Origin of the sequence: Microcystis viridis FACHB-1342 (assembly GCF_014698335.1) — a bacterium.
GTDB lineage: Bacteria > Cyanobacteriota > Cyanobacteriia > Cyanobacteriales > Microcystaceae > Microcystis > Microcystis ichthyoblabe_A.
The window spans coordinates 1-57,671 of sequence record NZ_JACJSV010000020.1; the positions used below are offsets into that span (position 1 = coordinate 1).

Sequence of the window (57,671 nt, forward strand, 5' to 3'; positions counted from 1 at the left end):
TTGTAATGGGAGACTCTTTGTTTTCCTAGACAAAAATAATTACTTTTTCAAAAAAACACTTTTCTATTTTTTTGTTGGGTATTTTATTCTCTGGAAGTCCCTTACCTTGCAGCAGTTGGTAGCTCAACCAGAGGGCATCGAGGCAGTCTATTGTCACTTGTCCCTGCTGGGTGAGCGCTTGGCTAACCCTCTGCCAGAGAGGAATTGAAGCCGCAAGGACAATTCCTCCCACAATCGAGAAGGGCAGTTCTAGGGGAGCAGCAGCGATCGCCACAGCCAGGGTTAAGGCCGGCATCCCTAAAGTTGGCCAAGTCCCCTGATTTCTAGCCCCGACTTTCTCGTTTAGGTCTGGCTCTCTTTCCCGGCCGGCCGCTAGGATGGCCGCTTGCAAGTAATCTAGGATGGCCGTTGCTGACAGCATTTCCGCCCGGTAGGAGACAATCAGGGAGCAGGCTGCGGCATTGATGCGGCTCTCGCTGATAGCAGTGGTTCTCAGCAGCGATCGCTGCAAGCGTCTGGCAAATTCGTCATCCCAATTGTGGCGGGGAATGCGAATTCGCAGCCGTCCCGGAATTTGATGGGCGACTTGCCAATCTACCCACTCAGGGGGTGCTGGGGAATTTGCTGCCGCTTGAACTGGCGCGGGAGTCAGAGTTGTTGTCGTCATGGTGAGGTGATTCAAGAGGGGCTACCGACTGGCAGCGGGACGAACAAGACATTCAACAGCAGGCTGACAGCAGTGACGCAGATGATACCAGTTTTCGACTTCCATCTAAAAATCGAAAGAAAAGTATTAACCGATTACACCATAAAAAAGTTATGAAAGAAGTGCATTCAGCTAATCTAAGGATAGGCGGTTAAAATGCGTCTTGGCTTAATAGCAATAGACATCTTGTAAAAATCAAAAATTGTTGTTGGGGTTAGGAGTCAGTAGCCAGTAGTCAGTAGTCAGGAGAATTAAGAATGAATAATAATCAGTTAAATGGTCTATTTACAGACTTGATGCCATTTAATTCTTATTTTTGACGTTTTTGAACCCTGAAAAATTAATTATGCAAGAGGTTTTTAAACACAAACTACCTATCAGATTGTGGAGAATTGGTATTACAAAAGTAACCAAAGGGAAAGCCAAATTTGATTAGGGAGTTGCTAGAAATTGACTGGGAGATAATTCGGCATTAACTAAAGACTTTAACGGGATTAATTTGACAGCACAAGCTTTTAATTCTGGTTGCAGGGAAATCGGACAAGCGGCCGGATGGGTGAGACTATTGGCCTCAGAATTTTCTGCCCATAGGGCCCCCCAGTGCATCGGCACAAAGACACAATTAGGAGCAATTGCTTTGGTAATTAAAGCGGGAAAACGGGCAGAACCGCGACGAGAACGCACCTCCAACCATTCCCCAGCTTCTATGCCCAATTTTGCCGCATCTTGGGGATGAATTTCCAGAAAAGGTGCGGGGTGCATTTTGACAATTTTCTCGATGCGGCCGGTGCGGGTTTGGGTGTGCCAGTGACCGTACAAACGCCCCACGGTCAACACTAGGGGATAATCATCGTCGGGGGGTTCCGCTAGACCTTTACTGTGGTAGGCGGCGAAAACAGCACGACCATCGGCAGTATTAAATTTACCATCGGTATAAAGGCGTTTTGCGGCGGTTTTTTGGCTTTTATCGTGATCTTTAACTAAATTACCCGGTAATTCCCCAGAATTACCGGTTTTAGGGGCGGAAATTTCATCGATGGAATCGGGCCACGGTCGGGGAGTCTCGGCCAGGCGCTCATAATTAATCCCTGTCATATCACAAGGACGTTTATATGTCAAGCGGGCAAACTCGGAATATACCTCGGCCGAATCCTGAAAATTAAATTGTGCCTGAAACCCCAAACGGCGACCAACTTCGGCAAAAATTTGCCAGTCGGCCCTAGCTTGACCAACGGGAGGACGAAAAGCCTTATTTAACGTCACCATGCGCTCAGAATTGGTCATTGTTCCCGTTTTTTCGCCCCATTGGGCTGCTGGCAGTAATAAATGGGCATAGGCGCTGGTTTCCGTGGGATAGTAGGCATCCTGATGGATAGTAAAAGGTGATTTTAACAGGGCCGCCTTGGTGCGTTTTAGATCAGGCATACTAACAGCCGGATTAGTGGCGGCAATCCAGAGAAGTTTGACCTCTCCCGTCTCCAAACCAGTAATCATACTCCAAGCGTCGCGACCGGGGACCGGAGAAATCCGACCGGCAGGTAAACCCCAAGCTTGTTCCACTTCGGCCCGGTGTTGGGGATTTTTGACGGAACGATAACCGGGGAGAAGATGGCAGAGGCCGCCAGCTTCCCGTCCTCCCATGGCGTTGGGTTGTCCCGTTAGGGAAAAAGGACCGGCCCCGGGCTTACCGATATTAGCCGTCATTAGGTGTAAATTGATTAAAGTGCGGGCTTTGGCCGTGCCTTCGCTGGATTGATTGATACCCATCGACCAGAGAGAAAGCACTCTTTTTGATTCGGCCCAGTAGCGGGCAGCCTTTTCTAAATCCTCGATGGGGATACCGCATTTAGGGGCGACGATTTCCGGGGGATAATGGCCGATAATTTCGGCGTATTTGGGGAAATCCCGGGTACATTTATCGATAAAATAGGTATCGATCGCACCCCAATTCAGTAACAGGTGAGCAATACCGTTAAATAGGTCAATATCAGTCCCCGGGTTAATGGCGAGGTGGAGATTAGCGGCCTCGGCGGTTTTTGTCCTGCGGGGATCAACGACGATTAATTTCGCTTCTTGGTTACGTTTGAGATACTTGTGCAGACGGTTAAAGATGATGGGGTGACATTCGGCCGTATTTGTCCCCACCAGAAAGGCACAATCGGTCAATTCTAGGTCATCGTAACAGCAGGGGGGACCGTCGGACCCGAAACTGTCCCGATAAGCGGCCACGGCCGAAGACATACAAAGACGGGAATTAGCATCAAAGTTATTGACTCCCAGACAGCCCTTGACCAGTTTTTGGGCGATGTAGTAATCTTCGGTGTGAAATTGTCCCGAACCGTATAGACAGATACTTTCCTTTTCCCCCTGAGCGATTAGAGTTTGGATACGGTTAACGATGCGATCGAGGGCTTCTTCCCAGGTACAAGGACGGAATTGCTCTTGGAGAGAATCGCGAATCATCGGGGTTTTGAGGCGATTTTTATCGATTGATTCCGCTACGGTGGCCCCTTTAACACAGACCATACCTTGACTGGAGGGGTGGGACTTGTCCCCGAAGACTTTCCATGCTTGTCCGGCCGACGCGGGGGGGGTGACTGTCAAACCACAACCTACTCCACAGTAAGGACATTGGGTTTTTGTAGATTCAGTCATAAGCAGTTGGTCTGATTGGTGGCGCTGTCTTTAGGCATACTAAGATAGTCGTCAGGTTTTCTCGGCAAAATTGTAGTTATTAATACAATTTATTAGAAGCCTTGGCCAAATTGCCATTTTTATGATGCAAATCGCGCATTACAACTGGCTAGATAAAAAGCATACACTTGTTCTCGTATTGAAAAAGAATCGGCATAGGATAATAGTAGTCTCTAGGGTGCGGAAAAAGTTTTCAGCCAGTCATGACCTACGAACCTCTACATCATAAGTATCGTCCCCAAACCTTTGCCGATTTGGTGGGACAATCAGCGATCGCCACGACCCTGAGTAATGCCTTAATCAGTGAGCGAATCGCTCCTGCATACCTATTTACTGGACCCAGAGGCACGGGGAAAACCTCCTCGGCGCGAATTTTAGCCAAATCCCTTAACTGTCTGTCTAGTGACCATCCGACACCGATTCCCTGCGGTAAGTGTTCCGTCTGTCAAGCGATCGCCAATGGTTCGGCCCTAGACGTGATCGAAATTGATGCCGCTAGTAATACCGGTGTGGATAACATTCGGGAAATTATCGAGCGATCGCAATTTGCCCCCGTCCAATGTCGTTATAAAGTCTATGTCATCGATGAATGCCATATGCTCAGTACGGCGGCCTTTAATGCTTTGCTGAAAACTCTGGAAGAACCGCCAGATCGAGTGATTTTCGTGCTTGCTACCACCGATCCTCAGCGTGTCTTGCCTACCATCATCTCCCGTTGTCAACGCTTTGATTATCGCCGTATTGCTCTCGATGCGATGGTGGCACACCTGCAAAAAATCGCCCAAATAGAAGCGATCGATATTAACCTAGAAGCATTAACCCTTGTGGCTCAGATCGCTAACGGTGGTTTACGCGATGCGGAAAGTCTTCTTGATCAATTAAGTTTACTCGCAGGAACGATTACGGCCGAGCGAGTCTGGGATTTAGTCGGTGCAGTCCCCGAAAGAGACCTTTTAACCCTACTTAAAGTCATTCATAGCAATATTCCCGATCAAGTTATCGAACAATGTCGCCATCTGATGAATCGCGGGAAGGAACCTTTAATCGTCTTGCAAAATCTAGCGGGATTCTATTTAAACCTACTTTTAGCCAAAACCGCCCCTAATCGTCCAGAAATGGTGGCTGTCACTGCTCCCACTTGGCAGGATTTGTGTAAGGAAGCGCGTACTTGGTCTTTAGAGGAAATTCTCCGCGGTCAACAACTGCTTAAAGACAGCGAAACACAACTAAAAAACACCACTCAACCCCGTCTCTGGTTAGAAGTCACTCTCTTGGGACTGTTACCGCAAGCACAGGTGATTCCGCTAGTTGCCACGGTAGCGCCTTCCCGTCCCCAAACCAGCGCCGAGAGGCCGCCGGAAGTGATCACAGCGCCGGCGCCGGTTAATGAACCGATAAAACCGCCAGTTATCACCCCGACAACTAGCGTCGCAGTGCCGAAAACTGAGGTTAAAACTGTTACCAGTGATGACAATCATGAACAAATTTGGCAGCAGGTTTTAGAAGTAATGGAACCCCCCACTACTCGCACTCTCCTACGTCAGCATGGCAGTCTTTTTAATATGGAAGAATCGAGTGCTTATTTAAGCATATCTTCGGAACAATTATTAAAAATGGCCCGGCTACGATTGACTAATATTGAGTCAGCTTTCGAGGCAGTTTTTCAGCGCCGGATTAAAGTTCATTTACAGGTAGGTTCCGCCACTGCTGCCATGGCTGCGGAAGTTTCCCCATCCCCAGCGGCCAGGATACTACCACCACCAGAAACCGCAGCAACTCCACCAATAACTCCCGAAAATAAAGTTATGACCGCGGTGGATATTCCTCCAGTCAAAGAAGCAATTATCGAGAAAAAAGAAGCAAAGATCACTGCATCGGGACCCCCAAAAACTCCTAGCACAGAACTGCCCCAAAAAATCTTAAGTTTTGATTCATCTTTAGAGACATTAGATCAAGATGTCGATGTTAGCGAAATTTTGGCAGCCGCTCAAAAGTTAGCGAAATCTTTTGATGGTGAACTGGTCAATATGGGTTATTCACTGCCAGAAAATTCGGCCGCAGAAACTAAAGTTAATAAGTCTCTGGAAAATATGACTATCGTGCGCGGGAGACCTGATGTTAACGAAATTTTAGATAGTTTGGAGGAGGACGAAGACCTTCCTTTTTAAGGCTATCCCAACGGCTTGTGCTAAACTGATAGGATATGCCACGTCTCAGGATTGGCTATTCTTGCTCAAATTCTAGCTACTAGACCTATGACACCCGAAACTAAGGCCAGAATCGATCAATTAATCCAGAATAACAAAGTTCTTGTGTTCATGAAGGGCAATAAATTAATGCCTCAGTGTGGTTTCTCGAATAACGTCATACAAATTCTCAATATTCTGGGGGTTTCCTACGAAACTGTCGATATTCTCCAAGATCAGGAGTTAAGACAAGGAGTTAAGGAGTATTCCAATTGGCCGACTATTCCCCAAGTCTATATCAACGGTGAGTTTATTGGCGGTTCCGACATTATGATCGAACTCTATCAAAATGGGGAACTACAACAAATAGTCGAGGTAGCCTTAGCTTCCTAAAAATTTTCTAGGTTAGGTTAGCTATCCTAACCTAGTTTAAATCTACCAAACAGTAATCAGTGATCAGTAATCAGTGAAAAGACGGCAATTTTCTACTTAAGACTGTTGGGTACATCTCAGTTTTGTAGAAATATCTATATGACATTTTTGTCCGACGCAGTTCGATAAACTCACTGACCACGATCTTGGTGTCAACTTAAGCAAGAGGCTTAATTATAAAGAGTACCTGATAATCCAAAAGGAAGATAGTAAAAAACGGTAAAATAACGAGAAGAAATCAGAGGTGAGTCGGTGAAAACGCGCTCTAAGCAACGACCTAGAAAAAAGGGGAATCCCGAATTACGCTGTCAATTTCAGTCGCCAGCCTTGCACATTCGGATATTCTCGACTCTGTGTGATAATCAGTGCTTATCATTCGTAGGAGTCTTGCTAGGCAAGGCTTTGAAGACTATATTTCCGAAAAATTACCCCTATTCTTCTTCTTTCCACACAGAAACAAGAAGAGCCGTTTTTTTACGGTTACTTCCAAGTACCTTCGTACACGACCAAATGAGGGCGGCAGTCAGTAGACCTCTTGCAAAAGTCTTAAGTCGATCCTTGTACAGCAACATTTTTGAAGATTATCAGCTAAGTACCTAAGCAAAATTAATTACACATTTCGATAAAGCTTTTGCCTATTGCCTATTGCCTCTTGCCTATCTTCACTAGGAAATTTATTTTGCACGACTACTTACTAATAAATAATTAACTGAAAGTCCCTCCCATTATTGTTTCTATCGTTTGTTTTCGGATTTATGCAAGAGGTCTAGTTTATGGAGTTGATGGAGTTGATGGAGTTGATGGAGTTGGAGGGAAATAAACCCAAATTTCAATCCTCCCATTAGGAGCATTCCAGTCCACTAATTCTAGTAGATCCGATTCTAGTAGGTCTTTAGGTAAATTTATGTTTTTATTATTATTCACATAACTTTGAGTGAGTTCCCCTAGATTTTTAGCTCGTTCTCTATCCCCAGCATGAAAATATTTGATCCTACTGATTGGCTGATCATTCTTTAAAGAATATGTATTTTGAACATCTTCTTTTTTAATCGGGTTTAAACTAATTGTGTAATTTTTGCCCTGTAGATATTGCTTAAATTTATTCACTTCTTTCTCGTTCTCGTTATAGTAAATATCAACAACAAAATCAAAATTTTTAGTTATTTGTTCAACAATTTTCTCTCTAGGATCCTTGCTATTTTTGTAGCCTTCTTGAAGTTTTCTAAGCTCTTTAATAATCCCATTAGCTTGATTCGGATCCCTTTCGCCAATAATCATAAGAGCCGTAAAAGTATCTTGAAACTCTGGTGTTTGTCCTATAAATTCTTGATCTGTATTCGAGGGTTTAGACATTAACTCTTTAAATCTTGATCTATAAATTTGCGTTGCTATCTCAGCAATCATCTGCTTAGAGCTTTCATCATTGTCAGCTATCGTCCGATTCAAAGCAATTAAAGCGATATCTTTTTTTAATTGAGGGCTTTGTAAATCTCCAATCAATTTTTGAATTAATTCTGCCGTTTGAATGTTGGTTTTAAATCCTTCTAATTGATTCTCAATATTTTCGGTTTTCTGTTGCAGCTGAGAAGTCTGATATCCTATAAACCCATTGAGAATGGCAATAATCATTAAAACAAATGTCGATAAAGATGAGACACCTATACTTATTTTATCCAAGCTATCTTTAGGCTCATTATTCTTGTCAGACATAGTTAACTCCTTCCTTGTGTACTCACTTAAATATTCACACCACACCCCGCATCACCTGCACCAATTCCCCCACTACCTAATCCTGCTTACTCCTTGCCTCAACCAGTTGGTCATTCAACCCTGACTGCCTGACACATCTCAGTGAAGTCTAGGTCAATCGGGGGTGGCAAGTCAAAGAGCAAATGCGAGAAAACTAAATCCGTTCCTAGAAATATTCTCGGGCTAGGTTAGAGACAAAACAAGGCTGAGGAGCTTTGGGAAACAGAGGAATAGGGGCAAAAAGTTCTCGTCCTTTAGATAGAATACCCCAGACCTAACACAACTCGATTCTAACCCACTTTCCCAGAAACATTGAATCTCCTAACAAAACTTTACATTTAAGGACATAACAACCCCAAAACGCCATTTTTCAATAGGTTATCACCATAAGTGGGAGAGAGTCGCTCCCCTTTAAAACTGTCCCTTGAATTGTTCTCTATCTTTTGCTATGAGGAAACTTTGTTGGGGGATACCGATGTGAATTCCCTTCTCCTCAAAAGCAATCTTGAGACGACGACGATACTCTCTTTCTATGTCCCATTGTCGTAATCTTTTGACGACAATTCTGAGCATAATTTCCATTCCCGTGTGAGAAACCCGACTGACACCAGCAACCTGCACAGGATTGATGATATCTTCTTGCCATTGTGGATCTACAGCCATATTTTCAGCGATGGCTGCCATTAAAGCGATCGCCACATCTGGCTCGGTCTGATAGGCGACTTCGATGGTAAAATCGACCCGCGCCCAATCTTTACTGAGGTTGTGTGCGGTGATAATTTGGTTATGGGCAATAGTGATTAAACGTCCGTCGGCGGCCCGCAATTGAGTCGCTCGCAAACTCATATTTTCCACCAAACCAATAAACTCCTGAAACTGGACCATATCACCGACGGTGTATTGATCTTCAAAGACAATCAGAAAACCGTTAATCCAATCTTTTAAAAGATCCTGAAAGGCAAAGGTGAGCAATGCTCCCACTAAACCGGCTCCCGTGAGTAAAAAGGCGAAAGAAAGACCCATCCAAGCTAAAAAAATCAAAATTCCTAGAAAAATAGCGATAAATGTGATAATTTCTCGCCAAACTTCTAATAAAGTGGGAGCGCGCAGAATCCTCCTTTCCAAATTTTCGGAAAACACCGCTCCTTCCTCTACCCACTCGCGTAGCCGAAAATTAACGTAGAGATTAACCATATTGCTCACTGATGTCATCAGCAACCAGATGATAAAAATCTGTAAAGGAATACGGATTATTCCGCGTCCTTCTAGCCTAGTTTCGGGAAATACATACAAAATCGCCGCTATTCCGGCAAACCAAAGCAGTATCAGTCCAATAAGAGCCAGTCTTTTCCAGAGAATATTTAGCGTTAGTTGTCGCTGAATATCAGCCTGTTGACGGAAATTAGAGGAATCTCCTAGAGCGGCTAAAATCGGCTCTTGGGAGCGATCTTTTCTGGGGGGGGAATTTATGGGTAAATTTTGATCGGATTGCCTTTTAGCTTGTTTTTTGAGGAGATTAAAGCGATTTCTTAGGTGTCTCTGCCACCAAATTGATACCCAGCTTAAGAAAGTTAGCCCCAAAATAATTATAGTGGCAGTCATTACCTGTTGCCGACGAGGGGCGGGCTGACGTTCTTGCCAAGCTTGGATCAAAGCTGTTTGGATGATTTTAACCCATCTGTCCGCTAAATCGCCAACCGAAGAAGAATCGATCAGGGCATCAACTTCTGTCACTGTCAGAATTACCTGTTGCGGTAACTTCTGGTTATCCTTGGCCACAATCACGGTTAAATTATTGAGAGTCGCCGTACTTACTTGCAGGGTTGTCGGATCGAAACCCCGATTGATAATATTATTTAAGCCCCTCTCAATGCGCCTAGCCCGTCTTTCTACCGGGGAGAGTTCCCGGGCCTCAGAAGTGGTAAAATCTTGGGAGGCAATCTGAAATAAGGCAAATCCATCTAGATGCACGGAAGCATATTCTATATCCCCGGCTACAAAAATCCTTGTCCCCGTGGGAGATACAAATGGAACTAGAAAATTTTGGCCTAGGGATGGCAGGGAATTAAGAACAAATATACTAATTAACAGGCAGCTCGCCAATCCTTGAAGGACTAGATTGAAAAATTTTCCCCGTTGCCGTCGTCCCATTGCCCAAGTTTCCTTTTTGATTAACAATGATCTTGACTCGCTTTCTCAGCTTATGACAGTTATCTTAAGGGTGAGATCAAAAGTTTTCGTTTTGGGGAGTCGGTCGTGCCTCTCCCTTCTCCCTTCTCCCCAGTGATAACTGATAACTGCAATCCCCAACACCTTACTTAACTTCTCATGTCCAATATACCCCCACAGTGGCGCGAGGAAATTACGTCTTTACCCGCTTGGTTACGGCGTTCGCTCGGCAAATCTAGCGAAATTTCCACGGTTCAGCGCATTATCAAACAAAGGAACATTCATACTATCTGCGAGGAGGGTCGCTGTCCCAATCGCGGCGAATGTTATGCCCAAGGTACGGCGACTTTTTTGTTGATGGGTCCCACCTGTACCCGGTCCTGTGCTTTTTGTCAAGTGGATAAGGGTCATGCACCCATGCCTCTCGATGTGGAGGAACCGCAAAAAGTGGCGGAAGCGGTGCAATTGTTAAATTTAAGTTACGTTGTCTTGACTTCTGTAGCCAGAGATGATATGGAAGACGGCGGAGCCAGTTGGTTCGTGCGGACGATGACAGCCATTCGCGAACTCAATCCCCACACTTTAATTGAGGTGTTAACCCCGGATTTTGCTGGAGGTAAGGGAAGTCAACAGGAACGGGTGGCGACGGTGGTAGGGGCAAAACCTGCCTGTTACAATCACAATATCGAGACGGTGCGCCGTTTGCAAGGACCGGTTAGACGCGGGGCTAAATACGATCGCTCTTTGGCGGTTTTGCGTTATGTTAAGGAAATCGATCGCTCAATTCCGACGAAATCCGGCTTAATGGTCGGTCACGGTGAGACAAAAGAGGAAATTATCGAGACTTTGGCAGATTTACGCGCGATCGACTGCGATCGAGTTACTATTGGTCAATATATGCGTCCTTCTCTGGAACATTTGCTCGTACAGAAATATTGGACTCCCTCAGAATTTAGCGAGTTGGGAGAAATTGCCCAAAAAATGGGGTTTTCTCAGGTTAGATCTGGCCCCCTAGTCCGCAGTTCCTATCATGCGGGAGAGTAAATCAGTGATCAGTTATCAGTTATCAGTTATCAGATGTAAGTAGCTGGTTATAATTAAATTAAAAATGGATTTTAGGTTCGATCCCCCCTGCCCCCCTTGATAAGGGGGGTGCCGATCCCCCCTTAGTCCCCCCTTTAATCCCCCCTTAATAAGGGGGGCATCTGACAACTTTTAACGCCTACCTACTTAAGTTTTAAGTTAATTAGTTAGTTATACTAAATCTGGTTATTAAAGACTGATTATTTATTCCCTTTATGTAGCCTATATTCAACGGATTTAGTATTAGTTATCTTTATCTTTATACCTGTTTACTGATTACTGTTTACTGGACGGCTACGCCGTGCCTTTGGCAACACTGAAAAATCTTACCCACTTCCCCGATCAAGATGAATTTAGAGACAATCATCCTAGAGGAAATTAAACAATCAGCAGCGGGTCGAATTAGGTTCGAGCGCTGGATGGATTTAGCTCTCTATCACCCTGATTATGGCTATTACACCTCTGGAAAAGTAGAAATTGGCTCAAAAGGAGATTTTTTTACTTCCTCGTCCCTAGGGGCAGATTTTGGCCAATTGTTGGCAGAGCAATTTGTCGAGATGGCGGAATTTTTGGGCAATTCGCCTGGATTTACTTTAGTGGAAGTGGGAGCAGGTTCGGGAATTTTAGCGAAGGATATCCTTGATTATTTGAGTGATAGCTATGCTGATTTTTATCAAAATCTCAGTTATATAATTATCGAACAATCTCAGAAACTCAGGGAAAGACAAAGGGCAACTTTAGCGGGATATTCCCCGGTATCTTGGCAAAGTTGGCCGAATTTAGCTGATAATTCCCTTGTGGGTTGTGTGTTTAGTAATGAGTTAATCGATGCTTTTCCTGTCCATCGAGTTGTGATCGAGTCGGGAGAATTACGAGAAATTTATCTGGGATTGGGGGAACCTTTTCAGGAGATTATCGCCGATTTATCCACCGACAGAATCAAAGACTATTTTGATTTAGTGGGGATAAATATTCCCTCCCCACTTTATCCGGAGGGTTATCAAACCGAGGTAAATTTATTAGCTTTAGACTGGTTAGAAACGGTTAATCGGAAACTCGATCGAGGTTATATCTTAACCATAGATTACGGTTACACTGCCGAAAAATATTATCATCCCCAAAGAAGTCAAGGAACCCTACAATGTTATCGACAACACCAGCGTCATGATCATCCTTATTTGTGGGTGGGAGAACAAGATATTACCACTCATGTGGATTTTACTGCTTTACAACGTCAAGGGGAGAAATTAGGCTTAAAAAATCTCGGTTTTACTCAGCAAGGATTATTTTTAATGGCTTTGGGATTAGGGGATAGATTAAATCAACTTTCTCAAGGAAAGAGCGATATATTAACTATATTTCAGCGTCGAGATGCCCTACATCAATTAATCAATCCCACCGGTTTAGGAGGATTTGGAGTGTTAATTCAGGGGAAAGGAGTAGAAGAAAGAATACTTAAGGGATTAAGTAGATAACTAAAAAATAGGGCTGAATGCTGTTAACTTTCAGCCCCAAGAAATGATTAAGCTCCTACGGATTCTTTAGCGGCATACATTACCTCTAAAGTTATTTCACCAATACCTCGCTCCCGGGCAAATTTTTCGGTATTTCGTTTGACTTTCCCCCGCACAAAACCGGGTATTTTCTGCAATTCTACCGTAGCTTCCTTATTCCAATTTAGGTCAGAATCTGCCGAAATACCTTTAGTAATTACCTCTTTGGTATCATGACCACCGAATATCTCTAATAGGTGATCTTCCATACCCAAAGTAAAGGAATTATAGACCAAATCGGCGATCTGATTAGTGCCTTCGTAACCTAAGAAAGGTTTATAACCGAGGGGGAAATTTTGGATATGAATAGGTGCGGCAATTACTCCACAGGGAATATCTAAACGTTTGCCCACATGACGTTCCATTTGAGTACCAAATATCGCCGCTGGTTCTAATCGAGCAATAGCATCCCCTATCGCCCCATTATCATCACTAATTAACACTTCGTCGCAATATTCACTCACTTGTTCCCGGAACCAATCCGCATCATACTTGCAATAAGTACCCGCTAAAACCACATGAATTCCCATCTCCCTGGCGAGAATTTTTGTCATAGCGGCTGCGTGGGTATTATCACCAAAAACCACCGCTTTTTTCCCGGTTAAATTCTGACAGTCGATGGAACGAGAAAACCAAGCAGCTTGGGAGATATGCAGAGTTTGTTCATTGATAAAATCTTCGTAATCTACTGCCGCACCTTGAGCATTAATTACCTCTTGAATTTGGCGAATACAGCGTGCTGTTTCCACCACTCCCATGGGGGTAATATCAACGTAAGGCATAGCAAATTCATTTTCGAGATATTTGGCTGTCATTAATCCCACTTCTCGATAGGGAACCAGATTAAACCAAGCGCGGGGCAGATTTTTTAAGTTGTCCACCGAGGCAGCTTCGGGGATAATTTCGTTAACTTCAATGTCCAAATCTGCCATTAACCGCTTTAATTCCGTGCGATCATGTTGGTTATGAAAACCGAGGGTGGTAATACCAATAATATTAACCGAAGGTTTAGGAGTTTTCTGGGAGATAATTTCCCCTTTTCTCTGGGCCTTATCGAGATAATACTTGATAATTTGATAGAGGGTTTTATCGGCCGCTTGTAGTTCATTATAGCGATAGTGGTTGACATCGGCCAGCAGCACATCTCCTTGGGCATCCTGTCGCGCTCTTTCGACAAAGTTTTGTAAATCCTCTTGGAGAATACTGGAGGTACAGGTGGGGGTTAAAACGATTAAATCGGGACTTTCTTCGCGATCTTTGCGAACAATATTATCGACGACTTTTTCTTGGGAACCCCGGGCTAAAACATTACGATCGACAATACTAGCAGTGACGGGGGTAAAATTACGCTCCCTTTCCAACATCGAGCGCATGACGTTAAAATAATCGTCTCCCAGAGGAGCGTGCATGATAGCATGAACATTTTTAAAGGAACTGGCGATCCTTAACGTGCCAATATGAGCGGGACCCGCATACATCCAATAGGCCAATTTCATAGAGGGTTCTCCTACAGTCAGACTTTTTTGATTGTCTCAGACTTTACCGATTTAGGGGTGAACACTTAACGGAAGATTACAAAAAGTCCCCATGCAGATTAAGTATCTTTTCGGGGAAAAATGACACAAATGTTAATATTAACTTTTTTAACAATTTATGTCATTAGGGCAAAAATTTCTTTACCGACCGCTTGGTAACAAAGCCAACCGAAATTGGACCGGGGGTCGGGATAATCTTTGACGATGACTCCCTTTTCGGCCGCTCGTTCAAAAGCGACTAAACGGGGAATTTCTCGCTTAAATAGCGGTAATTTTGCTTCTTCTAGAGCTTTCCGCGCTTCCCGTCCTGTTTTTGTCCGTGAATCCACTTGTGTTAACAGAACTCGATAATTATCGGTCATCGTGGACAGCAATTCTGCCGCTTTAATGGTGACATCGATATCGAGATGATTGGGAGTGGTGGGTAGGATTAATAAATCGCTGCCCTGAGCTAAATCTTTTAACTCGTCTGGCTCCGGCCGGGCTTGGGTATCGACGATAATATGAGTGTATTGTTTTACCAGTCCCGTCGCTCCAGCTTGGGACGCTACCATAAAAGGAAGGGTATCTTCCCGGGACCAATGGAGAGCCGAACGATTTTTATCCGCATCAATCAATAAGGTGGGCGCTTTTTCTTGAAAATAGGCGGCCAAATGAATCGATGTGGTGGTTTTCCCGACCCCTCCCTTCAGTGCTACGACGGAAATAATCATGAACGGCTTGATCGAATAAGTGAGTATTTTCTAGTGTAATCCCAGACGGACTGAAAACCGTTTAAGTTTCCCCCCAGAAAGGCTATCAGTCAGGATTCTAGATTTTTGAGCCTGGCTCTCTCGATATTTTGGTGTAATGTGTTTCTTAATGTTGGATTTTTATGTTAGATTTTGGGCTTATGCTCTCCCGATCGATCACTTTTTCTGCTCACCACAACTACGGGAGCGTCTTCAATGTTGAAGCAATTCTTAGCAATAGCGATCGCTTTCATGATTGGGTTAACTGGGGAATTAGTCCTCTCTTTACCCGCTACTCGTTTATCCGATCGAGAAATCTCCCAACAATTACAGACTATCCCCGGCTGGCAGTTACGAGATCAACGGATTGAAAAAACTTTTAAATTTAACAATTTTATCGAAGCCATCGCTTTTGTTAATCGCTTAGTTACTCCGGCTGAATTACTAGGCCATCATCCTGATATTACTATCAATTATAATCGCGTTACTCTTTCCCTCACTACCCATGACGTGGGAGGTTTGAGTAACTTAGATTTTGATTTAGCTCAACAAATCGATCGTCTGATTCCCTAGTTTTAAATCAGCCTTTAACGCACACATCCATTATCTTGGCGAATATCCCAACTACCGTCAACATGGAATAAAAATAAACAGCGTTTGTCGGGTGTGCCGGAAGCAACTAAAGTAATTCTGCCTAACTGTCCCCAAGAACCTCCTAAACCCCCCCTTGTATCGGCCCAACTAGCGCGATAAATTGTACCTTGATTACCCACAGGTCCACTAACTCGGCGTAGGCTAGAATTATTAGTATCGATGCTAACACCGCGAGTGATGGGAGTCCAATCGGTGACATTCTCACATTCGTTTCCTTGCACTTTTGCCACTTTAATCTGTTCGGTTTCATTTTCTGCCATGCACAAAGATAGGGGATCAGAACCTTCTCCCGTGGCTTGATAACGGGTATGTTTCCAATGTTGTGATATTTCAAAGGTGGCGATATTTAAGCGAATCCAAGCCATTAAACGATGATAAGCAGAAAGGGCAATGGTTAAGAGAATTCCTAATAAAATTAGGGTAACTAACATCTCGACTTGAGTTAAGCCAGAGGTGGATTTTTGCCGATTAAAAAGCTGTAGATTGCCAAAATGTTTTCGAGAAAGGTCGAAGATATTCATGAGCCTCATCTTGCCTTTTTATTTTCAATAAATTATGTAATTAACAAGGAGCAACAATTAATTTGCTCTAGGATAATCCACATAATTTCTTGCTGTTATTACGGACAAAATTGACTGCGATCTCTATTTTTCCTGATATGGTCAAAAATGAGCTAAATAAAAACAATTTTCTGATTTTTTGCTCAATTAAGTTTATTTGCTCTGTTTATATAGCCAAATATCCCGCTAACGAATAAATCCCAATTGTCGTCTGGCCTCAAATAATCCGATCGCCACACTAACGGAAAGATTTAAACTTCTCACCCCCGGTTCTGCCATGGGAATATAAACCGTGTCATCGCACTTATTTAATAAATCTGCTGGAATACCGTCGGTTTCACTGCCAAAAAGTAGCCAATCTCCGCTTTGATAGCTGTATTCCACATAACTGCTGCTGCCGCGCACGGTAAACCCGATCGCCCTTCCGCCGCTCTTTTGTTGATATGCACAGAAATCATCTATTGTCAAGTGGTACATAAGTTTTACATAGGGCCAATAATCTAAGCCGGCCCGCTTCAGATAGCGATCGCTAATTTCAAAACCCAAGGGACCGACTAAATGCAATTCTGTCTTGGTTGCAGCGCAAGTACGGGCAATATTCCCCGTATTTGGCGGAATTTGCGGATTGATTAAAACCACTCGTAAAATCGCTTCAGTCATTAGTTATCAGTTATCGGTTATCAGTTCACTGTTCACGGCAAAAAACCCCCCACCTCTCAATTCATAATTCATAATTTAAATTTATAATTCCCACTTCCCATCTCCCTTGGGTGAGGACTAACTATACTGGATTTTGCCCCACCCTAGTCAAACTTATTTTAATTTAATTGGTATAACTATCCATACTCAACGGGACTAAATCGCCATGGATGGTCAAACCTAACAACATTGTTGCATTAGCGGGGATTAAATTGCCTGTAAGAGCGCAAATCTCATTTTTTCTAGCTGTAGCGTTAAATACTGCCCTTATATCGCCAGCACAAAACTGCGGTCGATAATCTCCTGATTTCTGCTGAACGAAATTCCATAAGACATCGCGAATGAGTGCTTGATAACCTTGATTGCCGGAAATCTCTTTCAGCTTGTCTTTGAGGACTCTTTCCAGACGAATGCTGGTGACTTCCATCTCGGTAGTGGTGGTGCGTGTGATTGTCCGCATAATTTTTTCTCCCGAATACTAAAACCTATTGATGTTACAAGTGTAGTATAAGAAAGATACCTTTAACAAGCACAACCGGCGAAACCATCACCTCTACTGCTCTTTTATTGTCACCTCTAAGGAAAAACCGCGTCTAGTCAGAATCCTATTTTGCTGTTAGAAAAAACATTGCTTATAGTCTATCTATTAAGAAAATTTTAGGTAGAGTGCGTTAGGTAATCTCTCATTTGTAGGAAAAAAATCAAGCTCTCGTTAAGGAACGGATATTTAATGAGTAAAAATTATTAGACAAAGGACAAGAGAGGCATTTATTATCCCGATTTACTCTATTATTGGTCAAGTAAACCATCTTTAATTTCCCTTCTGATCTCATCTAAGTATTGGGAAGATTGCTGATAATTAGTATGATCTTTATCGTTTATTTCTACCCCTTCTGCTAATTGAAAATTTGATGTAGTTTTTAAATCGATAATTTTAGGGATAGGCAGTTTGATAGGAATAGCTTTTGGATAGCTAAAATAGGTAGCAAAATCTAAGTAGCCTAGTTTTTCATCAATTACTATCCATTGTTGATCGATTAACTGCATTTTTGGTTCTTTGACATCAAAAGCATATAGAAAAGCTGCGGCATAAAAACCAGCATGGTAAAAGAAGTTATCTGTACTATGAGAACTACTGAAAGAGGAACTCAGTGTAAAATCTCTTTGTCCAGTGCAAATACGATCAGAAAAAACGTCATCAATTGACTTTTTTAACACTTGCTCAAACTGATAGGTTTCTTGCTGATTAAGTGCGGGGGCGATTTCATAGTTATAAAAACAAGTCAAAGAAAATTTATTATTTTCGCCACAAAACTCCAGTCCAGATTTTTGTAGAGTGAAAGTGATATTTTTATCGTCTTCTAAATGTCTTCTAGAATCTGATATTTGTTGGTAAAAGAATCGATAACTAAATTCACCATCTTTACCCTGATAATTAATTTTTCGGAGACGAATAGCATTGATTAATTTAATCCAGTCAGACTTCAGCATAAACAGCAATCGCATTGATTAAATAATTAACCATTATTATAGCAGTTATCTTAACGGTGAGATAGGAAGTTTTGGTTTTGGGGAGCCTGTCGTCGGTCGTCCATAGCAAATTAGGTTATACTTCATCTTGATAAGAAACGCTGTCCTATACCCAAACCCCTAGAAAAAATTGTTATTGTTCCTCAGATTGACAATAGTTCTAATTGTTTTCCCTGTAGGTCTCTAACCCTGATATTTTCTTGAGAATTTCTGGATAAATCTAAAGCTTTAATCACCTCTTTTGCCACTGCTTTTACCACGGGAATAGCCACAGAATTGCCGAACTGTTTATAAGCTTGGACATCGCTAACAACAATCTGAAAACTATCGGGAAATCCCTGTAATCTTGCCCATTCTCTGGGGGTCATTCTGCGGACGAATAATTTATTTACCTCTCCCTTAATGCGAGTAACCGGAGTAAAATTAGTCAGTCTTTGATCGATAACTAAATTTCTTTCTTTTCCCATACCTCCCACCACAATAGCATTAGCGATACCATCGGGAGAAATAATCTCATAACCGAACCCATTACCTTTATTTTGGTGTCTGGCCCTGTGTTTAAACAAGGTTTCTAAATACTGATTAGAGAGATAATATTTAACGCTGACTTCCTTTTCTTCTAGAATATCTTTGAGACAAGTTTCTTGATGGGTTGGTTGGGGATAGGAAAAATGGTAAATATTTAAATCTTCTCGAAAACCGACGATAAAAATTCGGGGACGGTTTTGAGGAACCCCAAAATATCTGGCATTTAAAATCTGGGGACTAGGGACAAAATAATGCAAATCCTTTTCTAATATATCTAAAATAGTTTTTAAAGTTTTACCTCGATCATGATGGACTAAACCCTGGACATTTTCTAAGATAAAAGCTTTCGGTTTCTTTTCGTGTAGGATCCGGGCAACTTCAAAAAATAAGGTTCCGCGTGCATCTTCAAAACCGTGTTTTCTGCCGGCGATACTAAAGGCTTGACAGGGAAAACCGCCGCAGAGTATATCATGATCGGGGACAGTTTTTACCTCTAATTTTCTGATGTCTTGATTATCGGGTAAATGACCATAGTTAGCCAAGTAAACCTTTTGGGAGTGAGGATCGATTTCCGAGGAAAAAACGCATTGACAACCGAGATTCTCTAGGGCGATTCTAAATCCTCCTATACCGGCAAATAAATCAATAAAAGTCCACATATTTTCTCTATTCTAAGCTTTTGTTTTGATCCCAGAGACGATATTAAACCGGCTACCTTAGATTTTAGTATAAATGCTCGCATCTTTTTCCTCGCCAAAAAAATCAGGAGCAGAATTTCTACTCCTGATAACCTATTCACTTTAGACTTGCCAATTTATTGGAATATACTGGCAACTTTGGCGCTTACGTCCGGTTGAGTTTCAGCGTAGATATTTTGACGAGTAGCGGCGATTTCTGTGTAAGCTTGACGCACTTCCGAGTTAACTGCCACCGTTTTCACATCGTAGATACGGGTAGCGAGTTGGGGATAAAAACCGATAGCGACAATCAAAGCGAGGAAAGAGACAGCGATAAAGATTTCTCTGGGTTTAGCGTCAATATATTCTGATTCGTCAGGAAGGACACAGCTAGTACCAAAACAAACTGCCTGTTCGTTACTTTTGTTGAGGGTAATGTTAGTAATATCGCAGGAAGAACCATCTCCGTAGAAAACTTGACGAAGCATGGAGAGTAGATAAATCGGGGTGAGGATTAAACCAACGGAAGCGAGGAAAACAGTCACAACCCGGAAGGTTTGGCTATAAACGTCACTGCTAGTGACACCGATGAATACAGTAATTTCACTGGCAAAACCGCTCATTCCGGGTAACGCTAGGGAAGCCATGGCGCCAGCAGTAAAGAGAGCGAAGACTTTCGGCATCGCTTGAGCAATCCCACCCATCTCGTTTAAAGCTAAGGTATGGGTGCGGTCATAGGTGACACCAGCAAGGAAGAATAAGACGGCGGCAATTAAACCATGGGAGAGCATTTGTAACATAGCGCCGCTAATACCCACATCGGTGAAGGAAGCAATCCCTAAAAGGACGAATCCCATGTGTGAAACCGAGGAATAAGCGAGACGGCGTTTCATGTTTTGTTGACCGAAGGAAGCGAAAGCACCGTAGATAATATTGACGACACCGAGAATCGCTAGAATCGGGGCAAAGTAGATGTGTGCATCGGGTAGAAGCCCCATATTAAGACGGATTAAACCATAACCACCCATTTTGAGGAGAACACCAGCGAGAATCATCGATACAGGTGCAGAAGCTTCACCGTGAGCATCGGGGAGCCAAGTATGGAGGGGGAAGATGGCGAGTTTGACCCCGAAAGCGATTAATAAACCAGCGTAAAGGACTAATTCTAAAGCGAGGGGATAATCTTTAAATCCTAATTCCGCCATGTCAAAGGTCATCGTACCACCACCGTAAAGAGCCATGGCTAGACCGGCAACGAGGATGAAGATAGAAGCGGCGGCGGTGTAGAGTAAGAATTTAGTGGCGGCATAACGACGTTTTTGACCACCCCAGATGGAAACGAGTAGATAAACGGGAATTAACTCGATTTCCCACATTAAAAAGAATAATAATAAGTCTTGGGCGACGAAAACACCAATCTGAGCGGCGTAGAGCAACAGCATCAGGAAGTAGAATAAACGGGGTTTACGGTCCACTTGCCACGCGGCCAAGATAGAAAGGGTTGTCACCAATCCTGCTAATAAAACTAACGGTGCCGAGATACCATCCACCGACACCGCCCAACTTAAACCAATTTGGGGAACCCAATCGATTTTTTCTACTAATTGTAGGTTGGGGTTGCTTAAATCATATTTTTGTAAAAAGACGTAACACATTAATATAAAGTCTGCTAGTCCGACTCCAAGCGCGAACCAACGAACGGTTTTTCCTTCCTTGTCGGGGATTACAGGGATTAGGAAGGAGGCAAGCAGGGGGAGCAAAATGATGGCGGTGAGCCAGGGGAAGTTAGCCGTTAGCATGGCAGTAAGAAAAAATACCTATTTCGTTATGTGTTCATTTTATGCGACTTTGTAAAATTTTGTGAATATTTTTTGGCCTACCTTTACCATAGAATTTTATCTATAGTTGCCGTATCATCATCGATTAACCTAAATAAGCTTGTTTGACCCGCTCATCCCTGAGTAAATCCCCAGCTTTTCCCGCCATAGTCAAGCGTCCCGCTTCCAAAACATAGCCGCGATTGGCAGTTTCTAGGGCTAAATTGGCGTTTTGTTCCACTAACAGGATAGTTACTCCCGATTCATTTAATTTACGGATAATACTGAAGATTTCTCGCACTATCTGCGGCGCTAGTCCTAAACTGGGTTCGTCTAGTAACAATAACTTGGGACGACTCATTAAAGCTCTGGCGATCGCCAGCATCTGTTGTTCCCCACCGCTTAGGGTTCCCGCTAACTGCTCTCGGCGCTCCGATAGTCGGGGAAAAAGTTGCCACTGCTCTTCGATATCGCTTTTTACTCCTAGGCGATCGCTCCTCGTATAGGCACCTAACTGCAAATTTGTCAAGACTGTTTGACGAGCTAAGATTCTTCTACCTTCCGGACTATGGGCAATTCCCCGTTTAACGATTTCATGGGGCGGTAAATGGGTAATATCTTGACCCTGATAAATTATTCGCCCGGTCTTTGCCGTTAAAAGCCGAGATATCGTCTTTAGAGTCGTCGTTTTTCCTGCTCCGTTCGCTCCAATGAGGGTGACAATTTCCCCCGTTTCTACCCTTAAGCTGACCTGCTGTAATGCCTTTATTCCGCCATAATTAACCGATAAATCGTTAATTTCTAACATAAACCCCGTCAAATCCCAGTAGGATCACTATAGCAGTGATCAGTTACCAGTTATCAGTGATCAGTTACCAGTGATCAGTGATCAGTTATCAGTGATCACTGATCAGTTACCAGTTACCAGTTACCACTGATCAGATGTGAGTTTTTGGTCAGTCCCGATGAAAAAATTTTCACCCCCACAGATGAAAGAGGTTTCCTTCCCTACACCCCACACCCTACACCCTACACCCTACACCCTCTTTCAAGTCAGGGATAAGGAGGAATCCCGATCATTTGTACTGAATTTTCCAAGACGCATTATTGAGTGAGGGGTATTGAGTAGCATTAACAGTGCTGTCTTTTCACTGCTTACTGTTTACTGATAACTGTTTACTGATAACTGATAACTGATTATCTGCCTAAAACTTCCAAGACCACTGGGGCAACTCCCGACTGGAAGACACCGATAATCGCTGCAGCACCTCTGGAGAGGTCGATGACGCGACCACCAGTAAACGGACCGCGATCGTTAATTCTGACCACCACCGAGCGCCCATTACGCAGATTAGTTACCCTAACCCTAGTGCCGAAAGGTAGATAGCGATGAGCGGCAGTTAAACCACCAGAGTTAAAAGTCTCACCACTAGCGGTGCGACGACCGTGGAAACCAGGACCATACCAAGAGGCCATTCCCCGTTTACGGGGGCGACTGCTGGTTTTTGTCCCCTGGGTTGTTTTTGGCTTCTCTGCTGGTGTCACTGAGGCAGGATTGCTGGCCGGGGCCGGTTTGACTTGATTGGGTTGTGATTGGGGTTGTATGGTCGAAGGAATGGCCTCTTGGGTTCGGGGTGTAACGCTTGCCGGGACGGTATTTTCTTTGTCCACTAGGGACTCCAAAGTTTTTAGAATTTCGTTAGCATTATCTTGAACCGAACGTGATACTTTAATATCTGAATCGAATGTTCGACTATTAGAAAAAGCGGACAGAACGGTTTGAGTAGTTGACTCGATAACAGTTTGACGACCTACGCTAATATTCGTCAAGCTGTTGCTGTGTCCTGCTGTCTGGGAACAAATTATCGAGGCTGTAGTCCCCACTACCGTAAGGGCGGTTACAGCTTGTAGTTTGTTGATCAGTTGTTTATTCATAGACCTTCTTATTGTGCGTTAGCAAGTTCCCAATGCAAAGCTGAAGGAATTTGCTAACATTCCTTTTTGCTTGCAAAGCTAACTTGGTTGCGTTCTGTTCAACCCTATCACGGAAAATTGGTTGGTCATTACGAGAATTTATATCGTTATCGGGCAAGAGAATCAAAAATTTAAATAAAGGGTTGACTTGCGCTAAGAACCAAGTTAGGATAATAGGTTTTGAATTTTTTGTCTCCTAGAGGGGGTCAAGGTTAGGAAAACTTAGGGAATTAGTGAAATTTCGAAAGGTAATAACGCTAGTATTGACAAGGCTTTCAAGGATTATCAGCCCCCCCCGATTTCCCTCTATAGCTGCAGATAATGGTTAATAAAACTGTTTTCTTCGCTACAAAAAACCAGATTTTTAATATCAATGTTAAATCGGACTAAGAATCAAAGATTAAAAATTATAATAGGGGCTTGACAAGGAACTAAAAATAAGGTGTTATTAGCCAAACTTAACAACGTAATCAGAAATGCTGATACAGGCTAATAATAAATCCTGTTTAAAAGGGATAGGGAAGTGGGGAAGTGGGGAAGTGGGGAGTATTTTGCTGTGAACAGTGAACTGAAAACCCGCATCTGAATACTGAATACTCACTCCTAACCCCACTTTTTCGGCAAACCCTATATATATAGATGGCCGAGGTCTGAACGGGTGTGGGGTGTAGGGAAAGAAACCTCTTTCATCTGTGGTGGTGAAAATTTTTTCATCGGGACTGACTGGAAAGAGGGTGTAGGGTGTAGGGTGTAGGGTGTAGGGAAAGAAACCTCTTTCATCTGTGGTGGTGAAAATTTTTTCATCGGGACTGACTCCTAACCCCACGAAAAGCTTTTTCGGCAAACCCTATCTAATGTGTGTTGGGTTTCCTTGGGTCAATCCAGTGAGAAAATTAATCGTAGTAACGCACCAATTTAATGACAAAGTTGGTGCGTGGGGTGCAGATTATTGATTTTGGTTTTTTAACAGAATTAGTAACCGCAAACACGCACCCTACAAGATCAGCGATCGCACTTAACTTAATATCAACAGACTTTCTGTTTCACTATCAAAAAATTCAACAATAATTAAAAAATAAACTCTTAAAATTTCGATAATCTTTGCAGTGGGACTATTGCCAATACGAAGATAGATAAATTTGGGTGGATGACCATATAATAGACTGCGCTGATGAAAATCGGCATCTTTAGAGACAATTACAAAATCGTTGAATTTGGCAAATTCCCAGATAAGTGCATCATCAGTATTGATCAGTCCTAAAGTCTTGACGCGCTGAGAATCAGAATATAAATCAATTATTTTATCAATAATCCGATCTGACAAATTTTCATCTAATAACAGTTTCATAAAGAGGTGATAAATAATTTTTTCTCTCGATCAGCAGCAAAAGCCAAACAAGCTTTGATATCCTCGGAAGTTAATTCTGAAAAATCCTCAAGAATTTCTGCTTCTGTCATTCCTCCTGCTAAATATTCTAGAATATCGTACACAGTTATACGCATTCCTCGAATGCAGGGTTTTCCGCTTCGTTTTCCAGGTTCAATGGTAATAATGTTTTGGTAACTCATAATGCTTTAACTATTTTTACCTTCCCAATTATATCTTATTCGATGACAGAGATCGCACTCCACCCCACCGACAAGAACGATCACCCTTCAACTTCTTACCACTCTTAGGGTGTGAAGTGCGAAAGCATAATGCACCAATTTAATAATAAATTTGCTGCGTGGGGAGCGGATTATTGATTTTGGTTTTTGATCAGAATTAGTAGCCGCAAACACGCACCCTACAAAATCTGATAGTTGCATTAAACAAAGTTAAAATAACTACTATTTAATTGTAAACTACTATTATCTTGAACAACTGCTATCAAATCTGTACCATTATAAATAAGTGTATCTGAAGCACCTCCTCCAACCATATTTTGTTTTTTAAGAGTAATACCAGTTACTGCAGATACTCCACTTCGTTTAACTTGAATGCGATCAACAAAAGAGATAAAATCAGCTATTACTGCATAACCTGGTCCCATATTAAGATTACCTCGATTATTCCCAATTACAAATGTATCACGACCCGCACCTCCAACTAAAGTATCATATTCTGGGACAGTTAGACCGGGGATGCCGTAGTAATAATTAAGAGTGTCCGATCCTTGCAAAATATCGTCACCATCGCCTCCATCAAGATAGTCATTTCCTTCACCTCCCGCAAGAGTATCATTTCCACGACCGCCATATAATTTATCATCCCCACCAGCCCCAAAAATATAATCATTTTGAGCAGATCCGTAGATTCTATCGCCATTTTTAGTACCAGTATAACTGGTAGGAGGAGTATAACTAGGCATATTTAATTACCTCAATTAAAAAGTGGTTGTTTACTAATCATTTACAATAAGTTATAGTTCTACATCATTCAATTAGTCAACACTAGGAATTATGCTAGAATCGGACTAGGAAATTTTTAGGCAAAAATTTATGGATACCAATAATGACCCTTTTTCCCGAGCTATGAGTCAATGGGACTTAGAAACTCTTTATCTTGATCTTGCTTCTGTTAAGGGAAAGCGACTGACTCCTACTGAAAAAAAACATTTACAAGGATTACTCTGCGGTTATAGTCCCACAGAAATTGCTGAAAAACTCAAGAAGAGTCGTAAAGGAGTTGAGGTAGATTTATGTACTACACTCTATCAATACGTTAAAGAACTGGTGGGTAATAATAATGGCAAGGTAGAGAATTGGCGTAATATTGCTGAATGGTTAGAGGACGCTAGTTATAAAAGAGATTTTTCTCTTGAATACGATGCCAGTGATTCTATTTCTGCTTTCATTGTTGTGAAAAGAGCGAATATAAAGATTGAAAAAAATCAATTGATGATTGATGTCAATATTCGTTAGCAACTCCTTTGCCTTCAGAAATGTCAGCAATAAATATTGAAAATAGAGAAGAAGAAAATCACTAGGGGTTTCGGCTGGTTTTGGTAGGCAAAATGTATTCTAAGATACAGTCGTTAGGTGAGGGGATTCGTCTATCGTTCCGACAAATGAAGAGAACGATTTAAAATATCCTCAATACCGTAGGGACAAACGGGGGGAAACTCCAATCCCGTCCCTCTAAAGGCATCGCAACAAGCAACAGCATAGAGTTTAAATAGGCTTTCATCGGTTAAATATCGCCTTAAACTGGGGCTATCGTCCAAATAAAGCCTAATATTAGCTCTTTCTCCCTGAATAGTTCCCAACCAACCCCTGGATCGCCGTTGAGGTTGATAGTCCCACTTTAATAAATGATGCAAAATTAATCTGAGACTAGCGAGTAAGCGATCGCGCTCCCGTTTCGACAAATCCCGCACCTCTTCGACTAAATTCTCAATATCCAACTCGGAAAACCGACCAGAGGCTAATAAATCGGCCATTTGTTCGGCCCAAAGTCCAAAGTCTTGCTCATAGGATGCCGTCATCAATTTATCTCCTTCTAAGCTCAATTAACATTATATTGAACCCCTTGCATAATTAATTTTTGATGGTTCAAAAACAGCAAAAACAAGGATTAAATTAGCCAAAATCTGTAAATTATTATTCATTGATGACTGAGAAACTGGTATCTTTTCAAAGATCGCCGAACCATTAACGGGTTTTGCGTCTTCGGATGACATTATTAGAATAACGAGAAGGTTTTGGCCGGGGTTCTTTTCCCCCTCCCAATTCGCGACTAACTTGCTGGAAAATATCCCGTCGCAGCACAGGATATTCCCCTATCCACTGGTCGAGTTGGGGAAGATGGACATCAGAAAGCTGATTGATATCCCCTAAATCGGGTTCTCGAGACATTAACAAAGCTTCGGCCACCATCCCGGGACGGATCGATTTATGAATGCGTTTGAGGGGAGCGCGAACGATCGCCGAAAAGCCAGTTTGATCACCGATTTCTAGATTAATACAGCGTTGGCGATTTTCGATAATCTCTAATTCCCCGCGTTTATTGACCCTTTCTTCTTCCCCGATTAATTCCTCGGTGACAAAAGCATCGAAAACGCGACCGCGCCAAAACCCCCCGTAGGGAAGACGACGATAGGTATTATTGCGAACACTGGCCCAATAAACCGGACCCCAGAGCCAATATAAACCGGCGATAATGTTGAAAATTAGTTTAATTGTTAAACCACCCGGGCCGAATAAATTACCGATTAACCAAGCTGCGGTGAGAGCGATGATAGAAATGAATAAACGGCGCAGAAAATCAGACCATTTACCCCAATAGTGAGCGTACTGGGGGCCGGTGGCGATAATCGGGACAATTTGCTCGATCGATTGACGGGTAAGGGGAACCAACATTATCAGTTATCGATTATCAGTTATCAGTTATAGTGTGCCTAATTGATTCGTGAATGGGTAGGCTCTAGAAGTCGGGTGTCGCTTGACGGCAAGCAGAGGACGTTTACATTTCATTTAGGGGCGCTATATCAGTTATGACAGCGTTTCTCATACTAGATGAAGTGTAACCTAATTTGGTATCGACTACCGACTTCCCAAAACGAAAACTTTGTACCTCACCACTAAGATAAATGCTATAGTTTTGGGGAATTGTCTATATGTTGGTTGCCATTCATCCCATCGCTAAAAGCTCAGGACTTCTGGCGAAATTTCAGTTAAAAGTTAAATCCCTCAAGAAGTCCGATGAAACAATCTATAATAAAATCAATGCTGTTTTGTTCCCAAAGACTGCCACCATGACTTCTTCTCCGGTTAAATCCTTAACTTCTCAGATTGTAACCACTCAACATTTACCCCCGTTAGAAAATGGGGATCGCTTAATTCGTCCCGAATTCGAGCGCCGTTATCAAGCTATGCCAGGATTAAAAAAAGCCGAACTGATCGAAGGAGTTGTGTATATGGCATCCCCATTAAGGTTTAAATTTCATGCTGAACCCCATGGCAATCTTGTGGGTTGGCTATGGACATACAAAGTTGCTACCCCCCAAGTACAAATGGGTATTGAGCCAACAGTCCGCTTGGATATCGACAACGAACTACAGCCGGATGGGGTGTTATTAATTAGTCAAGAAAGCGGGGGAAAATCAACCCTAACTGTAGAGGGATACCTAGAAGGAGCGCCGGAATTAGTGGTAGAAATTGCCGCTAGTAGTGCCGCCATAGATTTAGGGGATAAAAAACGTGCTTATCGTCGCAGTGGCATTCAAGAATACCTTATTTGGCAGGTATTTGATCAAAAGATTGATTGGTTTAGTTTAGAAAATGGCGATTATATTTCTTTGTTACCCAACCAAGAAGGGGTGATTTGCTCTCTAGTATTTCCAGGTTTGTGGTTAGATATTTCAGCCATGCTCAACGGCAATATGTCACGGGTGTTGGACATCTTAAAGGCTGGAATTAACTCGGTAGAACATCAAGAATTTATCCAAAAGTTAACTGCAGCGCAGTCAGGGGAAGCCAAATGAAACCTCCAGCTATTCTCATTTTAGGAGAAACCAGTATCCCCGTTGCTCGTCAAGTGCAAATGGTCCTACCGGAAGCAGTGGTTTATGGGTTAATAGATCGTACCCATTCGGCTGATTTTACCTATAATAATTTTGGCGAAACGGTGCGAGAATTTTTCCAGACGGGAACGCCAATTATTGGCATTTGTGCGGCGGGTATTTTAATTCGCACTTTAGCACCTTTATTAACTAATAAATGGCAAGAACCACCTGTATTAGCAATCGCAGAAGATGGCAGCGCCGTAGTGCCTTTGTTGGGGGGTTTACAAGGGGTTAATGATCTCGCTCGTCAAATTGCCTCGGTTTTGCAAATTTCCCCCGCAATTACTACCACTGGTGATATTAGATTTAAAACGACTTTATTATCGCCACCCCCGGGTTATCAGTTAGTTAATCCCGATGATGCTAAGAAGTTTTTGTCCGATTTATTGGCGGGTGAAAAAGTAAAATTAATCGGTGAAGCGGACTGGTTAAAAAATAGTAATTTACCAATTTCATCAGCAGCAAAATTGAGCATTGAGATTATCGATAAAAATAACTTAAACTTGGCAAAACCTAGCAGTAACTGTTTAGTTTATCTCTGTGAAGAAAGCCAGCAAATTAAGGAAAAATCTGGTTTGTCCCCGGGGGATTTCGATCAAGAAAGTCAAGGTAAATTAGCCATAGTCGGAACTGGACCGGGTGCGCTAAATTGGATGTCGCCGGAAGTTCGAGAAGTGTTGGAAAAAGCCACGGATTGGGTGGGTTATAAAACCTATTTGGATTTGGTAGAATTCCTGAAAAAACCAGAAATTGTCCGCCATGAATCGGATAATCGGGTGGAACTCGATCGCGCAGAAATAGCCCTAGATTTAGCGGCTAAGGGGCGATCGGTTGTCTTAGTTTCCTCCGGAGATCCTGGCATTTATGCCATGGCCGCGGCCGTGTTTGAGGTATTAGAAAAAAAAGCAAAACCGGCATGGCAGCAGGTGGCCATTCAGGTCTGTCCGGGGATTTCGGCCATGCAAGCGGCGGCTGCTAGGGTTGGCGCACCTTTAGGCCATGATTTTTGTGCGATTTCCCTATCGGATATTCTCAAATCTTGGCAAGTGATTTCTCAGCGTATTGAGTTAGCGGCCCGGGCAGATTTAGCGATCGCATTTTATAATCCTGTGTCTCAAGAGCGCACTTGGCAATTGGAGAAGGCAAAAGAGATTTTATTACAATGGCGATCGCCGCAAACTCCCGTGGTACTAGCGCGTAATTTAGGGCGAAAAGGGGAAACAGTGACGGTGAAATTCCTAGAGGATATGACTATTAAAGATGCGGATATGCGGACTATAATTTTGGTCGGATCGAGTAAAACTCGCCTTATTGGGCAAGGTAAAACAAAACAATGGGTTTATACTCCACGTCACTATTAAAAGGATTAATGATACTCAATCCCCCCGGCTACGATCGAATTATCTTAATCTGTAAGGTAAGTTGCCAAAAAGGAGACAATTGTGCGACGGGGAAGACATAAAATTTTTATCGGGATGGCCCCTGGAGTCGGGAAAACCTACAAAATGCTGGAGGAGGGACATAGCCTCAGAAAGCAGGGAACCGACGTGGTGATTGGACTTCTCGAAACCCACGGCAGAAAAGAGACCGCCGAAAAAGCCGAGGGATTGGAAATCGTACCAAGAAAAATCCTAGAGAAAGAGGGATTCACTCTCTCGGAAATGGATACGGAAGCGATTATCGCCCGCTCGCCGCAGCTGTGTCTGATTGATGAATTGGCCCACACGAATGTACCCGGTTCGGAGCGAGAGAAACGCTTTCAGGACGTAGAGATAATTTTGTCCCAGGGAATCGATGTTTACTCTACCGTGAATATCCAGCATATCGAGAGTTTAAACGATCTGGTTGCTAGGATCACCGGGGTGGTGGTGCGGGAGAGAATACCCGATCGAATTTTGGAGGAAGCTGATGAAGTGATTGTGGTAGATGTCACCGCCGAAACCCTAGAGGAAAGATTATTAGCAGGAAAAATCTACGCTCCGGAAAAGATCCAACCATCTTTAAATAATTTCTTTCAACGGCGTAATTTAATCGCCCTACGGGAACTCGCCCTGCGCGAAGTGGCCGATACAGTAGAAGAAGAAGCGAGTAATTCGACATTTATCGGTCAATCCTGTCCCGTTCACGAACGGGTATTAGTTTGTGTTTCCACCTATCCCAACTCTTTACGATTATTACGTCGAGGAGCGCGGGTAGCAGGGTATATGAACGCGGAATTTTTCGTGATTTTCGTCGATAACCCCGATCGCTTTCTCACCAGAGAGGAGGCTTTACATATCGAAACCTGCCAACGTTTATGTGGGGAATTCGAGGGCAAATTCTTACGGGTTAAAAGCTATCAGGTGGCTGAAGCGATCGCAGAGGTAGCCGAGCGGGAACGAATCACCCAGATTGTAATTGGGGAGAGCCGTCAATCGCGCTGGAAGCATTTCATCAAAGGTTCTTTCACCCAAAAACTCATGCGCCTGATCTGGCAGAAAAATATCGATCTTCACATCATCGCCACCGATCCAAAAGTACCAGTTAAAGACGCGCGAGGCAAGGGGGTGAAAAGATAACCACCGCTCTGCTATTTACCAGCGAAGTGGTGAAAGAATTTTCCTTCTACTAACAACAGGTTTCAAGATTTTAAGTCCCACTACTTATAAGCTCTTGACTATCTAAATTATTGGTTAAGACTGTCTATGATCGGGGAGAAGGAGGCTGGGTCGAAAAAGTTCGATCATTTGTACTAAATTTTTTAGGACGCGGTTTAAATATAGTACAGTTTATCTATAGGAGGATTTCGGCAAAACATGAAAATTATCGCCTACACCTATACTAACCCCCTGATCGATAGTCCTCCCGATGCCTCGATTTGGGACTATTCTCCCGAACAAGTGTATCAAGATTTTGGCGATCGCTCACAGCGGCAGCAACTACTCTGCGATTGTCAAGGGACTCCCCCCCGACTGCTGATCCTGCATCGCCTAGCAGAATTAGGAGACAATGGCACGGAAGTTAGCAAAATTTTACAATCCTTAGAAGCCCTCGACATAGATATAATTGCCCTGGAAGACCCAGATTATAAGCTGAATTTTGCCAAGATTCTGCAAGAAATATCAAAAAACGAACTAAGTAATCGTTTAAAAGCAGGTCACGCTCGCAATCGTCTGCAAGCTTTACCTCCCCCCGGAAAAGCACCCTACGGTTATCGTCGTGGCAAGGAGCGTTATATACTCGATCGCAGTACCGCACCAGTCGTCAAAGACTTTTTTGATCGCTTTTTGATTTCCGCTTCCCTGCGTTCCACGGTGCGCTATCTAGAAAAACGCTACGGTAAAAAGATATCGGTAGCTACTGCCCATAAATGGCTGACTAATCCCGTTTATCGCGGCGATTTGTGCTATCTCGGTCAAGATATTATCCCCGATACCCACACCCCGATTATCTCCCGGGAAGAAGCGGCCCAGATCGATCGCATCCTGAGAAATAATCGCAAATTACCCCCCCGCAGTGCCAGCGCCCCGCGTTCCTTAGCGGGTTTAGTCGTCTGTAGTCAATGTCAATCGGGGATGACGATTACCAAAGTGACAGCGCGAGGAAAAGGCACAGAATACCTCTATTTGCGACCTTTGCAATGTCCCCGGACAAAAAAATGTTCGGCGATCGCTTATGAGAAAATTCTCGATAGCACAATCGAGCGCATTTGTCAAGACCTACCACCGACGATCGCTCAGATATCTTTACCGGATTTAGAGGGGATCAAACGGGGAATGAGCGAGGAAATAGGGCAAAAAAACGATATTTTGTCGCAATTGCCCTCCCTAGAAGCCGCGGGAATTTTAGATCAAGAAACGGCTAATCTACGGGCCTATAAACTGAAAAACGAGATCGCGCAGATTCAAGGACGTTTAGACCAATTACCCCCCGATAACCTGACTATTATCGCTCGTGCCGTTGCTTTTCCGCAATTTTGGCGAGATTTATCGGAAATAGAGCGCCGTTTTTATTTTCGTGAGTTTATCCGTCGCATCGAAATCGAGAGGGAAACGGCTAATAATTGGCATTTACGTTTAATCTTCGTTTTTTAAGAGTCTGGGACAATCTTAAAGTTAGCTAAAAATTGAGGAATGTTTAAGCGATCAATGCTAAGAAAAAGGCAAACAGCGATCGATCTCAACTATGAGCAATAACAAAAGATTAACTAGGTATAAAAAAGGGCGAAAATCCTCCCAGACAAAACCCCACCTTTACGATTATCACTATAATCAACCCGGGACGATGCCGGGGTTAATCACCATCGATGAAAATGCCGTTGCTACCGAGATATTTTTAGTTAATTATAACTCCCAACAAGCCACTAGAGTTAATAATCTTTTACCTCAAGACTGTCTTAAATATTTATCCAATGATTCCATCTCTTGGATTGATATCGTCGGTTTGGGTAATGAAGATAAACTGCAAGAGTTGGGGGAAATTTTTCATTTGCATCCCTTAACCCTTGAGGATATAGTCAGTATTCCCCAAAGACCAAAAGTGGAAGAATGCGATAATTATCTTTTAATTATAGTGCCAATGGCCATCCTGACCGATCATCAGGGTTTTTTGTTAGAACAAATCAGTTTAATAGTCGGGAAGAATTATGTTTTAACCGTGCAGGAAGAAGGACAATACGATTCTTTAGAAGGAGTTAGGGAAAGAATCCGTTTAAATAAAGGTTCCATCCGGCAGCAAAAATCGGGTTATTTAGCCTACTCGATTTGGGATGCAATTATTGACGGTTATTTTCCTGTTTTAGAGTCCTACGGAGAAAGAATCGAGGAGTTAGAAAACGAAATTTTAGCTAGTCCCACGGAACAAATTTTATCAAAAATTTACCAACTGCGTCAGGAATTACTCTCCCTGCGACGAGCAATTTGGCCGCAAAGGGACACCCTCAATGCGCTTTTACGCGATGAATATATTGTCATCGATACAACCATTAAACCCTATCTAAGGGACTGTTATGACCATGTAGTACAAATCCTCGATGTTATCGAAAATTACCGGGAATTTGCCAATGGTTTAATGGATTTTTACCTGTCTTCCGTGAGTAATAAAATGAACGAGATTATGAAAACTTTAACGGTAATCTCGACGATTTTTATCCCGCTCACCTTCATTGTCGGTATTTATGGCATGAACTTTGATACTGATAAATCCCCCTATAATATGCCCGAATTAGAATGGTATTGGGGCTATGTGTTCGTCTGGGTGTTGATGCTAACCGTTGCTTTCAGTTTAATCATTTTCTTTTGGCGACGCGGCTGGTTTAAGAACCTATCGACAGGGAAGAAAAGATAAACTGTTAAGCAGATTAGGCGGATTCTATGGCATTGCTGGCATCTAGCAAGAGAAAATGGCTATTGCAGAGAAATCAATAATTTAGTGTCTGCGGTATTTTTTAACACTTTCAGTTGATGGCTTCTAATTTTGTCCAACCAACTATAGTGCTGGTTACGACATTGATAGACGATATCGATGTCACCAATCTCTGACTTAATCTGAGCCAAGTAGTTTTCTAGTTCGCTAATTTTCATAACCTATCTCGCTTGCGCTGAAGGACATCAACCCTAAACCAAGAATTATCCCTAAAGGATAGGGGTGACTACAGTTACTATTATAGGCCGATCATAATTCTTAAAAAAGTTCTGATCTAACAAAATTGGCTAATGTCAGGGTTAGATGATAAGCTGCCTGCGAATTTAAATTGCTTGTTGAGATGAGGCACTCTCGCACTCTTGGAAAAGGCAACAGTAAAAGGATTGGGGAGAGAGATGGCTCTCTTGGATTTGGTGGGTAAAATGTATTCTAAGATACAGCCCTGCTGGCGCGGGAGTGGAAGAAACCACTCCAGACACAGAGGACACAAAGATCGATCATTATGTAAGTTAAACTTATCACACAGAACCTAGAAGAGCCACCAGCTTCGATAATTAATTCGGATATTAGAACTCTTGCAAATTAATTATATGTTATGATTATAGGCTAACTAATTTTTTGGGAAAATTAGTTAATAGGTACATTTGTCATAAATAAAAACCTGAAGTTTTACTTTTAACTCAAAACTCTTGAGATATGCTTTAATTTGGTTATCAAAACCTCTTTATTTAAGCGGCACAAACTATCTCAATTTTTATAATTGAGAATAATTATGGCTCTTCTGAGTTTGGTATGCTTCTCGGCGGTTTATCAGGAGCTTAAAGGATTGAAACACCTTCCAGATAAGTCTTTTGTGTTTTTTTCCAGAGCTAAATTGAATTAATCCTTTGCCGGATAGGGTTTCCAGCTAATCAGATGAACCTTTCAGCTTCTACAAACAGTTCACTGACGACCTGGAATTTAAGGCTCTGCTCCTCGGTTTTCTCTTGAATCGATTCCTGCAGCGATCGAATACTTCCGAAGCTAAGACAGACTCAGTTTAACATTCGATCGAACTTTGCCGCCGATCCCTGACCAATGACAGGGTAAGAACGGGGGTCTTCCCCCGACATTTGAGATAAAATCGATCTAGTTAAAAATTTAATTCCGAAACTATGTTCGACGCACTGGCCGACCGCTTAGAAGACGCATGGAAAAAATTACGAGGTCAAGATAAAATCTCCTCGGCCAATATACAAGAAACCCTCAAAGAAGTCCGGCGGGCTTTATTAGAAGCAGATGTTAACCTACAGGTAGTCAAGGGATTTATTGCTGAGGTCGAGAAACAAGCCCTCGGCGCTGAAGTGATTTCCGGAGTCAATCCCGGTCAGCAATTTATCAAAATTGTCTATGATGAATTAGTTAAAATTATGGGGGAAAGTAACGTTCCCCTAGCTCAGGCCGATAAACCCCCCACCGTAATTTTAATGGCCGGGTTGCAAGGGACAGGAAAAACCACCGCCACCGCCAAATTAGCCCTATATCTCCGCAAACAGTCCAAAAGCTGCCTGATGGTGGCTACCGATGTTTACCGTCCGGCGGCCATTGACCAATTAATCACCCTCGGTAAACAGATAAATGTTCCCGTCTTCGAGATGGGTTCTCAGGCTAATCCCGTCGATATCGCCCGTCAAGGTGTGGAAAAAGCCAAAGAATTGGGCGTAGATACGGTTATCATCGACACTGCCGGTCGTTTGCAGATAGACACCCAGATGATGGGCGAACTAGCACAAATCAAGAAAATTGTCAAGCCCGACGACACTTTATTAGTGGTGGATGCCATGACCGGTCAGGAAGCGGCCAATCTCACCCACACTTTTCACCAACAAATCGGCATCACGGGGGCAATTCTCACCAAACTTGATGGCGATACTCGCGGTGGGGCAGCCCTATCAGTGCGGCAAATATCGGGACAACCGATTAAATTTGTTGGGGTTGGCGAAAAAGTAGAAGCTTTAGAGCCATTTTATCCCGATCGCCTCGCCAGTCGCATCCTCAATATGGGTGATGTCCTGACGCTAGTGGAAAAAGCCCAGGAACAGTTAGACCTAGAAGACGCGGCCAAAATGCAGGCCAAGATTTTAGAGGCTAAGTTTGATTTTAATGACTTCCTCAAACAGATGCGGCTGTTAAAAAATATGGGTTCCCTGGGGGGAGTCCTCAAGTTAATCCCCGGTCTGGGCAAACTGAGCGGGACAGACATCGAAAAGGGCGAAAAAGAGTTAAAACGCACGGAAGCGATGATTAATTCCATGACCACGGAGGAACGCGCTAACCCCGATTTATTGGCTAAGTCTCCTAATCGTCGTCGTCGCATTGCCAAAGGTTCGGGACATCCAGAAACAGAAGTTAGCAAACTAATTGCTAATTTCACCAGAATGCGAACGATGATGCAACAGATGGGACGGGGACAAATGCCCGCTATGCCGGGGATGCCCGGGATGGGTGGCGGAATGTTTGGGGGTGGCAATCAACCGGGGTTCCGCGGTCAAGGTGGCAGCTCGAAAAAACCGAAGAAAATCAAGAAAAAGAAAGGTTTTGGCGATTTATAGAGGCTAAAAATGTTGAAATCCAGAGCTTAAACTGAGGTTTCTACCGTCGGCTAATTTTATCTCTCTCCCGGGGACGATTTGACCGATTATCGCCCCCCCGGACCCCACTTTCTCCAGCAATTCTCTGGCACTGTCCGGGGGTAAACACAAAACTAACTCAAAGTCTTCACCGCCGTATAAAGCCCATTCTAGAGCTTTTTCGGCTCCTACATATTCTTTCAGGGTTGGATGCAGGGGAATCCGCTCGATTTCGGCACCAACCCCACTACAGCGACAAATTTGGATGATGGCATCTGCTAACCCGTCACTGCTATCCATGCCGGCGATGGGAAATTGCTTGACAATTTTTTGTAAATGTGGTATGCAATCAAGTCTCGGTCGCGGCCGTTGATGAGCTTGGATTAATCGCTTTTTTTGGGAGGAATTTAAATTCCTCCCGGTTTCAGGGTGCAAGAGTAACTCTAATCCGGCCCGCGATAAACCGTGATAACCAGTAATAACGATACTATCGCCAACTTTTGCGTTAAAACGTCTAATTTCTTCATTTTTTGCCACTTGTCCCAGGGCAGTGATGCTGATGTTAATCTCCGTGGCCCGACAGACATCGCCACCAACGATCGCCGTCTGATATACTTGCAGACAAGAGCTAAGACCCCGATAGAGTCCTTCTAGCCAATCGATGGCTAGATCGGGAGTTAAAGCCAATCCTACCGTAATTCCCAGGGGTTCTGCCCCCATAGCCGCTAAATCGGATAAATTAGCCGCCGCCGCTCGCCAGCCCACATCTTCCGGAGAGGTGGTAATATCGCTAAAGTGGACGTTATTAACTAAAACATCAGTGGTGACGACGAGAGAGTAACCCTCTTTGATCGATAAAATCGCCCCATCATCACCGATAATCTCCGCAGGACAATATTTTTGCAGAATCGGTAGCAATCCCTGTTCACCCAAATCTTTAACGGTTAAATTCATAATTTCTGGGAATTGAACGATGCAGCTTCTAAAAAGTCTTTAGTTAAGGTTTGCGGCAAAAAGTTTTTCGTGGGGGTAGGGTGTGGGGTGTGGGGTGTGGGGTGTAGGGTTTTATCCATTTTCAGGTGGTCAATTACCTAATTTTCAGGGAAAAAGTCCCTAAAATTTCCCCCCAATCACTCCAATGGTCGGCACTTTTTGAGGGAAAAAAAGTCTAAAAGCGTTATCCAACAAGGTTTTTAGATTTATTCAGCAGACCCTAGTTAAGAGGATTGGCGCTGATTTTTTCGTAGGCGCGATCGATAATTCCCCGACCGCGCAAAAAGCCGGTATTAGCCCCCGGACAAAGATAGGAGAGGGTTTCTGGGCTAAAACGGTCTAAAATAGCCCTTTGCGATCGCAATTGCCGCAGCCAGTGGAAAGTTTTCGCGGTCTGTAGGGGTTGCGGTTGACCCTTGGTGTCGGGGAGAAGATGACGACCGGTAAATAAAACCCCCCCGTGACGCTGCCAGTAGAGACAGGAGGAGCCGGGAGAATGGCCAGGAGTCCAAAAACCGCTACAAGTGGGAGATAACTGGATTTGCTGCTGAAAAACGGTAATTTGACGGTGAGGAAGCAGATAGGCTTCCTGTTCCTGTAGAATAATCTCACAATTAAGTAAACTTTGCAGAGAATCGCTCTGCTTACCCTGACCCCCGCGATGGGTAAAAAATAGGTAACGGACACCCTTTTCTCGGAGAAAATCCCGCTCGCTCTCGTCGCAGCCAGGACAATCCACCAGAATATTGCCAGTATTTTCTACAATAAGATAAGAGGTTCCCCCTAGGGTTTCCCGATTAGGCGAGAAAGCGTATAAACCTTCTAGAATTAATCGAGGGGGTTTTGTGGTTTTGCTAACCTCTAAAGGAGACGATTCGGTTTCCGATCGCATGGTTTGCCTATCCAAATCACAATCAATGCGGTTTACAATTTAGCACGATCGATGACCGGGCCGGCTGAAATTAGCCGCTTTTTATTCAAGAGAAAAGAGCCGATATGGAAATGTGGTTGTTATTAGGGATTCTTGGCGGTTTCACTTATTTTATGGTCAAGCGTAGCGTGGCCAAAATCACGACAACACCAGTTTGGTTAATTTGGTTAGTCCTGATGACTCCGGCTCTAATTTGGACCGGCTGGACGTTAATCTATGGACAGGATACCCCCATGCCGGCATTTTTGCTGATCGGCCCCTTTGTGATCTGCCCTTTTTTGTACTGGTGGTTAGTACAGAGAGGCCGGGTTACTCCCCAAGAAAGCTCCCCATCACCACGGAAACAAGCGAATTTAGTCCTAGAAAATATTGATAATCCTGCACCTAAAAATGATTTAAAACCGATCACTGCTGAAGAGGAAAAATCCCTACGAGATTGTTTTCCTTGGGGTATTTATTATCTGCAAAATATCGATTATCGTCCCCAAGCAATTCTCTGTCGGGGGAAATTGCGAGCAGTTCCCGAAGAAGCTTATCAAGTGATTAAAAGCAATGTGGAAAAGGTTTTTGGAGATCGCTTTTTATTGCTTTTCCAAGAAAGTTTTCAGGGACAACCTTTTTTCGCTCTTGTGGCTAATCCCTGGCAGCAAAAAACAGAAACCATAGAAACTGAAAAAGTTACTCGCCCCTTTCTTGCCCTGGGTTTATTGTTATTAACTATCTTAACCACCACAGTGGTCGGTGCGGGATTAAGTGGCATTAACGCCCAACAATTAGAAAATAATTCTAGTTTATTATTGCAAGGTTTACCCTACAGTTTGGGCTTAATTGCTATTTTAGGACTGCACGAATTCAGTCATTATTTTACAGCAGTTAAATATAAAATTAAAACTACTTTGCCCTATTTTATCCCCATTCCTTTCTTCCTCGGCACCTTCGGGGCTTTTATTCAAATGCGATCCCCTGTACCCACCCGCAAAGCTTTATTTGATGTGGCGGTGGCCGGTCCTTTGGGGGGTATAATTATCGCTATTCCTCTAATGTTTTGGGGATTGTCCCTCTCGGAAATAGTTCCCCTAACTAATCAAAGCAGTTTATTAAATTTTCAGGCCTTAAATCCGCAGTTTTCTTTTCTCTTATCTATCGTAGCTAAACTAGCTCTCGGCAGTAATTTAATCGCAGGAAAAGCCATCCATTTACATCCTTTAGCGGTAGCTGGTTATGTGGGAATTATCGTTACGGCCTTGAATTTAATGCCCGTTGGTCAATTGGATGGTGGTCATATTGTTCACGCCATGTATGGGCAGAAAACCGCCATAATTATCGGTCAATTAACTCGATTATTCATGTTTATTTTAGCCCTAGTGCAGCCAGATTTTTTACTCTGGGCGATTATCCTTTTATTAATGCCAGTCAGCGATCAACCTGCTTTAAATGATGTCACCGAATTGGATAATAAACGAGATTTATTAGGTCTATTTTCCCTGGCTTTATTATTAAGTATTTTGCTCCCCCTTCCCGAAGCGGTGGCCCGTTGGTGGGGGATGTAAGCGACCGCATCAATCAACCTGAGTTCTGGGAAAATTATCGGTCAGTTAGGGAATAAAATCCCCATCTCCTACGTCAATGTGAGTTCGATGATCCTCACCCTCGATCACTTTAATCCACAAAGCTGAAGGTTGACAACCGCTCACCGATCACTGTTATATGGTTCTCAAGGCTAATTCTCAGAGAAAAAAGCGAGTTTCTCCGCAAGGGAAGTTAGGCAAATTTAGGTTAAAATTGCTGGCTATTCCGCTAATTTTGGCGGGTTTAGGCTGGTTGTACCTCGATTTACGTCAGCAGTGGCTAAAACCGGAAGCGATTTTTGTTTTGGGAGGTCATGCCGATCGAGAACGTTTTGCGGCAAAATTAGCTAAGGAATATCCCGATCTACCGATTTGGGTATCTTCCGGTAGTCCGCGACGATATGTGCAAAAGATTTTTAAAAAAGCGGGAATTCCCCCAGAACGTCTCCATCTCGATTACAATGCGCGAGATACTGTCACTAACTTTACTAGCCTAGCCGATCAACTGAAAGCCCAAGGTATTGATAGCGTCTATCTAGTCACTTCTGATAATCACATGAGAAGGGCGCGATTAGTGGGAGAAATTATTTTTGGTAGTCGCGGAATCGTGATTAAACCGGTGACTGTTCCCTCCCAATCACCCCCCGAACCCCTAGAAAAGTCCCTCAGAGACGGTTTTAGGGCAATATTATGGATAATAACCGGTTCTACCGGGGAATTTTGGCTAGAATCCGATTCTAGTCCCCCTCAGTTCCCAACCCGATCAAAATAAAATTATCTTGACAAAATTAACCACTTTATGTTAAGCAAAAACACCATTTTCGCCATCTTATTAATTTTTGTGCCTATATCGATCGCCGGTTCGCTGCTACACTGGGGCGGAACGGTAGTTTTTATCACCGCTTGTCTAGCCATTATCCCCCTAGCGGCCTACATGGGGGAAGCCACCGAAGCGATTGCGGTGGTGGTTGGTCCAAATATTGGCGGTTTGATGAATGCCACCTTTGGCAATGCCACAGAATTAATTCTCGCCTATGTCGCTTTGCGGGAAGGGTTCATCGATGTGGTAAAAGCGACGATTACTGGTTCAATTATCGGTAATTTACTCTTAGTTATGGGATTATCGATGTTTTTAGGCGGTTTACGCTTCAAAGAACAGGAATTTCAACCGATAACCGCTCGTTTAAATGCCTCAGCCATGAATTTGGCGGTGGTGGCGCTCCTTTTACCCACTGCCGTGCAATTTACCTCCACGGGAGTCGGGGAACCAGTCCTGCAACGTCTATCCGTGGCCGTGGCAGCGGTGTTAATTTTCGTCTATGGTTTAAGTCTCTTATTTTCCATGAAAACCCACACCTATCTCTACGATGTCGGGATTGCTGGTATTGAGGAGGAAAGCGCTGGAGAAAACCCCGCAAAACCGAAAATCTGGTTTTGGTCTTTGATTTTATTGATCGTTACCATCGCTGTGGCCGTAGAATCGGAGTTATTGGTGGCATCCCTAGAGGAGGCTACGGAACAGCTAGGTTTAACGGCACTGTTTACCGGGGTGATTCTTTTGCCTATTATCGGTAATGCGGCCGAACACGCTACGGCCGTCACCGTCGCTCTTAAGAATAAAATGGATCTATCGGTATCTGTGGCCGTCGGTTCCAGTATGCAGATCGCCCTGTTTGTGGCTCCGGTTTTGGTTATCATGGGTTATATTATCGGTCAGCCCATGGATCTAAATTTTAATCCCTTTGAGTTAGTGGCAGTGGCTGTAGCGGTGTGGTTAGCTAATTCGATTAGTAGTGATGGGCGATCGAATTGGTTGGAAGGAATGTTACTCTTAGCTACCTATGCTATCCTGGCCTTGGCTTTCTTTTTCCATCCTCTCACCGCTTAAAGTTATTTCTTGCAGATATATAGACAATGACGGACGCTTTGGCTTAAGGGAGTGGTAAAACTGGCAATTTTGAGGATTTTACCGCCAGCTTTCCCTAGATTCTCCTCTAAACTCAAACTATCCTGCGCGGACCACTGACCACGATAGAGAATAGCGATTCCGGTCTTTTTCAGGAAAGGCAAAGCATAGTTAACACAGATATCCACATTACCTACCGCTCGCAAACAGACGATATCATAAGCACAGTTATGTTTAAGGTTTTTCCCGACGATTTCCGCCCGACCTAAACGAGTTTTCGTGTTATTTAACTCTAATTTGTCAATAACTTCTTCAAGAAAATTAATCTTTTTTTGGGTGGAATCTAAGAGAGTCACCGACCAATGGGGATATGCGATCGCAATTGGCAGCCCCGGAAACCCGGCCCCGGTCCCCAAATCGATGACTGATAGGGATTTTGTCAATAGATCTGGCTGGGATTTTTCTAACCAAGCTAAACCCGATAAAGAATCCCAAAGATGTTTTTCCCAAAACTCCTCTGGTTGGGTAATTCGGGTGAGATTAAAACGTTGATTACCCTCTAAAATCAACTCATAAAGTTGTTGAAATCGCGCTTGTCTGGCTCCATCGGGTTGCCATTCTAGGGTTTCTTGCCAAAGGTCAAATAATTCAGGAAGGATCATTAATTCAGTTATCAGTTATCAGTTATCAGTACAATTTAAGCCAATCCTTTCTCAGCCAACCATTGAGGATTATATAAACGAGATTGATAACGGGACCCACCATCACAAAGAACAGTAACTATGGTGTGGCCTGGTCCCATTTGTTTACCTAAAGCTACCGCAGCACCAACATTAATACCCACAGAACCCCCCATAAATAAACCATCTTTTTGTAATAGTTGATAAACAACTTTAATGGCAGTGGGATCATCAATTTGAATGGCATCATCTATGGGTGAGCCTTCCATATTAGCGGTAATACGACTATTACCAATCCCTTCCGTAATTGAACTACCTTCCAGGGTAATTGTCCCGGTTTTCACATAACTATATAAACCGCTACCCATCGGATCCGCCACCACACAACGCACCTGGGGATTTTGGTCTTTTAAAAACATCGCCACCCCCGCGTAGGTTCCCCCGGTTCCCGTGGCAGCCACCCAAGCATCGATTTTACCGTCGGTTTGTTCCCAGATTTCCCGGCCGGTGGTTTCGTAGTGAGCGCGACGATTAGCCAGATTATCGAATTGATTGGCCCAGATAGCATTTTCCATCTCACTGGCCAATCTCCCCGATAATTTAACGTAATTATTGGCATCTCGGTAAGGAACGGCGGGAACAGTACGCACTTCTGCACCCAATGTTCTCAATAGGTCGATTTTCTCTTGGGATTGGGTATCGGGAATGATAATCAGGCATTTATAACCTTTAGCATTGCAGATATGGGCCAAACCGATGCCAGTATTGCCGGCGGTTCCTTCGACAACGGTCCCCCCCGGTTGGAGAGTACCGGCTTTTTCCGCTTCTTGAATAATATATAAAGCGGCCCGATCCTTGACCGAACCACCGGGGTTAAGAAATTCGGCCTTACCGAGAATCTCGCAGCCGGTTTCCTCGCTAAAACTATTGAGACGAATTAGGGGAGTATTACCCACCGCATCGACGAAACCATGTTTAATATCCATAATCTGTTATTTTTCGTGCTGTTCCTAGGCTGAGACGATTTTTTGTACCAAGGGATGACGCACCACATCGGCCCGGGATAGGTAACAAAAAGCGATCCCTTCTACTGATTTTAGGATTTTTTGAGCGGCAATTAACCCCGATTCTTGTTGTTGCGGTGAATCGGTTTGGGTGACATCTCCGGTTACTACCATGCGCGAACCGAATTCCAAGGGAGTTAAGACCATTAATGCGATCGCACTTTCTCCACTGGGGAATTGAATCGTTGGCCAATTTCTACCACTTTAGCAAAATTGTTGTCTTAGCTGGAAATATTGATTAAATTGGAAGTTTTTAGCTGTTATTAGTTACTTAACCTAATATAGTGGTGGCGTTCTGTAAGGAGTCCCGCCGTGACTAACAATTCCATCGAGCCTTTGAATATTGGCAATACGATTAATACTGCCTTCCGTCTTTATCGTGATCGCTTCCAAACTTATGTATTCTTTGCTGTCCGCGCCTGTTTGTGGTCGCTTCTCCCCTTAGTTTTGCAATTAATTCTCAGTCAATTACTTTATCAAACAATTACCCCCGAACAAGGCAGCGATATTGGTTTACGTTTATTTCTTTTCCCAGTACAAATTTTCTCGGCCGCTAAGTCTCTTTTCAATAATGCGGTTATCTCACGATTAGCTTTTCAAGACATCATTTATCAGCCAGAAACTGCCGGACAAGCGGAAAAAAAAGTTAAGCCGAAAATGTGGCGCTTGTGGTGGATGCAGGTTTTGCTCGGTTTGTTGGGAGCGGCAATAATCTTGCCGATAACGCTGCCTCTGATGCTAGTCAGTTTTATCCCCATCCTTGGTGTATTGCTTATTTTAGCAGCTTTTTTCTGTCTTCCTTTTTTCTTCCTTTGGTTATCTGCTCGCATTTACATTGCCGAATTGCCCTTAGTAATTGAAGATAATTTAGGCAGTTGGCAAGCAATCAAGAGAGGTTGGCATTTAACTAAAAACTCGGCTTGGAGAATTGTGGGAGTGGTATTTATTGCCAGTTTATTAATTATTCCAGTTTATATTCTGTCAGGGGCTTTGGCTTCAATTCCCTTTTGGGTTAATTTTTCCTCTTTTTATAGTAGTTTGGAATCGGTAGAGGACTGGCAAACGCTCGCGGAAAATCCTCTTTTTTTCCGACAAATGGCGATGTTTTCCTATGGTATGATTACTGTTTTTGTACTTCTGAATATTTTATTAGTTCCTTTTTGGCAATCTCTCAAAAGTGTGATCTATAATCATCTTTTGGACTAGGAAAAAAATGATGGGGGAGAATACTAATAACTGAGCGGCTGTTGGTGTATCTAAATTACTTGTTAAGACTGTCTATGAGCAGGGGGTGGGGTAGTGGGGAGAGGGGAGAAAAAAGCTGACTCCTGAATTCTGTCTCCTCAATAATGACTTCTAACCCTGACAGGGGGACAAGAAGGCTGAAATCCATATAGCATAAGCTTTTCATGGTTTTGGCTCGAAAAAGTTCGCCGCACCATCTCTCACTTATTAATAATAATTCCTAGTAAGCTCGCTCCTATCCCTAATTCTTTCGTTAGCTTTTTGCCTAGAATCGCTAGATCTATTTCTAGCGAGAGAAGCCAGAAGCCTTTGTTGGCAAGTTTTCTAGCTCGCTTGTCCCCCTGTCAGCTTCTAACCCAATGGTAGATGTGGGACTATCTCAACAATCTGTTATCTTTCGTGCTGTTCGTAAGCTGAGACGATTTTTTGTACTAAGGGATGACGCACCACATCGGCCCGGGATAGGTAACAAAAAGCAATCCCTTCTACTGATTTGAGGATTTTTTGAGCGGCAATTAACCCCGATTCCTGTTGTTGCGGTAAATCGGTTTGGGTGACATCTCCAGTTACTACCATGCGCGAACCGAATCCCAAGCGAGTTAAGACCATTTTTAACTGTGCTGGGGTGGTATTTTGGGCTTCATCAACGATAACAAAAGCATTAGCTAGGGTTCGTCCCCGCATATAAGCTAAGGGAGCGATTTCGATTTTACCCCGTTCCATCAGGTCGGGAATTTTGGCCGCTTCGATAAATTCGTATAAAGCATCGTAGAGGGGACGCAAAAAAGGATCGACTTTTTGCTGTAAATCACCTGGGAGAAAACCTAATTTTTCCCCCGCTTCCACGGCCGGCCGGGTGAGGATAATCCGTTCTACTTTATCTTCTAATAGAGCTTGTACGGCTAAAACGGCGGCTAAAAAGGTTTTCCCCGTGCCAGCAGGTCCAATACAAAAGGTGATATCGTGACTTTGAATCGCTTGGATATATTGACGCTGACGGAAGGTTTTTGCCCGAATTAGCTCCCCGCGACGGGTACGAGCGAGAATATCCTGCTGTAGTTCTTTATACTCGCTAGAACGCCCCGTATCGAGGGCATGGATAGCGGTCATAATATCGGCTTCGGCGATTAACTTGGCCTCTTGCCATAAAATACTTAAGGAGCGTACAATCGCTGTGGCACGCTCCACCGGGGTTGGTTGTCCCGCAATCCGCAATTCCAGGCCTCTGAGGACTAAATTCGCCCCAGTTTGCCTGGCTATCAATTTGAGGTTAGCTTCTTGATGACCCGCTAAAGCGATCGCACTTTCTGAACTGGGGAATTGAATCGTTTGCCAAGTTTCCGTCATGCTTGGGGCTAAATTATCCTTTGGCTGTTTCTACCACTTTAGCAAAAGCGACGGGATCGAGGACGGCTAATTGGGCCAACATTTTCCGATTGAGGAGGATATTAGCTTTCTTTAATTGTCCAGTCAGTTGGCTGTAACTGATGCCCTGTTGACGAGCAGCCGCGTTAATGCGGGTAATCCAAAGACGACGAAAATCGCGTTTCCGTTTGCGACGGTCTCTATAGGCATTCCGCAAGGCCTTCATTACCTGTTGGTTAGCGGTACGGAATAAGCGCGAGTGGGAACCGCGAAAACCTTTGGCTAATTTGAGAACTTTTTTGCGTCGCTTGCGGGCGACATTCCCCCGTTTTACTCTAGACATGATAATCCTTTAGACAATTTTTCTGGAAAATTTACAAATAGGGCAACATTAAGCGCACTTCCTTCTCGTCGCGCTCGTTTACCAGGGTAATCTGGGACAAACGACGGCGCTTGCGTTCGGCACTTTTATGATCGAGTAGGTGATTTTTGAAGGCTTTGCGACGTTTGATTTTTTTGCCGCTTCCCGTGGCCTCGAATCGTTTGGCCGCCGCCTTTCGCGTTTTTAGCTTGGGCATAAACTCCCTTTTATTAAATCGACACAATCAATAATACTATCACAAATAGAGGACTTTAGGCAAGGAGTGGCCAAAAGATTCCCCGGCTCATCCTTACTTTGGCCAGGTCTGTACTTGGGAATTAAATCAATCGGGAATTTTTCCCCTGCCTCTTGATCGAATCGCTAAGATCCAGATAATGTCTCGCGTTAACACGCATCTGGAGAAGTTATGGCTAAAACCCTACTAGAACAATTACGCCAATTTACAGTGGTTGTTGCCGATACCGGCGATATCCAAGCGATCGAAGCTTTTACCCCCCAAGATACCACCACTAACCCCTCCCTGATCACGGCCGCGGCCCAAATGCCCCAATATCAGCCGATTGTCGATCAAACCCTACAAGCGGCCAGAAAAGAATTAGGAGAGCAGGCCACCCCAGAAGATGTGGCCAAATTAGCTTTTGATCGCCTAGCGATCGGTTTTGGTCTGCAAATCCTGCAAATCGTCCCCGGCCGCGTCTCCACCGAAGTGGATGCTCGTCTTTCCTACGATACCCAAGCTACCATCGACAAGGCCCGTTATCTCATTTCCCAGTATGAACAAGCGGGTATCTCTAGAGAAAGAGTCTTAATTAAAATTGCCTCGACTTGGGAAGGGATTAAAGCCGCAGAAGTCCTCGAAAAAGAGGGTATTCACTGTAATTTAACCCTATTATTCGGTTTTCACCAGGCGATCGCCTGTGCGGAAGCGGGAGTAACCTTAATTTCTCCCTTTGTCGGTCGGATTCTCGATTGGTATAAAAAAGAAACCGGTAAAGACTACGTTGGCGCTGAAGATCCCGGAGTCCAATCCGTTACCCAGATCTATAACTACTATAAAAAGTTTGGCTATAAAACCGAAGTTATGGGGGCAAGTTTCCGCAATATCGGCGAAATTTGCGAGTTAGCCGGCTGTGATCTTTTAACCATTTCCCCGAAACTTCTCGAGCAATTGCAAGAGACAGAAGCCGATTTACCCCGTAAGCTCGATCCAGACCAGGCTGCAACCCTTGATATTGTCAAAATTACCGTGGATAAAGCGACTTTTGAGAAAATGCACGCCGAAGATGCCATGGCTTCCGAAAAACTAACGGAAGGTATTCAAGGTTTTACCAAAGCTTTAGAATTATTGGAACAATTGCTGATTCAACGTTTAACCCAGTTGGAAGGTCAGTCAACCCTAGAACACGCCGCCGAAGATATTTTCCGAGTCTATGATCATGATGGGGATGGTTTCATCACCCGGGAAGAATGGGCGGGAACCGATGCGGTATTCGATGCGATCGATATTAACCATGATGGGAAAATTTCTCCCGATGAGATCGCTGTCGGTTTGGGTGCGGCTTTTCGTTTAGTGGAAGCTTAGAATTAGTCGTGAGTTGAAGGAACCGGCATCAGTCCCCACCCGCACTCACCCCCACCAGTGGGGAAAGTGCCGGAAGTGGGGAGCTTTTTACTGTTCACTGGTAACTGATCACTGATCACTGATTAAGCTGTCTCTTGGGCAGCGGCTAATTCCTCCAGTTTTCCCTGTTGATCCTTGGCGATACAGGATTGAATCACCTCTTCGATATCGCCATCTAAAATGCGATCAAGGGAAAAATTCTCATTTAAGCGATGATCGGTGAGACGATTATCCTTATAGTTATAGGTGCGAATTTTTTCCGAACGGGAACCGGTTCCCACCTGAGAGCGCCGCATGGAACTGACTGCTTCCTGTTGTTCCTGTAACTTTATATCGTACAATTTCGCCCGGAGAATCTGCATAGCTCGTTCCCGGTTTTGCAATTGCGAGCGCTCTTCGGTGCAGAAAACCCGGATTCCCGTGGGTTTATGGATTAAATCGACGGCAGTTTCCACTTTATTGACATTTTGACCGCCTGCACCCCCCGATCTAGCCGTGGTTAACTCAATATCCTTGGGATCGATATGCACTTCCACATCGTCCACTTCTGGCATAATTGCCACGGTAGCAGTGGAAGTGTGGACGCGACCACTTGCTTCCGTCAGAGGAACCCGCTGCACCCGATGGACTCCCGCCTCAAATTTCAGCTTACTATAGACGTTATCGCCTTTAATCTCTAAAATTGCCTCTTTAAATCCCCCCATATCCGCCGGAGATTCACTCAAAAGGCTAACTTTCCATTTTTGAGTTTCGGCATATTTTGAGTACAAACGCACTAAATCTCCCGCCCAAATACTGGCCTCATCACCTCCGGTCCCGGCGCGAATTTCCAGCATGATATTCTTTTCATCGAGGGGATCCCGGGGCAGCAGCAGAATTGTTAATTGGTCTTCCAAAGTGGCGATTTTTGCCTCTAATTCTGCCACTTCTAGGGCGGCCATTTCGCGTAATTCGGGATCGCTGGCGGATTCTTTGAAGATTTGTTTCGCACCGATTAAATCCTCTTGACTTTTTTGCCAAATTTCGTAGGTGTTGACCGTTTCCTCTAGGGAAGCGCGGGATTTGGCCAGACGATGCAATTCACCCGGATTACTGGTGACATCGGGATCCGCTAGACGACGGGTTAATTCTGTGTAGGTCTGTTCTACAGATTGCAGTTTGTTGAGTAAATAACTTTCAGCCATAATCGATAATAAATAGGGTTAAACAGGGTTAATTGGAAGATAACCCGCAAATTCTCCGGATTAAAAGCGTCTGAGAGATAATAGAGACGCAATCCTTTTAATTGTCTTAATTTTCTTTGTCTGGAGTTCTTCGAGCTAGGAAAAATCCCGCTCAACTGCTGACAGTCAGTCAGTTTTGCTAATACTTAGAAATATTTTTAGGCCAGCAAGCGGCAAGGGAAGACATTTTTTTCTTAACCAGATTATTCCTATATCTGAAGCTATCATTTTTTGGCAGGTTTGAGCAAGTAGTGTTAAATCCTGTTTAAAAGTGGGGTGTGGGGTGTGGGGAGTGGGGAGTGGGGTGTGGGGAGTAGGGTGTGGGGTGTGGGGAGATGGGAGCAGGGAGCAGGGAGAAAAAAGCTGATAACTGATAACTGATCACTGATAACTGATAACTGATCACTGATCACTGATCACTGAATACTAAACCTGTCGGAAAGGGGGACAAAAAATGCTAGGATGGCGACAGCACAGAGAAAAGTGAAAGAAAGGAATATAGCTTTACATGGAAGAGTTTGACAAGTCAATATCCTTTGATGGCAGGGATATTCGACTAAAAATAGGGCTTTTAGCCCCCCAAGCTGGCGGTAGTGTTCTGATCCAATCGGGAGAAACGGCGGTTTTAGTGACAGCAACCACAGCCAAAGCCAGAGAAGGAGTAGATTTCCTGCCCTTAACCGTTGATTACGAAGAAAGATTATACGCCGCCGGGCGCATCCCGGGAGGATTTTTGCGTCGTGAAGGTCGTCCCCCGGAAAAAGCAATTCTGACCGGTCGTTTGATTGATCGCCCCCTGCGGCCCCTCTTCCCCAATTGGATGCGGGATGATATTCAGGTGGTCGCTACGACCCTCTCAATGGATGAGGAGGTACCCCCGGATGTTTTGGCCGTTACCGGGGCTTCTGTGGCGGTTTTGTTGGCAGGTATTCCCTTCCAAGGACCGATGGCAGCGGTGCGCGTCGGTTTACTGGGGGATGAATTTATCATCAATCCCACCTACAAAGAAATCCATAACGGAGAATTGGATTTAGTGGTGGCCGGTAGTCCTGAAGGGGTGGTGATGATCGAAGCGGGAGCCAATCAGTTACCGGAACGGGATATTATTGAGGCGATCGATTTTGGTTATGAAGCAGTGCGCGACCTGATCACCGCTCAACGGGAATTGATCGATCAGTTGGGTATTCCCCTCGTCACCCGAGAAGCACCAGTAGTAAACGAAACCGTGCAGAATTTCCTGAGAGAACAAGCTAAAGAGGAAATTAAACAGATTCTCTGTCAGTTTACCCTCAGCAAAACCGAACGGGATGAGAAATTAGAGGCGATCGAAAATCGGATCAAGGAAACTATAACCGCTCTCCCCGACGAAGATACCTTAAAAGCTCCAACTCTGGAAGAGCCGAAGTTAATCGGTAATCTCTTTAAGGATCTGACCAAAAAACTGATGCGTGCCCAAATTATCGAGGATGGGGTGCGGGTTGATGGTCGCAAACTGGACGAAGTACGGCCGATTTCTTGCCGGGTGGGAGTTTTACCCCGTCGGGTTCACGGTAGCGGTTTGTTTAATCGCGGTTTAACCCAGGTGCTTTCGATCGCCACCCTTGGCACCCCCGGTGATGCTCAGGATTTGGGGGACGATCTCCATCCCGAAGATGAAAAACGCTATCTTCATCACTACAATTTCCCACCCTTTTCCGTCGGTGAAACCCGTCCCATGCGTTCTCCCGGCCGTCGAGAAATCGGTCACGGTGCTTTAGCGGAAAGGGCGATCGTGCCTGTCCTTCCCCCCCAGGAGGAATTTCCCTATGTGCTGCGGGTGGTGTCGGAAGTCCTCTCTTCTAATGGTTCCACCTCCATGGGTTCCGTGTGCGGTTCCACCCTAGCGCTGATGGATGCCGGTGTTCCCCTGAAAAAACCCGTTAGCGGTGCGGCCATGGGTTTAATTAAAGAAGGGGAAGAAGTGCGGATTTTGACCGATATTCAGGGTATTGAGGATTTTCTGGGAGATATGGACTTTAAGGTGGCTGGTACTGATTCTGGCATCACCGCTCTCCAGATGGATATGAAAATCCCCGGTTTAACCATGGAAGTGGTGGCCAAGGCGATCGAACAAGCTTTACCGGCCCGCAAACATATCCTCGAGAAGATGTTAGCGACCCTAGAAAAACCCCGCACGGAATTATCTCCCCACGCACCCCGGTTATTGACGATCAAGATCGATCCGGATCTGATCGGGTTAGTCATCGGGCCAGGTGGTAAGACGGTTAAAGGGATTACTGAACAGACCGGCACGAAAATCGATATCGATGACGATGGGACTGTGACTATTTCCTCCACCGATGGGGAACAGGCCGAAAAAGCTAAACGACTGATCTACAATATGACCCGCAAACTCAATGAGGGTGAGGTCTATCTCGGTCGCGTGACTCGCATTATCCAAATCGGCGCTTTTGTGGAAGTTTTGCCGGGGAAAGAGGGAATGATCCATATTTCCCAATTGGCCGAGGGACGCGTCGGTAAGGTCGAAGATGAAGTGGCCGTGGGGGATGAGGTGTTAGTCAAGGTACGCGAGATCGATAGTAAAGGTCGTCTCAATCTCACTCGTCTCGGTATTCATCCCGATGAGGCCGCTGCTGCCCGTAAGGCTGCTACTGTAGTCTAGGTGAATTTTTTGTTCATGGTTAACTCTCGATCGCTCGATCGAGAGTTTTTTTTATCGAAAAAATTGCCTAAAAACGGCAATAGAGACGCAAAAACCACGCCTCTATCCCGGTATTTTCCCTAGATATTGTTTCTGACTACCAGCTAGACTTGACCACACCGGGTAAAAGACCTTGGTGGGCCCATTCGCGTAAAACGTTGCGGGATAAACCAAAATCGCGATAGTATCCTCTAGGTCTGCCGGTCGTTAAACAACGGTTACGGTGACGACTAGGAGCGCTATTGCGGGGTAATTCCTGTAATTTTTGGTGAATTGCCAGTTTTTCTTCAAAATCTTCGGCGGTGCGGAATTGTTCTTTTAGTTCCGCTCTTTTAGCTTCGTATTTTTGTCTGAGACGAGCGCGTTTTTTCTCGCGTTCTACCATCGATTTTTTTGCCATGGGGTTTCTCGAAAAAGATTTAACCTGTAAAGACAGCATTTCCTATTATAACCTGAAACACCGGTGACAAAGGTGACATTTGTTGATATTAATTCTGAAAGTCCTAGTTGAAAATTTTCTATGTCTGAATCGCCTCAATTGCTCCAACAACGTCTTTTTTATCAAGGTCGGGTCTTTCAATTTGAAGTCTCGAAACTGCGTTTACCTAACGGTGTCGAGGGAGAATGGGAATGTGTGCGTCATCCAGGGGGTGCTTTAGCAGTTCCAATCACCAAGGAAGGTCAATTAGTTTTAGTACGTCAGTATCGATTTAGTTTGCAAGCTCGAATTCTGGAATTTCCCGCCGGAACGATTGATGAAGGAGAAGACCCCGCTACGACGGTAAAACGAGAATTAGAGGAAGAAGCGGGCTATCGGGCCCATAATTGGCAATCTTTGGGTAAATTTGCCCTGGCACCGGGTTATTCCGATGAATATATCTATGCTTTTCTGGCGCAAGATCTGGAAAAATTAAGCTTGCCCCCCGCTCAAGATGCCGATGAGGATATAGAAGTGGTTTTTATGAGTTTTGAGGAAATGGAATCAGCGATCGCCAGGGGAGAATCGATCGATGCTAAAACTATTACTAGCTTCTATCTGGCCCGTTTAGCTCTTAGTTAATCTTTTCAATCACCGTTTGTCCTAGTTGAATCAACTCAAAACCGATAAAAAGGCTTAAAATCACAGTGACAGCCTGATTAAGTAGGGGTATATTGCCTTTGCCTAGAACAGAAGCGACGAATTTGACCACAACCAAAACGAGAGCGCTAACAACGGCGATTTTGACGGCTATCATAGACTAATTTTTCCTCACGGTTAACCGAATTATACTATTTCCAGACTTTTTCTGGCTAGTTTCATCTTGGGTTTGATACAAAATTTAGCATTTTGGTGGAGAGCGCTCCTGTCATTGCCAAAAATGCCCGGTTTTTTGTTAAGAATTGTAAAATGTAGTTAGATTTATTTGATCAGAAGAGGATTCATGTCTAACCAAGAATCGATTTTTCCATTCCCTCAAAAACCAGTGTATTCCTCCCCATTCAAGTCGATTTTAGCGATAATATCAGTTATCTTAATTATGTTAGCAGTGATCGGCGGACTAATGATGATCAGTTTATCATTATCTTGGCCAGAACACAATATTTATCGATTACTCCTTGGTTTAGTAGAAGATTTTTTTAATCCCTTTGCTTGGATTAAAGTTCCCACGGTTGCTCATAGCTATCAATTATTATTACCCACGGTTATTCTGCTAATTTTTACGCAGTTAATCATGTTCTTGTCTCCGCATCCGCAAGTTTGGTCAAGATTAGTCATTATTTCTATCACCCTCGCTATTACCCTGCGCTATCTAATCTGGAGGATTCTGGAAACCTTAAATCTTTCTACTGCTCTCAATGGCTTTTTTAGTTTACTACTTTTAGGCATTGAGATGATAGTTTTAAGTAGTAGCATAATTCAGTTAGTTTTAGTCTTAACCACGAAAGATAGACGCAAAGAAGCTGATTTTTATAGCCAAGCAGTGATCAATAAACAGTATTTGCCCACGGTAGATATTTTGATTCCCACCTATAATGAGCCAGCGTTCATTTTAAAAAGAACTATTATCGGTTGTCAAGCCCTTAATTATCCTCATAAAAATATTTATATTCTCGATGATACCCAGAGGTCAGAAATTTATGAATTAGCAGAAAAATTAAATTGTCATTATCTGACTCGTGAGGATAGAAAAAATGCTAAAGCAGGTAATTTAAACCATGCTCTCAAACAAACCCAAGGTGAATTAGTGGTGGTTTTTGATGCAGATTTTATTCCTTGTCAGAACTTTCTAGAAAGAACTGTTGGCTGGTTTCAAAACCCAAAAATTGCCTTAGTGCAAACTCCCCAAAGCTTTTATAATGCCGATCCTATCGCCCATAACTTAGGTTTAGAAAATATCGTTACTCCCGACGAAGAATTATTTTATCGTCATATCCAACCAGCTAAAGATGGTGTGGGTAGTCCTGTTTGTGCTGGCACTTCTTTTATTGTCAGAAGAAAAGCCTTAGAGGAAGTGGGATATTTTAATATAGAATCTATTAGTGAAGACTATTTCACTGGGATTGCTATCTCTGCCAAAGGTTATGAAGTTATTTACTTAAATGAAAAACTCAGTGCTGGTTTATCTGCTGAAAGTTTATCAGCTTATTTACTGCAAAGATTGCGCTGGGCAAGGGGAACTTTACAGGCATTTTTTATCAAAGCTAATCCCCTAAAAATTGCGGGATTAACTCTACCTCAAAGATTGGCACACTTAGAAGGAATATTATTTTGGTTTTCTCCCTTAGCTCGTTTATTTTCTTTGCTTATTCCTCTCCTTTATACCTTTGGATATATCGTACCTTTGAACATTACCATCAATGAGACAATATATATCTTTTTACCCTACATGATGCTGCAGTTAGCCACTTATCACTGGTTAAATTCTCGCTCGCGCTCAATTGTTTTTTCTGAGGTACTATCGATGATTATTTGTGTACCTACATCCCTAACAGTTCTCCATGTTCTTTGGAAACCCTTTGACAAAGGATTTCAGGTGACACCCAAGGGAATTGCTCGCCAAAATTATCAATATAATTGGCACTTATCCTACCCATTGCTGTTTTTTCTCACCATTACCTTAATTAGTATTTTCTTTAATTTACACCATCATAATTATCAAGAAAGTCCCCTAAATTTTGGCTTAATTTTGGCTATATATAACGTGGTTATTATCATGACTGCTCTGGTGGCTTTATTGGAAGCTCCCCTCACCCTAGAAACTGAATACCAAGTGTTGGAATCTCCTGTTAAATTGATAACAGAATCGGATATAATTATACAGGGCAATCTGAAAAAACTTTCGGAAATAGGAGCAGAAATTAACCTAAGGGAACCCATCTACTCAGAAAAATTACTCCTAGATATTTTAGGCGAAGATTTGCGCCTATATGCTCATCTAGTCAATCTAGAAAAACGAGGCAAAATCTGGCAAGCAGCCCTTAAATTCCAGCCACTTACCCTATCAGAGCAGAGAAAGCTAATTACTTTTTTATTCTGTCGTCCCCAGCGCTGGCAACCGAAAAATACGGCAGGAGAATTACAATCCCTTTGGTTGTTAATTATCAGCTTTTGTCGGGGTATAAGCTTGATTTGGCGGGCATTTTTGAATGGAAAAACAGCCCTTTAGTTAAGTCAAAAGTCGAAAATAATTATCAAAAAACTATTGGCTGACCATCCTATCAACTGATCTTTGTCTGTGATTTTAATCACAGTGCTATCCCTGTATTATCACAGTTGTCACTTGACCAAAAATTGATTAGTAGTTAGGTGTTAAAAAATGTCAGATACACCCCTTAATAAGGGAGAATCTGCCCCCCCCCTTATCAAGGGGGGCAGGGGGGGTCCATCTTCAATTTAATTATAACCAGCTACTTGTTATTATAATAAAAGTAACCATTCTTAGATGGACTGGCTTATGAAAAATCGTTTATACCTTCACCTGATGGCTAATAGGGAAAAAGGGTTTGCCTTGCCTCTTGCCGTGTTGATTGGACTTATCCTCATGGTGACAGGAATAACTATGATGATGCGCGCCCAAGGAGACCAATCGAAAGTAATTGCCCAAAAAGCCCGGGCTGATGCTTTAAGAAGTTCCGAAGCTGGGGTAACGCGGGTGCAGGATTTACTTAATAGCGTTCGAGTTATGGCAACGGTTGATAGTAATTGTGATTCCGGCGATTGTTGGGAGAGGGCCGAAGTGGTTACTAATCTCAGTCCCAATTTACAAAGAGATTTAAAAGAATTAGACATTGCTACCACCTGTGCTGATCCCAGTCGTAATAACGAAATTGAGAACAAAATCCTCGCACCCACAGAACAACGAGCAGTAAATCCAGGATTAAGCGATTTGGCTAGTGGTCAATGGTTTGATCTCGGTAATAATCGTTATTATCGCGTGGATCGCGTGGTTGGATACAATTTTACCCCAAGCTCTGACCCCAATATTTTGGGTTGGGGAGTTCTCACCCTAGAAGGACGTTCTCGCACCAGTGCCGAAACAGACCTAACTAATACTGATATCGATAGAGATAGTGGCGATAATGCCGCCTCGCGTAACCGCGTGGTGGTAACTATCCCGATTCTGCCTTCCCGTCCCCTCGCATTCACTCGTACCACGGTTCCCGCTTTGTGGGTGAGCGAGGGAGCCATGGTAAGTGGCGAAGATAGTGCTGACTTTCAAGGGGATGTGGTGAACCTAGAATGTGATGTTAAGAGGAATGACATTAAACAGCCCACCCCTGCACTCAATCCCCCCTACAAAGCGCAATTTATTGATAACACTATTGTGCCTTTCCCCAATTTACCGGAGCCTCCCACCAGCCCTCCCCCTCCCCTTGGTCAGCAAAACCTGGCACTTACCAGTTCTGAAACTTTTCCCCGACTGGGAGACACCCCATCTCCTAACGGAGTGTACGAGTATATCGTTGATAAGATCGAATTGGGTAGTAGCCAGAGGATTACCATTACTCCAGGGCAACGGGTAGTTTTCTATGTTAAAGGTAATATTGATGGTGCGATCGAACACGACTGCAGCGGCGTTATCCCACCTACGGTTTGTAAACCGGGCAATCTACAAATTTATGCCGATGGCTCAGGTTCCACCGCGCCGCAAGTTTGTCTAAGAGTCGGTCCAAACC

53 protein-coding genes and 2 pseudogenes (1 of these 55 running past the window's edge) are annotated in these 57,671 nt (G+C 43.6%); 21 read left to right on the forward strand and 34 right to left on the reverse strand.

What is annotated here, in order from left to right; all coding sequences use genetic code 11:
* Positions 1-94 precede the first annotated feature (94 nt).
* Both H6G40_RS08715 and H6G40_RS08720 read right to left on the reverse strand, forming a co-directional pair.
* Positions 95-667 (reverse strand): annotated as a pseudogene (locus tag H6G40_RS08715) (HMA2 domain-containing protein); the annotation flags it as partial.
* Positions 668-1,138: 471 nt separating this feature from the next.
* Positions 1,139-3,361, reverse strand: coding sequence for a molybdopterin oxidoreductase family protein (locus H6G40_RS08720; RefSeq protein WP_190537534.1), 2,223 nt, complete (start codon positions 3,359-3,361; stop codon positions 1,139-1,141).
* A gap of 242 nt (positions 3,362-3,603) precedes the next feature.
* Here H6G40_RS08720 and H6G40_RS08725 point away from each other — a divergent pair, with 242 nt between their 5' ends.
* Both H6G40_RS08725 and grxD read left to right on the forward strand, forming a co-directional pair.
* Positions 3,604-5,568: a DNA polymerase III subunit gamma/tau gene (locus H6G40_RS08725; RefSeq protein WP_002739555.1), complete on the forward strand. Its 1,965-nt coding sequence runs from the start codon at positions 3,604-3,606 to the stop codon at positions 5,566-5,568.
* Between the two features lie 87 nt (positions 5,569-5,655).
* A complete protein-coding gene (grxD, locus tag H6G40_RS08730) occupies positions 5,656-5,979 on the forward strand; it encodes a Grx4 family monothiol glutaredoxin (RefSeq protein ID WP_002796167.1) in 324 nt (107 codons plus the stop codon).
* A gap of 810 nt (positions 5,980-6,789) precedes the next feature.
* Here grxD and H6G40_RS08735 read toward each other — a convergent pair.
* Both H6G40_RS08735 and H6G40_RS08740 read right to left on the reverse strand, forming a co-directional pair.
* Positions 6,790-7,728, reverse strand: a complete 939-nt coding sequence (locus H6G40_RS08735; protein ID WP_069475369.1) for a hypothetical protein — start codon at positions 7,726-7,728, stop codon at positions 6,790-6,792.
* 450 nt (positions 7,729-8,178) lie between these two features.
* Complete coding sequence (locus H6G40_RS08740) at positions 8,179-9,918, reverse strand: mechanosensitive ion channel family protein (RefSeq protein WP_069475410.1); 1,740 nt, start codon at positions 9,916-9,918, stop codon at positions 8,179-8,181.
* Positions 9,919-10,095: 177 nt separating this feature from the next.
* Between H6G40_RS08740 and lipA the strand changes: the two genes are divergently transcribed.
* Positions 10,096-10,980: a lipoyl synthase gene (lipA, locus tag H6G40_RS08745; protein ID WP_002775720.1), complete on the forward strand. Its 885-nt coding sequence runs from the start codon at positions 10,096-10,098 to the stop codon at positions 10,978-10,980.
* Positions 10,981-11,366: 386 nt separating this feature from the next.
* The gene (locus H6G40_RS08750) at positions 11,367-12,494 is read left to right on the forward strand and encodes a class I SAM-dependent methyltransferase (protein WP_190537536.1); all 1,128 of its coding nucleotides are present in this window, start codon (positions 11,367-11,369) and stop codon (positions 12,492-12,494) included.
* Positions 12,495-12,541: 47 nt separating this feature from the next.
* On the opposite strand, the gene bchB is transcribed toward H6G40_RS08750, so the two are convergent.
* Positions 12,542-14,068, reverse strand: a complete 1,527-nt coding sequence (bchB, locus tag H6G40_RS08755) for a ferredoxin:protochlorophyllide reductase (ATP-dependent) subunit B (RefSeq protein ID WP_002746000.1) — start codon at positions 14,066-14,068, stop codon at positions 12,542-12,544.
* Positions 14,069-14,223: 155 nt separating this feature from the next.
* A complete protein-coding gene (locus H6G40_RS08760; protein WP_002740297.1) occupies positions 14,224-14,820 on the reverse strand; it encodes a ParA family protein in 597 nt (198 codons plus the stop codon).
* A gap of 234 nt (positions 14,821-15,054) precedes the next feature.
* Between H6G40_RS08760 and H6G40_RS08765 the strand changes: the two genes are divergently transcribed.
* Positions 15,055-15,411, forward strand: coding sequence for a 4a-hydroxytetrahydrobiopterin dehydratase (locus H6G40_RS08765; RefSeq protein ID WP_002740209.1), 357 nt, complete (start codon positions 15,055-15,057; stop codon positions 15,409-15,411).
* A 14-nt stretch (positions 15,412-15,425) separates the two neighbouring features.
* Here the strand turns inward: H6G40_RS08765 and H6G40_RS08770 are convergent, their stop codons facing one another.
* From H6G40_RS08770 to H6G40_RS23665, 12 genes are all read right to left on the reverse strand, one after another.
* A complete protein-coding gene (locus H6G40_RS08770; protein ID WP_002739517.1) occupies positions 15,426-16,013 on the reverse strand; it encodes a hypothetical protein in 588 nt (195 codons plus the stop codon).
* 225 nt (positions 16,014-16,238) lie between these two features.
* Complete coding sequence (locus H6G40_RS08775) at positions 16,239-16,712, reverse strand: tRNA (cytidine(34)-2'-O)-methyltransferase (protein WP_069475372.1); 474 nt, start codon at positions 16,710-16,712, stop codon at positions 16,239-16,241.
* 163 nt (positions 16,713-16,875) lie between these two features.
* Positions 16,876-17,211, reverse strand: coding sequence for a hypothetical protein (locus tag H6G40_RS08780; RefSeq protein ID WP_002776760.1), 336 nt, complete (start codon positions 17,209-17,211; stop codon positions 16,876-16,878).
* 329 nt (positions 17,212-17,540) lie between these two features.
* On the reverse strand, positions 17,541-18,242 hold the full coding sequence (locus tag H6G40_RS08785; RefSeq protein ID WP_103111574.1) for a hypothetical protein: 702 nt from the start codon (positions 18,240-18,242) through the stop codon (positions 17,541-17,543).
* Between the two features lie 182 nt (positions 18,243-18,424).
* Positions 18,425-19,468, reverse strand: coding sequence for a DNA cytosine methyltransferase (locus tag H6G40_RS08790; protein WP_130757846.1), 1,044 nt, complete (start codon positions 19,466-19,468; stop codon positions 18,425-18,427).
* Between the two features lie 155 nt (positions 19,469-19,623).
* Positions 19,624-21,285 carry an NAD(P)H-quinone oxidoreductase subunit 4 gene (locus H6G40_RS08795; RefSeq protein ID WP_069475374.1) on the reverse strand — a complete coding sequence of 554 codons (1,662 nt, stop codon included), beginning with the start codon at positions 21,283-21,285 and terminating at the stop codon, positions 19,624-19,626.
* Positions 21,286-21,409: 124 nt separating this feature from the next.
* On the reverse strand, positions 21,410-22,111 hold the full coding sequence (locus H6G40_RS08800) for an ABC transporter ATP-binding protein (RefSeq protein WP_069475375.1): 702 nt from the start codon (positions 22,109-22,111) through the stop codon (positions 21,410-21,412).
* Positions 22,112-22,500: 389 nt separating this feature from the next.
* Complete coding sequence (locus H6G40_RS08805) at positions 22,501-23,238, reverse strand: septal ring lytic transglycosylase RlpA family protein (protein WP_042791113.1); 738 nt, start codon at positions 23,236-23,238, stop codon at positions 22,501-22,503.
* Between the two features lie 487 nt (positions 23,239-23,725).
* On the reverse strand, positions 23,726-24,121 hold the full coding sequence (locus H6G40_RS08810) for a hypothetical protein (protein ID WP_238560615.1): 396 nt from the start codon (positions 24,119-24,121) through the stop codon (positions 23,726-23,728).
* 171 nt (positions 24,122-24,292) lie between these two features.
* Complete coding sequence (locus H6G40_RS08815) at positions 24,293-24,625, reverse strand: DUF5615 family PIN-like protein (RefSeq protein WP_069475376.1); 333 nt, start codon at positions 24,623-24,625, stop codon at positions 24,293-24,295.
* The gene (locus H6G40_RS08820) at positions 24,622-24,846 is read right to left on the reverse strand and encodes a DUF433 domain-containing protein (protein WP_002804005.1); all 225 of its coding nucleotides are present in this window, start codon (positions 24,844-24,846) and stop codon (positions 24,622-24,624) included. Before H6G40_RS08820 ends, H6G40_RS08815 begins: the two co-directional genes overlap by 4 nt.
* A 239-nt stretch (positions 24,847-25,085) precedes the next feature.
* Positions 25,086-25,628, reverse strand: coding sequence for a hemolysin-type calcium-binding repeat family protein (locus tag H6G40_RS23665; protein WP_002739712.1), 543 nt, complete (start codon positions 25,626-25,628; stop codon positions 25,086-25,088).
* Between the two features lie 130 nt (positions 25,629-25,758).
* Between H6G40_RS23665 and H6G40_RS08830 the strand changes: the two genes are divergently transcribed.
* Positions 25,759-26,181: a helix-turn-helix transcriptional regulator gene (locus tag H6G40_RS08830; RefSeq protein ID WP_199309381.1), complete on the forward strand. Its 423-nt coding sequence runs from the start codon at positions 25,759-25,761 to the stop codon at positions 26,179-26,181.
* A gap of 131 nt (positions 26,182-26,312) precedes the next feature.
* On the opposite strand, the gene H6G40_RS08835 is transcribed toward H6G40_RS08830, so the two are convergent.
* Positions 26,313-26,744 (reverse strand): DUF29 domain-containing protein, encoded by a 432-nt coding sequence (locus H6G40_RS08835; RefSeq protein ID WP_190537538.1) that lies wholly within the window; start codon positions 26,742-26,744, stop codon positions 26,313-26,315.
* 166 nt (positions 26,745-26,910) lie between these two features.
* The gene (locus H6G40_RS08840; protein ID WP_190537540.1) at positions 26,911-27,618 is read right to left on the reverse strand and encodes a phosphate ABC transporter permease; all 708 of its coding nucleotides are present in this window, start codon (positions 27,616-27,618) and stop codon (positions 26,911-26,913) included.
* 257 nt (positions 27,619-27,875) lie between these two features.
* Here H6G40_RS08840 and H6G40_RS08845 point away from each other — a divergent pair, with 257 nt between their 5' ends.
* From H6G40_RS08845 to corA, 5 genes are all read left to right on the forward strand, one after another.
* Positions 27,876-28,742 carry a Uma2 family endonuclease gene (locus tag H6G40_RS08845; protein WP_190537542.1) on the forward strand — a complete coding sequence of 289 codons (867 nt, stop codon included), beginning with the start codon at positions 27,876-27,878 and terminating at the stop codon, positions 28,740-28,742.
* On the forward strand, positions 28,739-30,184 hold the full coding sequence (cobJ, locus tag H6G40_RS08850) for a precorrin-3B C(17)-methyltransferase (protein WP_069475378.1): 1,446 nt from the start codon (positions 28,739-28,741) through the stop codon (positions 30,182-30,184). The genes H6G40_RS08845 and cobJ overlap by 4 nt, the downstream gene beginning before the upstream one ends.
* An 81-nt stretch (positions 30,185-30,265) precedes the next feature.
* On the forward strand, positions 30,266-31,381 hold the full coding sequence (locus H6G40_RS08855) for a universal stress protein (RefSeq protein ID WP_002740180.1): 1,116 nt from the start codon (positions 30,266-30,268) through the stop codon (positions 31,379-31,381).
* Between the two features lie 237 nt (positions 31,382-31,618).
* Positions 31,619-32,896, forward strand: a complete 1,278-nt coding sequence (locus H6G40_RS08860; protein ID WP_002740166.1) for a recombinase family protein — start codon at positions 31,619-31,621, stop codon at positions 32,894-32,896.
* Positions 32,897-32,987: 91 nt separating this feature from the next.
* A complete protein-coding gene (gene corA / locus H6G40_RS08865) occupies positions 32,988-34,148 on the forward strand; it encodes a magnesium/cobalt transporter CorA (protein ID WP_002740020.1) in 1,161 nt (386 codons plus the stop codon).
* A gap of 59 nt (positions 34,149-34,207) precedes the next feature.
* Here corA and H6G40_RS08870 read toward each other — a convergent pair whose 3' ends face one another.
* Positions 34,208-34,384, reverse strand: a complete 177-nt coding sequence (locus H6G40_RS08870) for a hypothetical protein (RefSeq protein ID WP_002739752.1) — start codon at positions 34,382-34,384, stop codon at positions 34,208-34,210.
* Between the two features lie 996 nt (positions 34,385-35,380).
* Between H6G40_RS08870 and ffh the strand changes: the two genes are divergently transcribed.
* Complete coding sequence (gene ffh, locus H6G40_RS08875; protein ID WP_069475379.1) at positions 35,381-36,817, forward strand: signal recognition particle protein; 1,437 nt, start codon at positions 35,381-35,383, stop codon at positions 36,815-36,817.
* 3 nt (positions 36,818-36,820) lie between these two features.
* Here the strand turns inward: ffh and thiL are convergent, their stop codons facing one another.
* The 3 genes from thiL to H6G40_RS08885 form a co-directional block, all read right to left on the reverse strand.
* Positions 36,821-37,789 (reverse strand): thiamine-phosphate kinase, encoded by a 969-nt coding sequence (gene thiL, locus H6G40_RS08880; protein WP_069475380.1) that lies wholly within the window; start codon positions 37,787-37,789, stop codon positions 36,821-36,823.
* Positions 37,786-37,908 carry a hypothetical protein gene (locus H6G40_RS23670; RefSeq protein WP_277927677.1) on the reverse strand — a complete coding sequence of 41 codons (123 nt, stop codon included), beginning with the start codon at positions 37,906-37,908 and terminating at the stop codon, positions 37,786-37,788. The genes thiL and H6G40_RS23670 overlap by 4 nt, the downstream gene beginning before the upstream one ends.
* Positions 37,909-38,048: 140 nt before the next feature.
* A complete protein-coding gene (locus H6G40_RS08885) occupies positions 38,049-38,720 on the reverse strand; it encodes an MBL fold metallo-hydrolase (protein ID WP_069475381.1) in 672 nt (223 codons plus the stop codon).
* A gap of 104 nt (positions 38,721-38,824) precedes the next feature.
* On the opposite strand from H6G40_RS08885, the gene H6G40_RS08890 reads away from it, so the two are divergent.
* From H6G40_RS08890 to cax, 3 genes are all read left to right on the forward strand, one after another.
* Positions 38,825-40,309: a site-2 protease family protein gene (locus H6G40_RS08890; RefSeq protein WP_190537544.1), complete on the forward strand. Its 1,485-nt coding sequence runs from the start codon at positions 38,825-38,827 to the stop codon at positions 40,307-40,309.
* 157 nt (positions 40,310-40,466) lie between these two features.
* Entirely contained in the window at positions 40,467-41,099 is a 633-nt protein-coding gene (locus H6G40_RS08895) for a YdcF family protein (RefSeq protein ID WP_002740156.1), read from the forward strand.
* A gap of 27 nt (positions 41,100-41,126) precedes the next feature.
* The gene (gene cax / locus H6G40_RS08900; RefSeq protein ID WP_190537545.1) at positions 41,127-42,215 is read left to right on the forward strand and encodes a calcium/proton exchanger; all 1,089 of its coding nucleotides are present in this window, start codon (positions 41,127-41,129) and stop codon (positions 42,213-42,215) included.
* Between the two features lie 2 nt (positions 42,216-42,217).
* Here the strand turns inward: cax and rsmG are convergent, their stop codons facing one another.
* The 3 genes and pseudogenes from rsmG to H6G40_RS08915 all read right to left on the reverse strand — a co-directional run.
* On the reverse strand, positions 42,218-42,895 hold the full coding sequence (gene rsmG, locus H6G40_RS08905) for a 16S rRNA (guanine(527)-N(7))-methyltransferase RsmG (protein WP_069475383.1): 678 nt from the start codon (positions 42,893-42,895) through the stop codon (positions 42,218-42,220).
* Positions 42,896-42,930: 35 nt separating this feature from the next.
* Positions 42,931-43,899 (reverse strand): cysteine synthase A, encoded by a 969-nt coding sequence (locus H6G40_RS08910; RefSeq protein WP_069475384.1) that lies wholly within the window; start codon positions 43,897-43,899, stop codon positions 42,931-42,933.
* 24 nt (positions 43,900-43,923) lie between these two features.
* Positions 43,924-44,124, reverse strand: a pseudogene (locus tag H6G40_RS08915) (PhoH family protein); the annotation flags it as partial.
* 165 nt (positions 44,125-44,289) lie between these two features.
* Here H6G40_RS08915 and H6G40_RS08920 point away from each other — a divergent pair.
* Entirely contained in the window at positions 44,290-45,183 is an 894-nt protein-coding gene (locus H6G40_RS08920) for a hypothetical protein (RefSeq protein WP_123231073.1), read from the forward strand.
* 429 nt (positions 45,184-45,612) lie between these two features.
* Here H6G40_RS08920 and H6G40_RS08925 read toward each other — a convergent pair whose 3' ends face one another.
* The 3 genes from H6G40_RS08925 to rpmI are packed head-to-tail and all read right to left on the reverse strand — an operon-like array spanning position 45,613 to position 47,165.
* Positions 45,613-46,569: a PhoH family protein gene (locus tag H6G40_RS08925; protein ID WP_069475387.1), complete on the reverse strand. Its 957-nt coding sequence runs from the start codon at positions 46,567-46,569 to the stop codon at positions 45,613-45,615.
* A 13-nt stretch (positions 46,570-46,582) separates the two neighbouring features.
* Positions 46,583-46,930: a 50S ribosomal protein L20 gene (gene rplT / locus H6G40_RS08930; RefSeq protein ID WP_002739593.1), complete on the reverse strand. Its 348-nt coding sequence runs from the start codon at positions 46,928-46,930 to the stop codon at positions 46,583-46,585.
* A gap of 31 nt (positions 46,931-46,961) precedes the next feature.
* Positions 46,962-47,165 (reverse strand): 50S ribosomal protein L35, encoded by a 204-nt coding sequence (gene rpmI / locus H6G40_RS08935; RefSeq protein WP_002755041.1) that lies wholly within the window; start codon positions 47,163-47,165, stop codon positions 46,962-46,964.
* Positions 47,166-47,375: 210 nt separating this feature from the next.
* On the opposite strand from rpmI, the gene H6G40_RS08940 reads away from it, so the two are divergent.
* Positions 47,376-48,551 (forward strand): transaldolase, encoded by a 1,176-nt coding sequence (locus tag H6G40_RS08940; RefSeq protein WP_123231072.1) that lies wholly within the window; start codon positions 47,376-47,378, stop codon positions 48,549-48,551.
* Positions 48,552-48,673: 122 nt separating this feature from the next.
* Here H6G40_RS08940 and prfA read toward each other — a convergent pair whose 3' ends face one another.
* Both prfA and H6G40_RS23930 read right to left on the reverse strand, forming a co-directional pair.
* Positions 48,674-49,774: a peptide chain release factor 1 gene (gene prfA / locus H6G40_RS08945; RefSeq protein ID WP_002755037.1), complete on the reverse strand. Its 1,101-nt coding sequence runs from the start codon at positions 49,772-49,774 to the stop codon at positions 48,674-48,676.
* Entirely contained in the window at positions 49,735-49,929 is a 195-nt protein-coding gene (locus tag H6G40_RS23930) for a hypothetical protein (RefSeq protein WP_081330909.1), read from the reverse strand. The genes prfA and H6G40_RS23930 overlap by 40 nt, the downstream gene beginning before the upstream one ends.
* A gap of 392 nt (positions 49,930-50,321) precedes the next feature.
* On the opposite strand from H6G40_RS23930, the gene H6G40_RS08950 reads away from it, so the two are divergent.
* Positions 50,322-52,475 (forward strand): polyribonucleotide nucleotidyltransferase, encoded by a 2,154-nt coding sequence (locus tag H6G40_RS08950; protein WP_002755036.1) that lies wholly within the window; start codon positions 50,322-50,324, stop codon positions 52,473-52,475.
* Positions 52,476-52,611: 136 nt separating this feature from the next.
* Here the strand turns inward: H6G40_RS08950 and rpsN are convergent, their stop codons facing one another.
* Positions 52,612-52,914, reverse strand: a complete 303-nt coding sequence (gene rpsN, locus H6G40_RS08955) for a 30S ribosomal protein S14 (protein ID WP_002740009.1) — start codon at positions 52,912-52,914, stop codon at positions 52,612-52,614.
* Between the two features lie 120 nt (positions 52,915-53,034).
* Here rpsN and H6G40_RS08960 point away from each other — a divergent pair, with 120 nt between their 5' ends.
* Positions 53,035-53,574: an NUDIX hydrolase gene (locus H6G40_RS08960; protein ID WP_002739488.1), complete on the forward strand. Its 540-nt coding sequence runs from the start codon at positions 53,035-53,037 to the stop codon at positions 53,572-53,574.
* On the opposite strand, the gene H6G40_RS08965 is transcribed toward H6G40_RS08960, so the two are convergent.
* The gene (locus H6G40_RS08965; protein WP_002739991.1) at positions 53,567-53,749 is read right to left on the reverse strand and encodes a hypothetical protein; all 183 of its coding nucleotides are present in this window, start codon (positions 53,747-53,749) and stop codon (positions 53,567-53,569) included. The genes H6G40_RS08960 and H6G40_RS08965 overlap by 8 nt on opposite strands.
* A gap of 186 nt (positions 53,750-53,935) precedes the next feature.
* On the opposite strand from H6G40_RS08965, the gene H6G40_RS08970 reads away from it, so the two are divergent.
* A complete protein-coding gene (locus H6G40_RS08970; RefSeq protein WP_123231069.1) occupies positions 53,936-56,161 on the forward strand; it encodes a glycosyltransferase in 2,226 nt (741 codons plus the stop codon).
* Between the two features lie 288 nt (positions 56,162-56,449).
* Positions 56,450-57,671: the 5' portion of a hypothetical protein gene (locus H6G40_RS08975; protein ID WP_069475390.1), read on the forward strand. 347 nt of this gene lie beyond the right edge of the window; 1,222 of the gene's 1,569 nt are visible here — the first part of the coding sequence; it begins with the start codon at positions 56,450-56,452; the stop codon falls past the right edge of the window.

Excerpts from the sequence above, each read along its gene's own strand:
- rplT (WP_002739593.1), bottom strand. The coding sequence starts at position 46,930 with ATGTCTAGAGTAAAACGGGGGAATGTCGCCCGCAAGCGACGCAAAAAA.
- H6G40_RS08765 (WP_002740209.1), top strand. The coding sequence starts at position 15,055 with ATGTTGAAGCAATTCTTAGCAATAGCGATCGCTTTCATGATTGGGTTA.
- H6G40_RS08950 (WP_002755036.1), top strand. The coding sequence starts at position 50,322 with ATGGAAGAGTTTGACAAGTCAATATCCTTTGATGGCAGGGATATTCGA.
- corA (WP_002740020.1), top strand. The coding sequence starts at position 32,988 with ATGAGCAATAACAAAAGATTAACTAGGTATAAAAAAGGGCGAAAATCC.
- H6G40_RS08870 (WP_002739752.1), bottom strand. The coding sequence starts at position 34,384 with ATGAAAATTAGCGAACTAGAAAACTACTTGGCTCAGATTAAGTCAGAG.
- cobJ (WP_069475378.1), top strand. The coding sequence starts at position 28,739 with ATGAAACCTCCAGCTATTCTCATTTTAGGAGAAACCAGTATCCCCGTT.
- H6G40_RS08845 (WP_190537542.1), top strand. The coding sequence starts at position 27,876 with ATGTTGGTTGCCATTCATCCCATCGCTAAAAGCTCAGGACTTCTGGCG.
- rpsN (WP_002740009.1), bottom strand. The coding sequence starts at position 52,914 with ATGGCAAAAAAATCGATGGTAGAACGCGAGAAAAAACGCGCTCGTCTC.
- H6G40_RS08910 (WP_069475384.1), bottom strand. The coding sequence starts at position 43,899 with ATGGATATTAAACATGGTTTCGTCGATGCGGTGGGTAATACTCCCCTA.
- H6G40_RS08830 (WP_199309381.1), top strand. The coding sequence starts at position 25,759 with ATGGATACCAATAATGACCCTTTTTCCCGAGCTATGAGTCAATGGGAC.
- rsmG (WP_069475383.1), bottom strand. The coding sequence starts at position 42,895 with ATGATCCTTCCTGAATTATTTGACCTTTGGCAAGAAACCCTAGAATGG.
- H6G40_RS08860 (WP_002740166.1), top strand. The coding sequence starts at position 31,619 with ATGAAAATTATCGCCTACACCTATACTAACCCCCTGATCGATAGTCCT.
- H6G40_RS08720 (WP_190537534.1), bottom strand. The coding sequence starts at position 3,361 with ATGACTGAATCTACAAAAACCCAATGTCCTTACTGTGGAGTAGGTTGT.
- H6G40_RS08790 (WP_130757846.1), bottom strand. The coding sequence starts at position 19,468 with ATGTGGACTTTTATTGATTTATTTGCCGGTATAGGAGGATTTAGAATC.
- H6G40_RS08970 (WP_123231069.1), top strand. The coding sequence starts at position 53,936 with ATGTCTAACCAAGAATCGATTTTTCCATTCCCTCAAAAACCAGTGTAT.
- thiL (WP_069475380.1), bottom strand. The coding sequence starts at position 37,789 with ATGAATTTAACCGTTAAAGATTTGGGTGAACAGGGATTGCTACCGATT.
- H6G40_RS08925 (WP_069475387.1), bottom strand. The coding sequence starts at position 46,569 with ATGACGGAAACTTGGCAAACGATTCAATTCCCCAGTTCAGAAAGTGCG.
- H6G40_RS08795 (WP_069475374.1), bottom strand. The coding sequence starts at position 21,285 with ATGCTAACGGCTAACTTCCCCTGGCTCACCGCCATCATTTTGCTCCCC.
- H6G40_RS08840 (WP_190537540.1), bottom strand. The coding sequence starts at position 27,618 with ATGTTGGTTCCCCTTACCCGTCAATCGATCGAGCAAATTGTCCCGATT.
- H6G40_RS08805 (WP_042791113.1), bottom strand. The coding sequence starts at position 23,238 with ATGAATAAACAACTGATCAACAAACTACAAGCTGTAACCGCCCTTACG.
- lipA (WP_002775720.1), top strand. The coding sequence starts at position 10,096 with ATGTCCAATATACCCCCACAGTGGCGCGAGGAAATTACGTCTTTACCC.
- H6G40_RS08775 (WP_069475372.1), bottom strand. The coding sequence starts at position 16,712 with ATGACTGAAGCGATTTTACGAGTGGTTTTAATCAATCCGCAAATTCCG.
- H6G40_RS08780 (WP_002776760.1), bottom strand. The coding sequence starts at position 17,211 with ATGCGGACAATCACACGCACCACCACTACCGAGATGGAAGTCACCAGC.
- H6G40_RS08815 (WP_069475376.1), bottom strand. The coding sequence starts at position 24,625 with ATGAAACTGTTATTAGATGAAAATTTGTCAGATCGGATTATTGATAAA.
- ffh (WP_069475379.1), top strand. The coding sequence starts at position 35,381 with ATGTTCGACGCACTGGCCGACCGCTTAGAAGACGCATGGAAAAAATTA.
- bchB (WP_002746000.1), bottom strand. The coding sequence starts at position 14,068 with ATGAAATTGGCCTATTGGATGTATGCGGGTCCCGCTCATATTGGCACG.
- H6G40_RS08965 (WP_002739991.1), bottom strand. The coding sequence starts at position 53,749 with ATGATAGCCGTCAAAATCGCCGTTGTTAGCGCTCTCGTTTTGGTTGTG.
- H6G40_RS08885 (WP_069475381.1), bottom strand. The coding sequence starts at position 38,720 with ATGCGATCGGAAACCGAATCGTCTCCTTTAGAGGTTAGCAAAACCACA.
- H6G40_RS08820 (WP_002804005.1), bottom strand. The coding sequence starts at position 24,846 with ATGAGTTACCAAAACATTATTACCATTGAACCTGGAAAACGAAGCGGA.
- H6G40_RS23665 (WP_002739712.1), bottom strand. The coding sequence starts at position 25,628 with ATGCCTAGTTATACTCCTCCTACCAGTTATACTGGTACTAAAAATGGC.
- H6G40_RS08960 (WP_002739488.1), top strand. The coding sequence starts at position 53,035 with ATGTCTGAATCGCCTCAATTGCTCCAACAACGTCTTTTTTATCAAGGT.
- H6G40_RS08725 (WP_002739555.1), top strand. The coding sequence starts at position 3,604 with ATGACCTACGAACCTCTACATCATAAGTATCGTCCCCAAACCTTTGCC.
- grxD (WP_002796167.1), top strand. The coding sequence starts at position 5,656 with ATGACACCCGAAACTAAGGCCAGAATCGATCAATTAATCCAGAATAAC.
- H6G40_RS08785 (WP_103111574.1), bottom strand. The coding sequence starts at position 18,242 with ATGCTGAAGTCTGACTGGATTAAATTAATCAATGCTATTCGTCTCCGA.
- H6G40_RS08735 (WP_069475369.1), bottom strand. The coding sequence starts at position 7,728 with ATGTCTGACAAGAATAATGAGCCTAAAGATAGCTTGGATAAAATAAGT.
- H6G40_RS23670 (WP_277927677.1), bottom strand. The coding sequence starts at position 37,908 with ATGGATAAAACCCTACACCCCACACCCCACACCCCACACCCTACCCCC.
- H6G40_RS08770 (WP_002739517.1), bottom strand. The coding sequence starts at position 16,013 with ATGAATATCTTCGACCTTTCTCGAAAACATTTTGGCAATCTACAGCTT.
- H6G40_RS08740 (WP_069475410.1), bottom strand. The coding sequence starts at position 9,918 with ATGGGACGACGGCAACGGGGAAAATTTTTCAATCTAGTCCTTCAAGGA.
- H6G40_RS08835 (WP_190537538.1), bottom strand. The coding sequence starts at position 26,744 with ATGACGGCATCCTATGAGCAAGACTTTGGACTTTGGGCCGAACAAATG.
- H6G40_RS08750 (WP_190537536.1), top strand. The coding sequence starts at position 11,367 with ATGAATTTAGAGACAATCATCCTAGAGGAAATTAAACAATCAGCAGCG.
- H6G40_RS08895 (WP_002740156.1), top strand. The coding sequence starts at position 40,467 with ATGGTTCTCAAGGCTAATTCTCAGAGAAAAAAGCGAGTTTCTCCGCAA.
- rpmI (WP_002755041.1), bottom strand. The coding sequence starts at position 47,165 with ATGCCCAAGCTAAAAACGCGAAAGGCGGCGGCCAAACGATTCGAGGCC.
- H6G40_RS08760 (WP_002740297.1), bottom strand. The coding sequence starts at position 14,820 with ATGATTATTTCCGTCGTAGCACTGAAGGGAGGGGTCGGGAAAACCACC.
- prfA (WP_002755037.1), bottom strand. The coding sequence starts at position 49,774 with ATGGCTGAAAGTTATTTACTCAACAAACTGCAATCTGTAGAACAGACC.
- H6G40_RS08940 (WP_123231072.1), top strand. The coding sequence starts at position 47,376 with ATGGCTAAAACCCTACTAGAACAATTACGCCAATTTACAGTGGTTGTT.
- H6G40_RS08890 (WP_190537544.1), top strand. The coding sequence starts at position 38,825 with ATGGAAATGTGGTTGTTATTAGGGATTCTTGGCGGTTTCACTTATTTT.
- H6G40_RS08800 (WP_069475375.1), bottom strand. The coding sequence starts at position 22,111 with ATGTTAGAAATTAACGATTTATCGGTTAATTATGGCGGAATAAAGGCA.
- cax (WP_190537545.1), top strand. The coding sequence starts at position 41,127 with ATGTTAAGCAAAAACACCATTTTCGCCATCTTATTAATTTTTGTGCCT.